52 protein-coding genes and 1 pseudogene (1 of these 53 cut by a window edge) are annotated in these 56,971 nt (G+C 57.8%); 31 read left to right on the top strand and 22 right to left on the bottom strand.

The genetic code is table 11. The features are described from left to right. A pseudogene (locus CAI21_RS17905) lies at positions 1-513 on the top strand (O-acetylhomoserine aminocarboxypropyltransferase/cysteine synthase family protein) (it extends 773 nt beyond the left edge of the window). A 59-nt stretch (positions 514-572) separates the two neighbouring features. On the opposite strand, the gene CAI21_RS17900 reads toward CAI21_RS17905, so the two are convergent. Further along, a complete protein-coding gene (locus CAI21_RS17900) occupies positions 573-2,147 on the bottom strand; it encodes a bifunctional GNAT family N-acetyltransferase/carbon-nitrogen hydrolase family protein (protein WP_116303545.1) in 1,575 nt (524 codons plus the stop codon). A gap of 496 nt (positions 2,148-2,643) precedes the next feature. On the opposite strand from CAI21_RS17900, the gene CAI21_RS25210 reads away from it, so the two are divergent. From CAI21_RS25210 to CAI21_RS17890, 4 genes are read left to right on the top strand one after another with little or no spacing between them, the layout of a single operon-like run. After that, positions 2,644-3,501, top strand: a complete 858-nt coding sequence (locus CAI21_RS25210; RefSeq protein ID WP_258868265.1) for an autotransporter assembly complex protein TamA — start codon at positions 2,644-2,646, stop codon at positions 3,499-3,501. Continuing rightward, entirely contained in the window at positions 3,498-4,352 is an 855-nt protein-coding gene (locus tag CAI21_RS25205) for an autotransporter assembly complex protein TamA (protein WP_258868264.1), read from the top strand. The genes CAI21_RS25210 and CAI21_RS25205 overlap by 4 nt, the downstream gene beginning before the upstream one ends. After that, positions 4,349-6,730: a translocation/assembly module TamB domain-containing protein gene (locus CAI21_RS23330; protein WP_181919510.1), complete on the top strand. Its 2,382-nt coding sequence runs from the start codon at positions 4,349-4,351 to the stop codon at positions 6,728-6,730. Before CAI21_RS25205 ends, CAI21_RS23330 begins: the two co-directional genes overlap by 4 nt. Continuing rightward, positions 6,634-8,073, top strand: a complete 1,440-nt coding sequence (locus CAI21_RS17890) for a translocation/assembly module TamB domain-containing protein (protein WP_181919509.1) — start codon at positions 6,634-6,636, stop codon at positions 8,071-8,073. The genes CAI21_RS23330 and CAI21_RS17890 overlap by 97 nt, the downstream gene beginning before the upstream one ends. A 38-nt stretch (positions 8,074-8,111) precedes the next feature. Here CAI21_RS17890 and CAI21_RS17885 read toward each other — a convergent pair whose 3' ends face one another. Beyond that, positions 8,112-8,768 carry a cation/multidrug efflux pump gene (locus CAI21_RS17885; RefSeq protein WP_116303543.1) on the bottom strand — a complete coding sequence of 219 codons (657 nt, stop codon included), beginning with the start codon at positions 8,766-8,768 and terminating at the stop codon, positions 8,112-8,114. 247 nt (positions 8,769-9,015) lie between these two features. Between CAI21_RS17885 and CAI21_RS26140 the strand changes: the two genes are divergently transcribed. The 3 genes from CAI21_RS26140 to CAI21_RS26130 are packed head-to-tail and all read left to right on the top strand — an operon-like array spanning position 9,016 to position 10,881. After that, a complete protein-coding gene (locus CAI21_RS26140) occupies positions 9,016-10,119 on the top strand; it encodes a RecQ family ATP-dependent DNA helicase (RefSeq protein ID WP_404840895.1) in 1,104 nt (367 codons plus the stop codon). Next, positions 10,085-10,717 carry an RQC domain-containing protein gene (locus tag CAI21_RS26135; protein WP_404840894.1) on the top strand — a complete coding sequence of 211 codons (633 nt, stop codon included), beginning with the start codon at positions 10,085-10,087 and terminating at the stop codon, positions 10,715-10,717. The genes CAI21_RS26140 and CAI21_RS26135 overlap by 35 nt, the downstream gene beginning before the upstream one ends. Further along, positions 10,603-10,881, top strand: a complete 279-nt coding sequence (locus tag CAI21_RS26130; RefSeq protein WP_404840896.1) for an HRDC domain-containing protein — start codon at positions 10,603-10,605, stop codon at positions 10,879-10,881. Before CAI21_RS26135 ends, CAI21_RS26130 begins: the two co-directional genes overlap by 115 nt. On the opposite strand, the gene CAI21_RS17875 is transcribed toward CAI21_RS26130, so the two are convergent. Then, the gene (locus CAI21_RS17875; RefSeq protein WP_116303542.1) at positions 10,878-11,525 is read right to left on the bottom strand and encodes a general secretion pathway protein GspB; all 648 of its coding nucleotides are present in this window, start codon (positions 11,523-11,525) and stop codon (positions 10,878-10,880) included. The two genes, CAI21_RS26130 and CAI21_RS17875, sit on opposite strands and share 4 nt — an antisense overlap. A gap of 32 nt (positions 11,526-11,557) precedes the next feature. Next, a complete protein-coding gene (locus CAI21_RS17870) occupies positions 11,558-13,135 on the bottom strand; it encodes an ExeA family protein (protein WP_116303541.1) in 1,578 nt (525 codons plus the stop codon). Between the two features lie 229 nt (positions 13,136-13,364). Here CAI21_RS17870 and CAI21_RS17865 point away from each other — a divergent pair, with 229 nt between their 5' ends. Then, the gene (locus tag CAI21_RS17865) at positions 13,365-14,993 is read left to right on the top strand and encodes a methyl-accepting chemotaxis protein (RefSeq protein WP_116303540.1); all 1,629 of its coding nucleotides are present in this window, start codon (positions 13,365-13,367) and stop codon (positions 14,991-14,993) included. 98 nt (positions 14,994-15,091) lie between these two features. Beyond that, positions 15,092-16,084: a ribose-phosphate diphosphokinase gene (locus CAI21_RS17860; protein ID WP_116303539.1), complete on the top strand. Its 993-nt coding sequence runs from the start codon at positions 15,092-15,094 to the stop codon at positions 16,082-16,084. Between the two features lie 105 nt (positions 16,085-16,189). Here the strand turns inward: CAI21_RS17860 and CAI21_RS17855 are convergent, their stop codons facing one another. Further along, on the bottom strand, positions 16,190-17,236 hold the full coding sequence (locus CAI21_RS17855) for a hypothetical protein (RefSeq protein ID WP_116303538.1): 1,047 nt from the start codon (positions 17,234-17,236) through the stop codon (positions 16,190-16,192). 14 nt (positions 17,237-17,250) lie between these two features. Continuing rightward, entirely contained in the window at positions 17,251-17,958 is a 708-nt protein-coding gene (locus CAI21_RS17850; protein WP_116303537.1) for a BON domain-containing protein, read from the bottom strand. Positions 17,959-18,171: 213 nt separating this feature from the next. On the opposite strand from CAI21_RS17850, the gene CAI21_RS17845 reads away from it, so the two are divergent. The 5 genes from CAI21_RS17845 to CAI21_RS17825 all read left to right on the top strand — a co-directional run bounded on the left by CAI21_RS17845 (position 18,172) and on the right by CAI21_RS17825 (position 21,473). Next, the gene (locus tag CAI21_RS17845) at positions 18,172-19,050 is read left to right on the top strand and encodes a lipid kinase (RefSeq protein WP_181919508.1); all 879 of its coding nucleotides are present in this window, start codon (positions 18,172-18,174) and stop codon (positions 19,048-19,050) included. A 94-nt stretch (positions 19,051-19,144) separates the two neighbouring features. Further along, complete coding sequence (locus CAI21_RS17840; protein WP_116303535.1) at positions 19,145-19,591, top strand: hypothetical protein; 447 nt, start codon at positions 19,145-19,147, stop codon at positions 19,589-19,591. 189 nt (positions 19,592-19,780) lie between these two features. Next, entirely contained in the window at positions 19,781-20,158 is a 378-nt protein-coding gene (locus CAI21_RS17835) for a PaaI family thioesterase (RefSeq protein ID WP_116303534.1), read from the top strand. Positions 20,159-20,218: 60 nt separating this feature from the next. After that, a complete protein-coding gene (locus CAI21_RS17830) occupies positions 20,219-20,620 on the top strand; it encodes a PaaI family thioesterase (RefSeq protein WP_258868991.1) in 402 nt (133 codons plus the stop codon). Between the two features lie 238 nt (positions 20,621-20,858). Beyond that, positions 20,859-21,473, top strand: coding sequence for a PilZ domain-containing protein (locus CAI21_RS17825; RefSeq protein ID WP_116303532.1), 615 nt, complete (start codon positions 20,859-20,861; stop codon positions 21,471-21,473). Between the two features lie 17 nt (positions 21,474-21,490). Here the strand turns inward: CAI21_RS17825 and CAI21_RS17820 are convergent, their stop codons facing one another. Further along, on the bottom strand, positions 21,491-21,964 hold the full coding sequence (locus CAI21_RS17820) for a DUF2914 domain-containing protein (RefSeq protein ID WP_116303531.1): 474 nt from the start codon (positions 21,962-21,964) through the stop codon (positions 21,491-21,493). 634 nt (positions 21,965-22,598) lie between these two features. Between CAI21_RS17820 and CAI21_RS23325 the strand changes: the two genes are divergently transcribed. Beyond that, positions 22,599-22,775, top strand: coding sequence for a hypothetical protein (locus CAI21_RS23325; protein WP_181919507.1), 177 nt, complete (start codon positions 22,599-22,601; stop codon positions 22,773-22,775). A gap of 7 nt (positions 22,776-22,782) precedes the next feature. Here CAI21_RS23325 and CAI21_RS17810 read toward each other — a convergent pair whose 3' ends face one another. After that, positions 22,783-23,367: an acyl carrier protein phosphodiesterase gene (locus CAI21_RS17810; protein ID WP_116303529.1), complete on the bottom strand. Its 585-nt coding sequence runs from the start codon at positions 23,365-23,367 to the stop codon at positions 22,783-22,785. Between the two features lie 610 nt (positions 23,368-23,977). On the opposite strand from CAI21_RS17810, the gene CAI21_RS17805 reads away from it, so the two are divergent. Together CAI21_RS17805 and CAI21_RS17800 are read left to right on the top strand one after the other, a co-directional pair. Continuing rightward, positions 23,978-25,393 carry a sensor domain-containing diguanylate cyclase gene (locus tag CAI21_RS17805; RefSeq protein ID WP_181919506.1) on the top strand — a complete coding sequence of 472 codons (1,416 nt, stop codon included), beginning with the start codon at positions 23,978-23,980 and terminating at the stop codon, positions 25,391-25,393. Positions 25,394-25,424: 31 nt separating this feature from the next. After that, positions 25,425-25,889, top strand: a complete 465-nt coding sequence (locus CAI21_RS17800; protein ID WP_258868990.1) for a GGDEF domain-containing protein — start codon at positions 25,425-25,427, stop codon at positions 25,887-25,889. Positions 25,890-25,910: 21 nt separating this feature from the next. Here the strand turns inward: CAI21_RS17800 and CAI21_RS17795 are convergent, their stop codons facing one another. From CAI21_RS17795 to CAI21_RS17785, 3 genes are all read right to left on the bottom strand, one after another. Next, positions 25,911-27,098, bottom strand: coding sequence for a carboxylate-amine ligase (locus CAI21_RS17795; RefSeq protein WP_116303526.1), 1,188 nt, complete (start codon positions 27,096-27,098; stop codon positions 25,911-25,913). Between the two features lie 11 nt (positions 27,099-27,109). Then, a complete protein-coding gene (locus CAI21_RS17790) occupies positions 27,110-28,279 on the bottom strand; it encodes a M20 metallopeptidase family protein (protein ID WP_116303525.1) in 1,170 nt (389 codons plus the stop codon). Positions 28,280-28,654: 375 nt separating this feature from the next. Continuing rightward, positions 28,655-29,824 (bottom strand): DEAD/DEAH box helicase, encoded by a 1,170-nt coding sequence (locus tag CAI21_RS17785; protein WP_258868989.1) that lies wholly within the window; start codon positions 29,822-29,824, stop codon positions 28,655-28,657. A 202-nt stretch (positions 29,825-30,026) separates the two neighbouring features. Here CAI21_RS17785 and CAI21_RS17780 point away from each other — a divergent pair, with 202 nt between their 5' ends. Further along, the gene (locus tag CAI21_RS17780; RefSeq protein WP_116303524.1) at positions 30,027-30,551 is read left to right on the top strand and encodes an acyl-CoA thioesterase; all 525 of its coding nucleotides are present in this window, start codon (positions 30,027-30,029) and stop codon (positions 30,549-30,551) included. A gap of 39 nt (positions 30,552-30,590) precedes the next feature. Here CAI21_RS17780 and cydB read toward each other — a convergent pair whose 3' ends face one another. Together cydB and CAI21_RS17770 are read right to left on the bottom strand one after the other, a co-directional pair. After that, positions 30,591-31,598, bottom strand: a complete 1,008-nt coding sequence (cydB, locus tag CAI21_RS17775; RefSeq protein ID WP_116303523.1) for a cytochrome d ubiquinol oxidase subunit II — start codon at positions 31,596-31,598, stop codon at positions 30,591-30,593. Between the two features lie 2 nt (positions 31,599-31,600). Then, positions 31,601-32,986, bottom strand: a complete 1,386-nt coding sequence (locus CAI21_RS17770) for a cytochrome ubiquinol oxidase subunit I (RefSeq protein WP_116303522.1) — start codon at positions 32,984-32,986, stop codon at positions 31,601-31,603. 224 nt (positions 32,987-33,210) lie between these two features. Between CAI21_RS17770 and CAI21_RS17760 the strand changes: the two genes are divergently transcribed. Both CAI21_RS17760 and CAI21_RS17755 read left to right on the top strand, forming a co-directional pair. Further along, the gene (locus CAI21_RS17760; protein ID WP_116303520.1) at positions 33,211-33,690 is read left to right on the top strand and encodes a hypothetical protein; all 480 of its coding nucleotides are present in this window, start codon (positions 33,211-33,213) and stop codon (positions 33,688-33,690) included. Next, positions 33,681-33,881, top strand: coding sequence for a hypothetical protein (locus CAI21_RS17755; protein ID WP_147305165.1), 201 nt, complete (start codon positions 33,681-33,683; stop codon positions 33,879-33,881). The genes CAI21_RS17760 and CAI21_RS17755 overlap by 10 nt, the downstream gene beginning before the upstream one ends. Positions 33,882-33,901: 20 nt before the next feature. On the opposite strand, the gene CAI21_RS17750 is transcribed toward CAI21_RS17755, so the two are convergent. Further along, on the bottom strand, positions 33,902-34,231 hold the full coding sequence (locus tag CAI21_RS17750) for a DUF3301 domain-containing protein (RefSeq protein WP_116303518.1): 330 nt from the start codon (positions 34,229-34,231) through the stop codon (positions 33,902-33,904). Between the two features lie 71 nt (positions 34,232-34,302). Here CAI21_RS17750 and CAI21_RS24195 point away from each other — a divergent pair, with 71 nt between their 5' ends. After that, positions 34,303-34,680: a PHP domain-containing protein gene (locus tag CAI21_RS24195; RefSeq protein ID WP_220348752.1), complete on the top strand. Its 378-nt coding sequence runs from the start codon at positions 34,303-34,305 to the stop codon at positions 34,678-34,680. Then, the gene (locus CAI21_RS24190; protein WP_220348746.1) at positions 34,641-35,165 is read left to right on the top strand and encodes a hypothetical protein; all 525 of its coding nucleotides are present in this window, start codon (positions 34,641-34,643) and stop codon (positions 35,163-35,165) included. Before CAI21_RS24195 ends, CAI21_RS24190 begins: the two co-directional genes overlap by 40 nt. On the opposite strand, the gene CAI21_RS17740 is transcribed toward CAI21_RS24190, so the two are convergent. The 5 genes from CAI21_RS17740 to CAI21_RS17720 form a co-directional block, all read right to left on the bottom strand. Then, entirely contained in the window at positions 35,137-37,770 is a 2,634-nt protein-coding gene (locus tag CAI21_RS17740; protein WP_116303517.1) for a bifunctional diguanylate cyclase/phosphodiesterase, read from the bottom strand. The genes CAI21_RS24190 and CAI21_RS17740 overlap by 29 nt on opposite strands. A gap of 204 nt (positions 37,771-37,974) precedes the next feature. Further along, complete coding sequence (locus tag CAI21_RS17735; protein WP_116303516.1) at positions 37,975-38,277, bottom strand: hypothetical protein; 303 nt, start codon at positions 38,275-38,277, stop codon at positions 37,975-37,977. A gap of 240 nt (positions 38,278-38,517) precedes the next feature. Continuing rightward, positions 38,518-38,829 carry a bactofilin family protein gene (locus tag CAI21_RS17730; protein WP_258868988.1) on the bottom strand — a complete coding sequence of 104 codons (312 nt, stop codon included), beginning with the start codon at positions 38,827-38,829 and terminating at the stop codon, positions 38,518-38,520. A 14-nt stretch (positions 38,830-38,843) separates the two neighbouring features. Continuing rightward, entirely contained in the window at positions 38,844-39,701 is an 858-nt protein-coding gene (locus tag CAI21_RS17725) for a M23 family metallopeptidase (RefSeq protein WP_258868241.1), read from the bottom strand. Between the two features lie 365 nt (positions 39,702-40,066). Then, positions 40,067-41,959, bottom strand: a complete 1,893-nt coding sequence (locus CAI21_RS17720) for an ATP-binding cassette domain-containing protein (protein ID WP_258868242.1) — start codon at positions 41,957-41,959, stop codon at positions 40,067-40,069. Between the two features lie 137 nt (positions 41,960-42,096). Here CAI21_RS17720 and CAI21_RS17715 point away from each other — a divergent pair, with 137 nt between their 5' ends. Next, positions 42,097-43,047 (top strand): HD-GYP domain-containing protein, encoded by a 951-nt coding sequence (locus tag CAI21_RS17715; protein ID WP_116303514.1) that lies wholly within the window; start codon positions 42,097-42,099, stop codon positions 43,045-43,047. Positions 43,048-43,157: 110 nt separating this feature from the next. Here the strand turns inward: CAI21_RS17715 and CAI21_RS17710 are convergent, their stop codons facing one another. Beyond that, positions 43,158-43,427, bottom strand: coding sequence for an RNA recognition motif domain-containing protein (locus CAI21_RS17710; RefSeq protein ID WP_116303513.1), 270 nt, complete (start codon positions 43,425-43,427; stop codon positions 43,158-43,160). A gap of 369 nt (positions 43,428-43,796) precedes the next feature. Between CAI21_RS17710 and CAI21_RS17705 the strand changes: the two genes are divergently transcribed. From CAI21_RS17705 to CAI21_RS17695, 3 genes are all read left to right on the top strand, one after another. Continuing rightward, positions 43,797-44,786: a serine/threonine protein kinase gene (locus CAI21_RS17705; protein WP_116303512.1), complete on the top strand. Its 990-nt coding sequence runs from the start codon at positions 43,797-43,799 to the stop codon at positions 44,784-44,786. Next, positions 44,783-45,523: a M48 family metallopeptidase gene (locus CAI21_RS17700; RefSeq protein WP_116303511.1), complete on the top strand. Its 741-nt coding sequence runs from the start codon at positions 44,783-44,785 to the stop codon at positions 45,521-45,523. Before CAI21_RS17705 ends, CAI21_RS17700 begins: the two co-directional genes overlap by 4 nt. A gap of 82 nt (positions 45,524-45,605) precedes the next feature. Continuing rightward, complete coding sequence (locus CAI21_RS17695; protein ID WP_116303510.1) at positions 45,606-47,723, top strand: TonB-dependent receptor family protein; 2,118 nt, start codon at positions 45,606-45,608, stop codon at positions 47,721-47,723. Positions 47,724-48,049: 326 nt separating this feature from the next. Here the strand turns inward: CAI21_RS17695 and typA are convergent, their stop codons facing one another. Both typA and CAI21_RS17685 read right to left on the bottom strand, forming a co-directional pair. Continuing rightward, positions 48,050-49,867, bottom strand: coding sequence for a translational GTPase TypA (typA, locus tag CAI21_RS17690; RefSeq protein WP_116303509.1), 1,818 nt, complete (start codon positions 49,865-49,867; stop codon positions 48,050-48,052). 83 nt (positions 49,868-49,950) lie between these two features. Continuing rightward, positions 49,951-51,243: a DEAD/DEAH box helicase gene (locus tag CAI21_RS17685; RefSeq protein WP_116303508.1), complete on the bottom strand. Its 1,293-nt coding sequence runs from the start codon at positions 51,241-51,243 to the stop codon at positions 49,951-49,953. 567 nt (positions 51,244-51,810) lie between these two features. On the opposite strand from CAI21_RS17685, the gene CAI21_RS17680 reads away from it, so the two are divergent. The 4 genes from CAI21_RS17680 to CAI21_RS17665 all read left to right on the top strand — a co-directional run bounded on the left by CAI21_RS17680 (position 51,811) and on the right by CAI21_RS17665 (position 56,685). Then, on the top strand, positions 51,811-54,027 hold the full coding sequence (locus CAI21_RS17680) for an alpha/beta fold hydrolase (protein ID WP_116303507.1): 2,217 nt from the start codon (positions 51,811-51,813) through the stop codon (positions 54,025-54,027). A gap of 141 nt (positions 54,028-54,168) precedes the next feature. Further along, the gene (gene ttcA, locus CAI21_RS17675) at positions 54,169-55,089 is read left to right on the top strand and encodes a tRNA 2-thiocytidine(32) synthetase TtcA (protein WP_116303557.1); all 921 of its coding nucleotides are present in this window, start codon (positions 54,169-54,171) and stop codon (positions 55,087-55,089) included. Further along, entirely contained in the window at positions 55,086-55,514 is a 429-nt protein-coding gene (locus CAI21_RS17670) for a hypothetical protein (RefSeq protein ID WP_116303506.1), read from the top strand. Before ttcA ends, CAI21_RS17670 begins: the two co-directional genes overlap by 4 nt. A gap of 109 nt (positions 55,515-55,623) precedes the next feature. Next, positions 55,624-56,685, top strand: a complete 1,062-nt coding sequence (locus CAI21_RS17665) for an AI-2E family transporter (protein WP_116303505.1) — start codon at positions 55,624-55,626, stop codon at positions 56,683-56,685. The last annotated feature ends 286 nt before the right edge of the window (positions 56,686-56,971 follow it).

The following is a 56,971-nucleotide window of genomic DNA, read 5'->3' as shown; positions in this document are numbered from 1 at the left end:
TTTCACCATGAAGGCACGGGTGGAAACGCTGCGTACGATGGGGCCGACCCTGGCGCCGAATAGCGCCTTTCTGATGTTGCAGGGTTTGGAAACGCTGCCGCTACGCATGGAGCGGCATTGCGAGAATGCGTTGCAGGTGGCGCGGTTCCTGCGCGATCACCCGCGCGTTAATTGGGTGAAGTTTGCCGGCCTCGCGGACGACCCTTACCATGCGTTGGCGCAGAAGTATTTGCCTCGGGGCGCGGGCGCCGTGCTCAGTTTCGGTATCGAAGGCGGTGCCGAGGCGGGCGTGAAGTTTATCGAGGGCGTGCAGTTTATGAGTCACCTGGCGAACATTGGCGATGCAAAACACTGGTGATTCATCCGGCATCGACCACGCATCGTCAGTTATCGGCGGAGGATCTGGAGAAGGCCGGGGTCGGTCCCGACATGATTCGAATCTCGGTCGGCTTGGAAAGCATCGACGATATTCTTTGGGATATCGAGCAGGCTTTGGAGAAATCGGCGCGCTAAACGGATGGGCTGGAGCGGGAAGGCCGCTCCAGCCGCGTGTTAGGAAGAAAAGGTGCTGCTTAGTCCTCGCTGTCTGACAACCACTGCACCCTATAGAGGTCGAGGCGGCGGTCCTGGAAGTTGCGCACCGAGCCTTCGTTGCGAATCTCGGTGAGCTTGTCGAGGTCGACGTCGACGATCAGCGTCATCTCCGTGTTCGGCGTACTCTCGGCCATGATCGCATCGTGCGGGAAGGCAAAATCGGATGGCGAGAACACGGCCGATTGCGAGTACTGGATGTCGATGTTCTCGACATTGGGTAAGTTGCCGACGCTACCGGTAATGGCGACGTAGCACTCGTTCTCGATCGCGCGCGCCTGCGCACAGCGTCGTACCCGCAGATAACCCGTCTTGGTGTCGACCCAGTACGGCACGAACAGTATCTGCATGCCTTGCTCGGCGAGAATCCGCGGCAATTCCGGAAACTCCACGTCGTAACAGATCAGTACGCCGATCTTGCCGATATCGGTATCGAACACCTTCAGCGAGTTGCCGCCGCGTACGCCCCAATAGGCGCGCTCGTCGGGCGTGATATGCAGCTTATGCTGGTGGTCGATGGTGCCGTCGCGGCGACACAAGTAGGAAACGTTGTACAGCTGCTGTTCGTCTTCAAAGTAAACCGGCATGCTACCGGCAATGATGTTGATGTTGTAACTGACAGCTAGGCGCGACATCGCCTCCACGATCTCTTCGGTGTACTGCGCCAGGCCGCGAATCGCTTCGGCGGGATAATCCTGATTAAAGCGCGAGAGTAGCGGTGCGCTGAAAAACTCGGGAAACAGCGCGAAGTCGGCTTTGTAGCCGGCCAGCGCGTCGACGAAGAACTCGACTTGTTGCATCAGCTCTTCGAAAGAGGCGATCCGGCGCATTTGCCATTGCACCGTGCCCAGCCGTACCACCGCTTTACGACCGCCGATCAGCGGTTGCTTTTGCTCGTAGAAGATGTTGTTCCATTGAACCAGCGTCGCGAAGCCCTGCGAGGCCTCGTCGTCCGGAATGTAGTTGCGGATAATTCGCCGGACATGGAAGTCATTCGAGAGTTGAAAGCTCAAAATCGGGTCGTAAATCTCACTACGACGCACCAGCTCGATATAGTCCTCGGGTGTCATCTTTTCGGCGTGGTTACGGTAGCCGGGTATCCGCCCGCCGGCCACGATGGCGCGTAGGTTCAGGCGGCGGCACAGTTCCTTACGAGCGTCGTAGAGACGACGCCCAAGCCGCATGTGGCGGTATTCCGGGTCGACGAAGACATCGACGCCGTAGAGGACGTCGCCATTGGGGTCGTGGGTGGTTAGGTAACCGTCGCCGGTGATGCGCTCATAGGTATGCTGATCACCGAAGCGATTGTAATCGACGATCAGCGTAATAGCGGCGGCGACGACGCGACCGTTGTCCTCAATACAAATCTGGCCTTCCGGGAAGCGGTTGATCTGAGCCTTGAATTGTTCGCGCGACCAAGCGCCGCCCATGTTGGCATAGACGGCGTTCATGATGCGTCTGATATCGGGATAGTCAGACAGTTTCGCGTTCCGTAACTTCAAGTGGTGCTCTTCAAGATCGGTGCTGTCTACGGTAGTGGTATCGTCGTCGATCATGCTTAATGCGCTCAAAGTCGGTTTAACTGGGGGAAACGCCGAGAACAAAACGCGCCAATGCGTTGTTTTTGCCGCTATCGGCGTTTCCTTATAGGTGCCCTAGCGGCCGATGTGGTAAGGCACCCTTGCTCAGCTCGTGACGAGCAGTGTAACCGACTTTTGTACTCGGTCTATCACGTGGCCAAAGAGGCGAATGACTAACAAACCGCTAAATATCGCGCGTTTTGAGGTGCATAGCGGCAAGCTGCCGCCGGTCAGCAAATATTTAGCATCTCCCTAACGTAGGTTGCGGGAACCAAGCCGGCTTTCAATGTATCTCAGTACCTGCGGGAAGATGCTTACTCGCGTAGAATAAAGAGCTTTTCCCGCTATCGCTTGGCATGGATGCGATGTTGCTATTAACCGTCACTCCCTGGTACTCGCCGATCGAGCCGGACGTTGGACCGCAGCGTATACGGAGTGTTTCATTGTCGACAAGGCTATCCGCGAGCTGTTGATGCGAACCGCGTTGTTTCGAGTCATTAAAATTTGTTTGCTAAGCGGGTTCGCTTTGCTGGCGCAGCCGTTGGATGCGGCTGTGCGCTTGGTGATCGAAGGCGTATCGGGCGCGCTGGAGGACAACGTACGCGCACATGTGCGGCAACCTCCGACAGCGAACGGCGCCGCCTTGCGGGTGTTTCAGAGGCAGACGGAGCAGGATGCGCGCCGCGCGGTGCAGGCGCTTGGTTACTATAACGCCGAGATTCGCGTCAGCCGGGATACCGAGAATGGCGAAGAACTCATTCGGGTGCATATCGATCCAGGGCCTCGGGTGCAGGTAACCCGGATCGATATTCGCTTTACCGGCGATGCCGCCGATGATGAGGCGTTTCGGCAATTGCCCCAGCGCTTGGCCATCCGCGAGGGGCGCGGGTTGCATCACGGCGAGTATGAAGGGGCAAAGCGAGCGATTCTCAATCTTGCCCTACGCCGAGGGTACTTTGACGGCCGTTACCTGGAACAACGGATTGAGGTAGACCGCGTCGACAACGAAGCGGCGATTATTCTGCATTACGACAGTGGTCCGCGGTATTCCCTAGGGGAAGTGTTCTTTGACGACACGCCGTTTACCGACAATTTGCTGGAGCGGATGGTGCCGTTCGAGCCAGGGACGCCGTACGAGGCCAGTTTAGTTGCAAGATTCAATCGCAACTTAACGGAAAGCCGTTATTTCGACGATGTGCGCGTTTTGCCGCAACAGGAGCTTGCGGAGAACTATCGTATTCCTATTTCGGTCGAACTCAGCGAGCGCCCCCCAATCAACTTAGTGTCGGTGTCGGCGTTTCGACCGATACCGGCCCCCGAGCGCGATTGATCTGGGACCGTGCCTGGGTTAATCGCTATGGGCATAAGTTCAGTTCGGACTTGGAAGTTGCCGAGGTGCGGCAGAGCTTGCTAACGCGCTACATCGTTCCGCTGGAGGATCCGATTAACGACACGCTGGAGTTCCAGTTCGGCTTCCGCTTGGAAGAATTCGACGTCGAGGATAGCGAGCGTTTTACCGCGGCCGTTCAGCGTCAGCAGTACCTCGGCAGCGGTTGGCGCCGTAGTTTCGCTTTTCGTTGGGAGCGCGACCGGTTCGATCAAGACGGTACTCGCGGTACCACCCAGCTTTTCTTGCCGAGCACCAGCTGGAGCCGGACGCGTAGTCGGGGAGGCGTCGATCCGTATTGGGGCGACCGCCAGCTCTATAGTCTTGAAGCGACCCACCCGACCTTAGGTTCCGATATCTGGCTCGGGCGGGCGCGGGTGAGTATGCGATGGCTGCGTAGCTTTGGCGATGATAATGCCCACCGGTTGTTGCTACGCGGCGACCTCGGCGCGTTGGAAACGGAAAGCTTTAGCGAAACGCCTTTGTACTTACGCTTCTATGCCGGCGGCGATCAGAGCGTGCGCGGTTATGCCTATCAAAGTCTGGGGCCGGGGCGTTATCTTTCGGTGGCTAGCGCCGAGTATGGTTATCAGTTTCGTGACAACTGGCGCTTTGCATTATTCGCCGACGGCGGTAATGCAATGATGAGTTTCGATGAAGAATTCAAAGTCGGTACGGGCTTTGGTCTTCATTGGGTTTCGCCGGTCGGCCCCGTTCGGTTGGATTTCGCCTGGGCGCTGCGCGAAGAGCGTGTACCCTTGCGGCTGCACCTCTCCTTGGGGACGCAGCTATGACGCGGTTTCTCCAAACGCTGTTCATCGTACTCGGCGGCCTGCTGACAGGTGCGGCGGTACTGCTTGCCTGGCTGGTGTTTACCACCGCCGGGGCGCAATGGTTGGCGGGCGTAGCCACCGATTACGAAGAGCGTCTGGCGCTTACGGTCGAGAACGGCTCCTTATGGACGGGGTTAACGGTTCGAGACCTTAGTTGGCGCGATGCCGATATTCAGGTTGCTGTGCCGAGCGCGCAGGTTTTATGGAATGCGTCTTGCCTCATCCAGCGCCGAGTGTGCCTTAATGCCGTGCGCGTTCAGAAGGCGGAAATCGACATTGCCACGAGCGCTGAAGACACCGAGCGAGACGCGCCAGAGCCTGGAGAGTTCGGGTTGCCGGTGGCGATCTTGCTGCATGAAGCGGTGATTACCGAATTGCGCGTGCGCGTTGACGACGTTGAGGTGCACCTTGCTGAGGCCAAGCTGGGCGGAAGCCTCGTACGCGATCATTTGCGGCTAACCCATGCGCACTTGGCCGGCTTAAACGTGGCGTTACCCGAGCCGGCCGTCGCCGAGGCGACAACGGAAACGGCCGCATTAGAAGCCGCGGGCCCGCTCGAACTGCCCGAAGTGCGCTTGCCGCTAACGATTGAAGTCCAAGAGTTCAGCCTCTATGGCGGACGCTTATTGCGCGGCGGCGAGCAATGGGATCTGCGCTGGCTTGCCGTGGCGGGAAGCCTCGACGACGGTCGGCTAGCGCTGGATCAATTCCGGATTGAGCATGAGCTGGGGCGTGCGCGTGCTTTCGGCGACGTGCAGCTTAGCGGCGATTACCGCATCGATCTAAACCTTGACCTGGAAGTACCGGATCTGTTGGAGGCCGGCCCGGCGCGGCTTGCACTGCGGCTACGGGAATCGATTCCGAATCTTGCCTTGGAAGGGGAGTTGAGCGGGGCGGTCGATGCGCGGCTCGCCGGACGTCTGCAACCCTTGCAGCCGACTCTACCGTTCGAGGTCGAGTTGCTGTGGGAAAGTCTCGGCTGGCCGCTTGACGATCGCGATCTCGTGCAGGCCGATCGCGGTAGCTTACAGGTCGCCGGCAGCCTCGATCATTACCGACTCGACCTTAACACCGCTTTGGACGGTGCTCAATTTCCAGCCGCGGAGGTGTCGCTGCTCGCTCAGGGCAATGCCGAAGGGCTCTTGCTCGAGCGGTTACAACTACTGACGCTGGACGGCGCGTTAGTAGCCAGCGGGCGCCTTGATTGGGCGGATGCTTTCGCGTGGGATGTTCACCTCGCGGCCGATGAGCTAAATCCCGGCGAGTTCTGGGAAGATTTTCCCGGCCAGATTAGCGGACGGCTGGCCAGTGTCGGTGCAGTGAGCGAGGCGGGATGGCGGCTACAGGTGGCAACCGAGGGGGTCGGCGGGATGTTGCGCGGTTATCCCTTCGCGTTGCGGGCCGACGTTGGGAAAGATGAGCAAGAGCATTGGACGGTCAACCGTTTACGTATTGCCAACGGCGCTAATCTTATCGAAGTGGTGGGCCGTTTGACCGACGAGTGGGAGCTGGACGGCCGCTTTGACCTGCCTAATTTGGCGTTGCTGATGCCCGAGCTCGGTGGTGGCGGGCATGGCCGTTTCCAACTCAGCGGTGCACTTGAGACGCCGAGTATCGCCTTCGAAGTGGGGGCCGACGATTTCGCGTGGAATGACGAGCTGAGCGTGGCGAGTGCCCGCATACGGGGCTCGATCGAGGCGCTCGGCGAAGCCCATAGCCGCTTACAGTGGGAGTTGCGAGATATCGTTGCCGGCGACCAAGTCATCGAATATGTGCGCGGCCAACTCGCCGGCGATTTGAGCGAACACGAACTCGTTGCCGCTGCTCGGGCCTATGTCGGGCTGGAAACGGTAGAAACCGAACTGTCCGTTATCGGCGCTTTGCAAGACGAGGTTTGGCGGGGTGAGCTGCGCTCCGCTGCCGTCGGTCCGCCCAATCAACCCTGGGAGCTATTAGAGAGCGTGTCGATCCAATGGGACGGCGAGCGTTCGGAGTTGACGGTAGCACGACATTGCTGGGGTTACCGAGACGGGCGCTTGTGCATGGACGAGGATGCGGCGCTCACAGCGCATGCCGGCGCCGTGTCGGTGTCGTTACGCGGTTATCGGCTAGGGTGGCTGGCATTTTGGTCGCCCCCCGGTGTGCATTTGAGCGGCCCGTTAGAGGCCGACTTGCGAGCAGCTGGGAGGAGGGGAGCGCTCCGGAAGTCCTCTTTCAGGCGCATAGCCAAGGCGGCGAGCTGTTGCTCTCGCAAGATGGCGAGGCCGCGCTTGAGCTTGGCTATCAAACGTTTGGCGTGCAGGCCCGCCTCGATGCCGAGGGTTTGGTTTCTCGCTTGAACCTGGAGTCGGATGCGTTAGGCCGTGCCGAAGTTGCATTGCGCGCCGAGCCCGATGGGGAGCGCTATCGGCTGGGGGGCGATGTCTCGCTGGATGGTTTGCAGGTTGCTATTGTACGGCCTCTGTTACCGGATATTCAGCGGTTGGAAGGTGTGATCGACGCGAACGGCCGCCTAGGCGGAACGCTCGACGAGCCCAGATTTACCGGCGAGATCCGTCTGCAAGACGGCGCAGTGGCAGCGCCGGAGCTACCTATGCAACTGGATGGTATTGCCGTTGCCGCGCAAATCGATGGTACGCGCGCGGAGCTGGAAGGGCAGTTCCGCAGCGGCCGCGGCGAAGGCCGTTTAAGCGGCAATGCCGATTGGGCCGATCTGGCGGATTGGCGTGTGAACGTGGAGCTGCAGGGCGAGCGCCTAGAGGCCGTTTATCAACCTATAGCAAGCCTTGAAGTGTCGCCGGATCTTGCGGTGGCCATACGTCCCCGTGCGGTTCGCGTTACTGGCCGGGTGAACGTGCCGCGCGGGAATGTGACGCTGCAGGATTTGCCTTCGCAAGCGGTGCCTGTGTCGCGCGATGTAGTGATTGTCCGCCGCCCGGAGGACGATGAGCCGGATACTGACGAGGTGGACTCCCCGTGGCGGATCACTGCCGATATCCAAGTCGTGTTAGGGCGCAATGTCCAGCTCAGTGGGTTTGGCGTCCGCGGTCGTCTGGCCGGCTCTTTGCGCTTACGGCAGGAAGCCGACGGCGTACCGGAAGGCTTTGGCGAGATTCGCGTTGAGGACGGTCGTTACGAGGCCTACGGGCAACGTTTGACCATTCGCGAGGGGCGACTGATTTTCGCAGGCCCGGTGACCGAGCCTGAGCTGAGTATCGAAGCTGTGCGGGTAGTGGAGACGGTCACGGCCGGTATTCGCGTGGCCGGCCAGCCGGAGGACCCGCGTGCCGAGCTGTTTTCCGAGCCGGCCATGCCGCAAGAGGATATCCTCTCGTATATCATTCGCGGGCGCCCATTGGCCGAGGCCGGGCCCGGCGGCGGTGCGGCGTTGACGCAGGCGGCCTTGGCGCTTGGTGCCTTGGGCGGGCAGGAGCTGGCTGGGGGCGTGGCGGAACAACTCGGTGTCGAGGACTTAGCCCTGGACGTTGAGGGCGAAGGCGACGAAGCGCAGTTCCTGGTGAGCGGTTATTTGGCGCCAAACCTGTTTCTTCGGTACGGCGTAGGCGTCTTCGAGCCAGTGCAGCAGCTAACGATTCGTTATCATCTAAGCCCTCGGGTTTATGTGGAGGCCTTACGAGGCGTGGAAAACGCGCTGGATCTATTCTTTACCCGCGAGTTCTAACGGCCGAGCATCTTTCGATTTGCCGCTGCTGCGGCGTATTAACGCCATCCGCCGACAGCGTCTCTCGCCGACTGATTTACGGGGCGGGCAACCAGGCCCGATTGGGTAACGGCGATCTGATACTGCGCACCCTCGCGCATCGGCAAATAGGCAGCACTGCCGTAATAGGCATCGACCCACGGTAACCAGCGCTGGTTGTCCCGCGCGAGGCGCCATAGATCGACACCGGCATCGTCGCTGAGCGCGTAGACCGAGCGCGGCTGGCTACGTTCGCCCTCCACGTCCTGATATCGGCCCGCGATCCGTTCCAGACGATACTGCGTGTCGAAGCCAAGCACGGTGGCGATGCCCTGCCATTTCAAGATGCGGGCATCGAGTTGCCACTCATCGCCGTAGATCTCGAACAGCAGTACTTCATCGGATTCCGGTAGACTAAGGCGAGCCAGGTACTGGCGAGGGGCGAGCTCGCGAAATTCGAGCGTCGCCACGGGTTGCTCGTGCGTCAGGCGCTGGTATGTATGCAGGTTCAGGCCGACGGCGAAGCCAAGCCCCGCTAGCGATAGTAAACAACAAGCGGTTATGCCGTTGCCGCCCGCGGCTAGAAAACGTCGCCGTTTTAGCCGGAAATAGGCGACTAGGCTGAACAGCATACCTAATAACGCTACGCTCAATGCCGCTATCGTCAGTGTGCTCACAATATGCTTCCTAGGGGTCTATTGCATAAGCTCGTTGCATTCTATGGCCAGGCCGCACAACGTCGTCCAAGGCGGCCGGAATTCATAAATGCAACGAACTTATAAAATGGAACACTAACATCGATCGGTTCCCAACGGGCGTCGTATTGCCTTGAGTCACGGTTTCGTTAGTATTATTGTTGTTCGTCGTCTTATAGCCTGTATCATCTCGGGCGATTTCCCACAAGCCGTTGTGTAGCCGTTTGTCGTGAGTTCTCTTGTTGCGCCTAACACTCAAGCCGACACCAGCGTGTTAAACCGCGCTCGCGCGGTGCTGCGCGATGTCTTCGGCTATGAGGACTTTCGCGGTCAGCAAGCGGCCGTTATTCAGCATGTCGGCGAAGGCGGCGACGGTTTGGTGCTGATGCCGACCGGCGGCGGCAAGTCCTTGTGCTATCAGATCCCTGCCTTGATTCGCGACGGCGTGGGTATCGTAATCTCGCCGTTGATCGCCTTAATGCAAGATCAAGTCTACGCCTTGCAGCAATCCGGTGTCAGAGCAGCGTATCTCAACTCGACGCAGACGCTGGACGAAGGGCGCGAGATCGAAAGGCTGCTGTTGCGTGGCGAGCTGGATTTGCTCTACCTGGCGCCGGAGCGGCTGGCCAATCCGCGTGTGCAACAGCTTTTAGAGCGTGCACCGCTTGGTTTGTTCGCGATCGACGAAGCGCACTGCGTCTCCCAATGGGGGCATGATTTTCGGCCCGAGTATTTGCAGTTGTCGATGCTGCACGAGCGTTATCCGAACGTACCGAGGGTAGCCTTAACGGCCACCGCCGACGACCGGACGCGGGAAGAGATCGTGCAACGCTTGGGCTTGAGCGAGGCTCGTCGTTTTATCGGCGGTTTCGACCGGCCCAACATCCGCTATAGCATCACTCAGAAGCGCAATCCGCGCGAACAGTTGTTGCGGTTTATCGAGACCGAACATAAAGGCGATGCCGGTATCGTTTATTGCTTGTCGCGCAAGAAAGTCGAGGCCACCGCCGAGTGGCTGCAAGAAAAGGGCTGGGATGCCTTGCCTTATCATGCAGGCTTGCCCGCCCGCCTCCGCGAGCACCATCAAGACCGCTTCATTCGCGAAGAAGGGATCATCATGGTGGCGACGATTGCCTTCGGCATGGGAATCGATAAGCCGAACGTACGTTTTGTCGCTCACCTGGATTTGCCGAAGAGCCTGGAGGCCTATTATCAGGAAACGGGCCGTGCCGGGCGCGACGGTTTGCCGGCACGCCTGGCTGGCGTACGGGTTGCAGGATGTCATAACGCTGCGCCAGATGTTGGAAAGTTCCGAAGCGGCAGAGGCACATAAACGGGTTGAGCGGCACAAGCTGGAGTCGATGCTCGGCTTCTGCGAGCTGACGACTTGCCGCCGGCAGGCCTTATTACGCTATTTCGGCGAGACCTTGCCCGAGCCGTGCGGCAATTGCGATACCTGCCTGGAACCGGTGCCGACGTGGGACGGAACCGAAGCCGCCCGGAAAGCGATGTCCTGCGTTTATCGCACCGGGCAGGTTTACGGTGCGAATCACCTTATCGATGTCTTGCGGGGCAAGGATAACGGAAAAGTGGTGGCGGCCGGGCATAACCGGCTGAGCGTCTTCGGCATCGGTAAAGAACTCGATGGCAATCAATGGCGCTCGGTGTTCCGGCAGTTGGTGGCCCGCGGTTTGTTAACGGTCGATGTCGGGGGTACGGGAGTTTGCGCCTCACCGAAGCGTGCCGCCCGATTTTGCGCAACGAAGAGAGCCTTGAGTTGCGGAAGGACCCGGAGCGGACAAGAGCGAAAACCCGGCTGTCTCGACGCCAGGCCGGACATTTCGACGACCCCGACAGCGAGCGCCTCTGGGAGGCCTTGCGCAGCTGCCGTAGGCGCATCGCCGAAGAGCAGGGGGTGCCGCCCTATGTGATTTTCCACGACACCACCTTAATGGCGATGGTGGAGGCACGGCCGCGCAGTCTGAGCGAGATGAGCGGTATCTCCGGGGTCGGTGCGCGCAAGCTTGAGCTTTACGGCGGCGAATTCATAGCCGCGATTGCCGAGCACGAGATCGGGTACGAGGACCCTCCTTAGCGCGCGCGGATCTGAAACTTTTCGCCTTCGAAGTCGAAGATAATGCCGGTACGGGTAATGCGTTCCACGCGTACTCGCCCGTCCACGCGGTCGCCTTCTCTGACCGAGCGTAGATTAACCAAAGCGAAGCGCCCCGCTGGGTCTTCCGTATAGACGTGTACGTTGATTTCCAGGGCCGGCAATCGCTCCTGCACGTTGGGCGCTAATTCGGAGCGGGAAGGCACGCGGGCCGGGCGGGCGTTGGGGCTAATCTCGTCAGCGACCGATGCCGGTTGCGTTTCCTTGGCCGGCTCTGGCTTGGTACGGGCCGGAGCGGAGGGGGAGGCGGCTATGCGCTCGTTCGGCGGTGGGTGGCGAGGCTGTTCCGACACGCCGGCGAGGTCTGCCAGCGCGGGCTCGTTTGCTGTCGGCAATGGGCTACTCGGCAGCGGCGTAGCCGTGTCGGTCGTGGCATGGTCGATTTGCTGATTCCAGGCGTACCAGCCTAAGAAGGCAGCGTTGAGAAACAACCCCATTGCGAGTAAACAAACAAGTAGCGTACGGGTGCGTGCCGGCGGCGGCGCGTGCTCGAGGTCGAGGTAGGAGCGTTCGCCGCGCTGGCGCTCTTGTTCCGATTTCTTGAGGGCGTCGAGGATGAACGACATGTGCTGCTCTTAGTACCTATCCGGCATCCGCTCTACGGATGCTGTTTCAACCTGGGTTGCGATGGGTCCGGGGCTGCGGCAGATAAATGTACGAGCGTGTGTTGGCCGACGATGCCGTCGTCGGCCAGCTCGAACCGCCGTTGAAAATCGCGTACCCGAGCGGTGAGGGCATCGTCGTAGGCATAGCCTTCAAAGGTTGAGGGAGGCCGCCCTTCGATGCGATCCAAGCGCCGGACTAACCAATCGACGGCGGGGCCTTGGCTACCCGGTGTAATGAGTTCGCGGCCGATCGCCGGCGGTCGCCAAAGCACCAAATACTCGCCGGACCAGTAGCGATCGATATCTTCAATGTGGAAAACCACCTGTTTGCGCCCGGCCTGCAGCGTAGCCTGCCGGTCGTCGAAGCCGCGCAATAATACGCGGTAGCGCGAGCCTTCGGTGTCGGTTAGTTCAATGATGGCCGGTAGGTTTTTCCGCTGTATAGCGCCCCAATCGGCATTTTGGAAGTAGCATTGTAAACCGACGTCGCGAGCCTGCTCGCAGGCATCGAGGTCGATCTCTCGTTGTAGCGGAACGCCCCACAGCGCAAAGAGGTCGCTCATCGCCGTATGCGATCGCGTTGCGTTATTACGTTTGAGCCAACTCAATAGCGTTATGGCAGGTTCCTGAGCCGCGCCGACATCGGTAAGCGCAAGCGGTTTGTCCCTATCGGAGGCGACATGAGTGCTCATTGTCCAGCCGATACTCGCTGCCAATAATACCCCGGCCGCTATGGCGCCAACCCGATATCCCTTATGGCTGGAGTGCCCGGCAACTTCTCGCGCCGCCCGAAGCGCGGTGCTTATACCGACTTGCTTACGGCCTTGGGCGTAGGCGCCGAGTAAAGCGCGATCGCAGGTGACGTTGATCAGCCGCGGAATGCCTCCGCTCGTGCGATGGATGAGCTTAGTCGCCCCCCAGCCGAATAAGTGCGTATTGCCGCCGGCGACCTGTAGCCGGTGTTGTATGTAAGCGTGCGTCTCGGCGGCGGTTAAGGGGGTGAGATGAAAGCGAGCGGTGACCCGTTGCGAGACTTGACGTAAATCGCGCCGTGCCAATAGGTCCCGCAGTTCGGGTTGGCCGACCAGGATAATCTGTAACAGCTTCTCTCGCGTCGTCTCCAGATTCGTCAACAAACGTACCTGCTCCAGTACGAGACTGTTGAGACAGTGTGCTTCGTCGACCAGTATCACCGTGTGACGCCCGCGCGCATAGTTATCGAGCAAATAGCGGTTAAGCGCATCGACCAGAGCTTGAATGCTGCGGGTGCGTTTGGGCAGTGCAATGTTTAGCTCGTTTAGAATAACGAACAAAAACTCACGGACAGTGAGATTCGGGTTGAGTACCAGGGCGAGATCGACTTCCGGAGGCAGTTGCCCGACCAACGAGCGGGCAATTAACGTTTTGCCGGTACCGACTTCGCCGGTAAGTACCACGAAACCGCCCCTTTCGCTAATGCCGTAGTGCAAGTGTGCGAGTGCATCCCGGTGACGCGGACTTAAGTAGAGGTAGCGCGGATCGGGGGCAATCGAAAATGGCCGCTCGGTTAGCCCGAAATGGCGCTCATACATGATGACGAACGGTGCTCCTGAGTATTTTGGGGGCAACACGGACTCACATCTCTAGCCGCATTAGTTTAGCAGGCAGCCGTAGAAGTTCCCGCTTTTGCGGCCGCTGAGCTTTCAAACGGGAAGCGGCGTTTTTTATTTAATTTGATCTTGATTGTAATACTTATTCGCTGCTTGCCGATAGTTAAGACCATACAGAGTTCTACTACCGCCTGACAGGGAACATAGGTTCATGCTCAAGCTTATTACTTCGAGTATCCGCAATAAGCTGCTTTTGGCGACTGGCTCCGGGACTGCCTTGGTGCTAGGCGCCGTGGTTGTGGGAGCGGTTTACATCGGCAGCACGCTCACAGGCTACCTGGGAGCGTTGCGTGCAGACATGGAAACCATTGGTGTCCACGATAAATTGGACGATAGTTTCAGGAAAGAGGTTATCGCGTGGCAGCATTTATTGGTTAATAGCGAGAATCGGGCGGAACTCGATGCGAATTGGTCGGCGTTACAGGCGCAACGGGCGGAAGTTCGAGAGTATGCAGCGCAGACCACGGAGCGTTTGCATAATGCCGATGCCCAACAAGCGATGAGCGCGTTTATGACGCGTTACGGTCGTTTGGATGCCCTTTACGGTCAGGCGCGCGAGGTTTTTGTACGTAGCGATTACCACGCTCGTAGCGGGAATCAGGTGGTTGGCGATTACCATGGGCATTTGCAAAGGTACTTGGCCAACGTACAGGACTTCCTGGTTGCCGATATGGAGCAAAGGGAGGTGGTAGCGAATGCTCAGGTTCGCAACGGAGTGGTATGGACGGTTATCTTTGTTCTGTTAGGCATTGTGGTCGCTTTCTTCCTGTTCTTAACACTCGTTCAGCGGGGAATCATCGCACCGGCGAAGCGTTTAGTCACGGATCTGGACCGCTTGGCCCAAGGTGATTTTACGCAACCCGTCTCCCAAATGACGCAGGATGAGCTGGGACAGATTGCCATTAGCGGCAAGCAGATTCAGACGCAATTAGGGAGCATGATCAGCCGCTTGCGCGATGCGGTTACTCAGGTTGCCTCCGCTGCCGAGGAAATGGCGGTCGTTTCCGAGCAGACCTCGCAGGGGGTGCGGGCGCAGCAAACCGATATCAACCAGGTCGCAACATCGATGAACGAAATGGCGGCCACGGTGCAGGAAGTTGCCCGTAATGCTGCGTCGGCAGCCGCTGCGGCGCGGGAGGCGGACGAGGCTGCCGGTAATGGTAGCCGGGTAGTTGGCGAAACGGTCACTAATATTCAGTCGCTGGCCATTGAGGTCGAGAACGCCTCGCAGGCGATTCGGCGCCTAGAGCAAGACAGCAGCGAGATCGGCACCGTTCTAAGCGTGATTAGCGAAGTGACGGAGCAGACGAATCTGTTGGCGCTGAATGCCGCGATCGAAGCTGCGCGCGCCGGCGAGCAGGGCCGCGGTTTTGCTGTGGTTGCCGACGAGGTCCGTGCTTTGGCGCAACGAACGCAAAGTTCAACCGCAGAAATCAACAGTATGATCGGGCGTTTGCGGCAAGGCACCGAAGAAACCGTCCAGGCAATGGAGGTCGGTCGTCAGCGCGCCCAGGAAACGGTCGGGCAGGCGGAAGCCGCCGGGCGGGCCTTGGCATCGATAACGGCGGCCGTCACCACCATTAATGATATGAATGCTCAGATTGCCAGTGCCTCCGAGCAGCAGGATGCAGTGGCGGAAGAAATGAATAAGAGTATTACCACCATTAGCCGAGTCGCTGAGCAAAGCGCTGAAGGGGCGCAGCAAACGACCCGGAGTAGCGAAGAGTTGGCGCGTCTGGCCGAACAGTTACAGGATATGGTATCGAAGTTCCGGGTTTAGGAACGTACTGAAAAACTCTCAGATGGCTCTTTGCGGGTTGTAGCGGCACGCTTCGGTTCGCAAAGCGCTTTACCTCGGCTAAGCGGGAGGGAGTCCACATGCCGCAGAGCACCGAGCCGCAACTATTTGCGCCGGCCGCTAGTCGCCCTTTTGCGGAGCGGGTAGCGGCGGAGCTAGGTCTTGGTCTGAGTCCGCTTGAAGAACGCGAGTTCGAAGATAGCGAATACAAAATACGGCCGTTGCTAAGCGTGCGCGGTCGCGATGTTTACCTGCTGCAATCGCTAGCGGCGGACCGCGACAACAGTGCCGACGATAAACTGTGTCGGACGCTGTTTGCGATTGCGGCGTTAAAAGACGCCGGTGCTGCCAGAGTTACCGCCGTGTTGCCCTATCTCGCCTATGGCCGGAAAGATCGTCGAACCAAACCCCGAGATCCCTTAACGACGCGTTATGTGGCGCAGCTGTTCGAGGCGGTGGGAGTCGATTGTGTGGTGGGGTTGGATGTCCATAATTTAGCGGCTTTTCAAAATGCTTTTCGCTGCCGGACGGAGCACCTGGAGGCACGTCGAGTATTGTTATCGTGGTTGCAGGTAGAGCTAGGCGAGCAGCCGTGGACGTTGGTTTCTCCCGACGCCGGCGGCGTGAAGCGGGTCGACCGTTTCCGGCAAGCGTGCGGTCGCGAACTCGGTGTGGAGCCGCCGACGGCCTTCATGGAAAAACAGCGTAGCAGCGGCGTGGTATCGGGCACCCACCTGGTCGGCGAGGTTAAGGATCGGGTTGCTATCATCGTTGACGACTTGGTTAGCAGCGGTACCACCTTGATTCGTGCTGCGAAAGCGTGTCGTAAACAGGGTGCGCGAGCGGTATACGGTGTGGTTACTCACGGTCTGTTTGCCAAAGATGCGAACAAAGTATTGGCGGATCCCGCGTTAGATCGCCTAGTGGTCAGCGATAGCGTATCGCTGTGGCGTTTGGATCCGAAGCTGCGCGAACAGAAGGTCAGCGAGGTGTCCGTTATTCCCCTGCTTGCGGAGGCGATTCGTCGGTTGCACGACGATGGTTCTTTGGTGGAGTTGTTGGAGAGTCCCTAGGGGGTGGTTGTTTTTGGTGTTGGTGGTTTGGTGTGGTGCGCAGCGCACAACCTTTAACCACCCACACCAGAAACTAACCCCAACAAAACCAACCCCCCCAAAAAATTACCCCTTATTCCCCGCCTCATCGATATGCCGCTGCGCAAGCGCCAAGTAAGTTCGGGCGCGCTCGTTCCAGTGCCCGGCACGCGGGTGCCCATTGGCTTGCGGATGGGCGGTGGCCAGTTGCGCCCAGATCATGGCGCGGTAGCTCATGTAGAAGTGGCGCAGCGCATCCGGTGGGCGGTCGTCTGTGAAGCGAGCGTAGGCAGCGAATAACTCGGCGCCGAACTGTGGCGCGCCGAGGCGCTCGCATTCTAAACTCAGAAAACTCAACTCGTCGGCAATGTCCAATACCCGCAGGTCGCGGTTGAACTCCAAACAATCGATAACTTCCGGTTGCCCAGCCAGGTAGATGTGCTCCGGTCGCATATCGCCGTGGCCTTCGACGATGCGCCCGGCTCTGACTCGCGTTGCAAGTGCCTCTTCGGCTTGCTGTAGAAACTGTGTTTGCCGGCTGGCGATCTGTTTTATTAACTCAGCGTCCAATCGGCTTGGCGGTGCGTCGAGGCGGCTAGCGGTTTGGTCGATCGTATTGCCTAATGCGTCCAAATAGCTGCGCGGTGTGATCGACTGCGGAACGAGGCTGAGGTAAAAACGTGCCAGACGCCTCGCCAGCGCGTCGATATCGCGCTCGGTAACGGCCTGTTGGCTGAGTCGGTGTTTGAGCTCCTGCGCGGCGGGTAGGCGCCGCATCTGCACCAGCCAGTCGACGACATGCTCGTCGCTGCCGAGTTCGAAGCCCGACCCTGTTTCGCTTAGCGGTAAAACGCCTAGGTAGACGTTACTGGTCAGGCGTCGGTTAAGGCGAACTTCCTCAAGACAATAATGGCGCCGAGCCGCGACGGTCGTGAAATCCAGCAGATGGGTTCGTAACGGCTTCTTAAGCTTGTAGGCGAAGCGATCGGTAAGGAAAACCCAAGACATATGCGTCTCGCGTGCATCGACCGCCTCGGGGCGCTCGCTGTATGCGCTCGGACGCAACAGCCAGTCGACTTTGCGCTCCAGCTCGGAGGGGGCGACTATCGCTTGTTTGTAACTGTCCCAATTCATAATTGTCGGCAACGTTAGGGGTTGCGATTCCTGCGAATGGCTACGTCGTTGTGAACCGCATGTACCCCAGGGATATACCAGCAGTCGTAGGAGAGAATTCTCCGCGTCTCCTCGCTGGGCACGGCTCCGGTTAAGTAGACTTCGCGATCGCGAGTAGTAACGGCAACCTGCTGCGAATCGATGTTCGGATCCTTGTCAAAGACAAGGCGAATGGCATCGCTGATTTCGGCATCGTTATCTTGCTCGCGGGGCTCGACTCGGATGCGGTTGTCCACATCGCTGCAACCACGCACCCACCAGGCAAGCACTTCGGCCATCCGACGGTGGGAAAGGCTGTTTGCGGCGCCGTACAGATGGACCTTGCCGTCTTCCGCCCTCACGCCTATCCAGTCCGTTCCTGCTTGCTCTTGCAGCTCAATACCGATTTTGAAATTGGCAAAGACAGGGTCCGTAACGAGGGTACGGACAACCGTTTGTGCCAACTCTTGATCTTCTTGCGGTTGTGCAATAGCGAGCTTTAGACGATCGTCGATACGAGCGCTGCTCAAGGCCTGGCGGGCCAGTTGCAATGCGCGGCGCTTCGCAATGATATTTTCAACGACCCCCTCAAGCCGGACGGTATCGGCCTCCACGGTAATACGGATCGGGTAATGATGCAGATTGATATCGGGATCTCGTTCTAAAGCCGCTCTGATAGCGCGAGTCGCTTCCTCTTTTCGCATTCATCCACTCCTTGGGAATCATTCCGCGTCTCCCTTGGGCCGGGCAGCACAGCCTTCCCGCAAAAGATGGGGGTCGCCTGCGTCGCACAACAGCCTTGCTGAAGCGTGTTAGCGCTTGCGGCCCGTGGGTTCGACCCCAACTGTTGGTCGTTGACAGCCTGTTGCCGTACGCAGCCTTCTTGTCGCCGCTTTTTCTAACGACGGGTGCCGGCCGTGCCTGGACACAATGCCTTGCTGATTGCTAATCGCGCTTGTCGCGACGGCGAAATCGACCTAAAGCCTGCATTGGCACAGCTCGACGAACGAGGCGTGGCCGCCCATGTGGTCTATCCGGACGGGGTTGCGGAGCTACAGCGTGATATCCGCGAGGCCTCGGGGCGTTGGGGAACCGTTATTGTTGCCGGGGGCGACGGCACGTTACATGCGGCTATTCCCGCTTTGCGCGAAGCGGACGTTGTTCTTGGGATACTGCCTTTGGGGACGGCAAACGATCTTGCCCGGGGGTTGGATATCCCGCTCGATCTCGTTGGGGCCGCCGAAGTGATCGGGAGCGGGAGGGTGCGGCCTATCGATATCGCCGCCGTTAACGATACGTTCTTTCTAAACGCCGCGAGCATCGGTCTTGGCGTTGCGGTAACGCGGGAGTTATCCAACAGCGGCAATTTGAAGCGGCGTTGGGGAGCATTGAGTTACGCCCGTGCGCTCGTCAACGCGATGTCGAACGTGGATGCCTTTCGGGTGCGGCTTACCATCGACGGCGAGCAAAAAAGTGTCCGTTCCTTGCAGGTAACGATTGGTAACGGGCCGTACTATGGCGGCGGGATGGCTATCGCTCCGGAGGCGCGGGTCGACGATGGCACACTCTATCTCTACAGCGTGGCGCCGCGTCCATTTTGGCAGCTTGCCCGGTTGCTTACCGCTATTCCACGCGGAGGGCAGGGGCGTTATCCGCAAGTGCTGGCTCAGCAAGCCCGTAGGATACAGGTCGATACGGACGAGCCCTTGCCGATTACTGCCGACGGCGAGCCTTGCGGCAAAACGCCTGCAACATTCGAAGTGTTGCCTGCCGAAGTGCGGGTTTGGGTGCCTTAGCAGGGAGGGAAACAAATTTCCCATAGTCTGCTAAAAAGAGATACGGCGCTGTTCCTTGGGATATTCCGCACCGGGTAGAGGGTCAGGAGTGAGTATGTTTCGAAGCGAAGCCCAAGTGGCGGTCGACGATCTACAGCTTGGACATCATCATGCCGCCGCTTTATATGAGGAGGATGCCGATATGATCGGCGATCCTCTGCGGGCGGGTTTGTTTAAGGAGCTAGCAGAGCAGCGATCGCGGATGGGAGAGCGTTTGGCGCAGCACCTAAAGCGCCTGGGGGAGTTGCCGAGCGGGCCGGACGAAGACAGAGAAACGCTAAGCTATCTCAAAGACATGATTCAGGCTCGTATAAGCGACGATGAGTATAGAACCTTGCTTGAAAACCGTTTGGCAACCGAACAAGAGTTGGCGCGATTGGTTAGACATGCGCAATTTATTGCCGGCGAATTACCCCCGGCAACCGTACGGGTCATTGAGGAGGCTGCGCGCCAGGTTGAACTCGCTCAGCAACGTTTACAACGCGCTTTAGGGACATTATGAGCGGGTATAGCTCTATATTAGGGCTGGCTTGTTGATGGCCGGATAGGGCAAAATCGGGGGCTTCGGCAAGAGGATAGGCGAGTTTGTTATGACCCAAAAACGGCTACATCGGCGAGTTCGGATAATTCCGTTCAATACCGCCGGGCGAAAGAGTTTTTTCGCTTAATTCCGCATTCCGCCGTAATAGGCATGGAATTAGTCGATTTCGGCAATAATACAGCGATTGCCCGCCTGCCTTATAGCGTGAATTTGGTTGGCAATCCTCGTAGTGGCGTATTGCACGGCGGGGTGCTGACAACATTGATCGATCAAACCAGCGGCACGGCGGTGTTTGCCAGCCTGCCGGAGCCGGAAATGGTGGCGACGCTCGATTTGCGAATCGATTATTTGCGTTCGCCGCAGCCGCATAAAGACTTGTTTGCCCGCGCCGAGTGTTACCGTATTACGCCGAATATTGCTTTCGTACGTTGTGAAGCGTATCACGAGGGTGATCCGCAGGCGGTTGCTGCGAGTGTGAGCAGCTTTATGCGAACCGGCAGTCGACAAGGCATCATGGTGCAGGAGTAAGCACATGCAAGAACTTTCCCGGTTTTTGCCGATGCTCGCGAGCGGGGCGACTTAAAGGCCATTATCGACTTTGTACCCTATGCCCGTTTGATCGGAATGGAAGTTGCCGAGGCGCGCGGGCCGCAGCTGGTGTTCAAGCTGCCGTTTCGGGAGCAGAATGTCGGTAACTATCGATTGCCTGCCTTGCATGGCGGCGTCATCGGCGCCTTTATGGAGCATTCGGCGCTGCTCCAAATCTTATGGAATATGGAAAGCGATTTTCTTCCTAAAGTTATCGATTTTTCCATCGATTATTTGCGACCGGGTCGGCCAGAGACGATTTTTGCCGAGTGCGAGGTGCTCCGGCAAGGGCAACGCGTGGCTAACGTTTCGATTCGTACTTGGCAGTCCGATCCGGCCAAGCCGGTCGCAACGGCGCGCAGCCATTTCTTGCTCTCCCGCCCGACGGAGCAGACGGCGTAAGCGCGCCATACACGCGTTTTGCTGAATATTTTCAGCAATATGCTAATGTTAAGCGCTTAGCGGCTTGGATTGCGCGAGAGACTATAAGACGCTAGCGGTCTGCATAACTTCATTACGAACTCAGAGATAAGCGGCCGGTTTTCGACAAGGCGCACCTCGCAGTTGTTAATGGCCGGTCGCGGCCCGCTGAGTACGTAAATTATAGTCTTCTCGTAATGGCTATGGAGGGGTGTAGGGGATGTCGGATTCGACGGGGTACCTCAGCGAAGAGGAGCGCGTTTTCCTGCGTGAGCTGTTCGAAAATACGGACAAAGCGCTAGAGAACGACGAAGCCACCGGGGTGATACAGTTAGAAGCGTTGGGCCTGGATCGGGAGCGGCTACTGGCCGTTCTTAAGAACATGAAAACGGAGGTGATTGCGACAGACGGTACGCATCGCCTGCGTTTTCAGCTAGAAACCGACGGTGTGGACGGCAAACAAGGTCTGCGCTTAGTGCTGCCGAAAGTAATCGACCAACGGGGGCGAGAGCGCGATGTGCGTGTCTGGCCGGGGCCGGGGGAGGTGAGAGTGCATGACCCGGCGCTTACGGTTCGCGATGCGCACGTGCTCGATGTTTCCACCAGCGGTTTGCGTATGAGTTGCCGTACCGACCGTTCGATTACGATTGGCGATCGGATCGAAAATATCGTGCTGGAACTGCCGGTAAGCGCACCGGTGACCTTCTCGGCCACCGTGGTGCGTATCCAGTTCGAGGACGAAACGCAGGATCGCCAGCAGCTGGCCCTGCGTTTCGACAGGCTTGACCACCCGGCGGAAGCTGCCCTGCGCCGGTATATTTTTGAGCGTTTCTGAAACGGTGCGCCGTTTCGCTATTCCTCGCCGTAGTCGAGGAATAGCTCCATCAACGTTTCATCGGTCAGTTGGTTGACAACGCTGACGCGCCAGCGGCCTTCCTGCTCCGCATCCAAACCTTTACGCGACCAGACACGCCACCGCGGACCGCCCACCGCGAACGAGACTTCCGCCTCGACCACACCTTCGCGCTCCCAGCGATGGGCAATCGTCAGGCCGCTCATATCGCGTAACTCGGTGAAGAAGTAAACGTGATCGGCGTCGCCACGAAGATGTTTTAACGCGTCGACGGGTTCGCGCTCCGCGATCGCAGACGTAAATAACGCGCGTTCCACCCAACCGCCGCGCCAGCTACCTGCCGCTTCCTCTGCCGATGCCAGGTTTGGCCATACCGTCAAGCAGTAAAGCGCCGAGAGTAATACCGCTAGCCGTGCTAGGTAAGTTTTAGCGTTGACCGCTAGGGGGGTAGCTGCTTGGTTTGTCGTTGTCATGAGGCTAACCTTTACTTTTTCTTGCTGTCGTATAGCGCCGTTCGGTCGCTCCCCGAATTATGCCGTATTCCTTTGGTCATGCGTGATGAGATAGGACGGTGTTTCTTTGACGGCCGGTTTGCCGAGCGCTGAACTTTTCTTTGTATCGCATGCGCTTGTCGTTGCGACAACGGTTTGCGCAAAACCGTGGCTTGCCTGGGCGAAAAGCAACCCAACAACAGATGTACCAAGTACGAAAACAGGCGATGGTACTTTCAAATGGTTGATAAAGAAGGAGTAGTTCGATGCCGCTGACCGAGCGTCGTCATCGGGGGCAAATGCCCCCCACGGATATGAACCCCGGGGACCAGGCGCCTCCAGGTACTCCTGACACCGGAGAGACCCTGTGTCCGCAGTGTTCAGGCAGCGGGCGTCTGAAGGGGCGTCGGTGCGCCAACTGCGGTGGGACAGGGATGATTATAGCCGGCGTGGGTGGCGCCTGAGGCCCGCTAAGGCCGTTGTGGGTAGGAAGGGCGTGTTGCACCCGCTTGCGAAGAGAGATCGAGTACTAGCAAACCTAAGCCCGAAGTCGGCCTAAATGCCGATCTTTGCTAGTGTGAAAGATGGATATGGATGCAGACGCGGAGTAGCCGTTATGAAACCACGTGACGAACAGTCTAAACCGGCGAAGGATGTAGCAACTCAGCAGCCGATGCAGGATGCGGTCGACGAAGCGTCGGAAGAGTCGTTTCCTGCCAGCGATGCGCCATCGTGGACGCCGGTTGATGGAACCGGAACGCCTGACCGAGAAAGCAACAAAGGCAAGCACTAATCGGCAACTACGTAGTCATCTTTGCTCGCGCATAGCAAATAGCGTCGGGGAAGAAAGCCAGGAAATCGGCTTCCAGTGCTTCATAGTGCAAAGCCGCCTCCTGGCCCGCGCCCTGCAACGGCGTGGGGCGTTTAAAGCGTTGCGCAATTCTATCCAGCACGAAGCTGGCGGTATCGAACTGCCGATAACTATACAGCCAATTCTCGCGCTCCATACGCGGAGCAATCTGGCGTAGGCGCGGCGGCAAATAGCCATGGTAGTGGCGCAAGGCTTGGTAGACGCGTGCGGTGAAAGGCGGCAAGGGTTCTGCGCTGAACCTATGCCAGTGCCTGGCTAGGAAGTGATCGTAGCAAACGTCGACGATAATGCCGGCAAAGCGTCGCCTGTCGCTGGAAAAGCGGCTTTTGCTGCGGATCACGATAGGGTGCGCGTCGGTAAAACTGTCGATTAATCGATGTAGAAGGATGCCCTGAGCCATCGCCGGCGGCCATTGGGCGGGGTCGATGCGTCCCTTAACGAAATCCCCAAGCAGGTTTCCGACCAAAGCTTGGTCGGTGTTATCGCCTAGATAGAGGTGGGCAAGATAGTTCATGATGGCCTTAGTGGAAGGTTGCTAGCGCTCCGCAACCCTTCGACTGACGGGGCAGACCGTTGCGCCTGATCGCAAACCAGGCATGCGTGGTTCGCAAGGGCTGTTATCCCGAAGGGCAGGTACAACGCTAGCTCAGTACATTCATCGTACAACGATATCGAAATCTTACACGGAGATGATTAGAAATTCCGCTTAAGAATTCTCTTTCTCGGAGGTTGTTGGCAGGATGTCTGCTAACAGGATGCCGAAACAGCCCGGCCTTAGGTTTTGTAGCTCGCTCCCCGGTAGTAGATCTTCTACCGAGCGGCAGGAATCGCTCTCTGCTACCTGTCTACGGGGTATGGCGTCGCTAAGATGTTGAAATTGTTTTTATTAATGATTTGGTTAAATTGTTATTTTTGATAACTGTTGTCAGTCGTGGCAAGAGTGTGACATTCTTTTTTATTTGTCGGTTGAATATTAGAAGCCATACGACATTTTTAGGTGCTTTATTTGATAGTATGGGATGCATCACAGGATGTGAATTGTGTAGGCCCTTAACGGAATAATAAAAATGGTGCAAGGAAAGCATTCTGGCTCTAGATGGCAGCTCCGTTTAGCCGTTCTTATCATGCTGATGGTTACCGTGTTGTTCAAGCCTGGCTTGGCTGCGTCCGGTAATGCTTATGTAAAGTTCTCCGATATTTATTATTTCGTGGACGAGCGCGCGAGCTTGACGGCTGAGGAGGTCAAAAACCTGCCGCCGGAAAGCTGGTCGAGAAGCCGGCGCGAGGTTCCGAATTTCGGTTTTGTTTCGAACACCTATTGGTTCTTTGCGCAGGCGTCGTCGTTATCTCCTGGCGACTGGCTGCTTGAGGCGGGCGGTCCGTTGCTCGATAACATGGAAGTATTTGTCTACTCGGGAGGAAAGGCTGTTGGACATTACGAAGTGGGTCGCATGTACCCTTTTGCCAATCGAGAGCTTTTTCATCGCAAGTTTCTCTTTCCCGTCGAACTTGGCGAGGGGAACGATCTGACGATTCTTGTCCGAGTACAAACAACGAGTGCTTTACAGGTCCCATTGCGCCTATGGCGACCCAGCGACTGGTTGCAAAAGAGCCAGCATGGCATGCTACTGCACGGTATTTTCTACGGCATCATTGGTGCCATGGCGCTTTTTAATTTGCTCATGTGGAGCATCCTTCGCGAACGCGCTTACTTGTTCTATGTAGGTATTGCGATTTCTCTAGGCCTGTTCTGTGCCACGATGAGTGGGCTTAGCTATCAGTTCCTCTGGCCGAATGCACCATTGTGGAACGCGCATGCACCGGCATTTTTGTCGTTCAGTTGTACGATTTTTGCGAGTTTGTTCGTTATTGACGCTATGCGTTTACGCAAAACGCGGCCACGCTATGCCAGAGTGCTTCAGTTGGTGGGTGCGGTTGCGGCTATGGGGTTACTTAGTTTGCCCTGGTTAGGGCCAGGCTTCGCGAATGTTTTTGCCGGGTTTTTATCCGGTGTGATCTCGGCGGTGGTGATCTTTCTCATTCTGTTCGCATTACCTATGCAGCGCCGATATGAATACGGCTTTTCCGTTTACGCTTGGGGTGCCGTGAGTATCGGCGTGCTGTTATTGGTTCTGAATAAGTTCGGTGCTTTGCCGCAGATTCCTCTGACAGAGTACGGATTGCAGTTAGGCGTGATTGCCGAAGCCATTTTACTCTCGGCCGTGCTTGTCAGGCGCTACTATTCGGAACGTGTCGCTAAGGTGCGCGCCGAGGCGAAAGCGAGGGATCACGAGCGCTTAGCGCGGGAGAGTCAGGAACGTTTGTTGGCAGCTCAAATCGAGGCGAACGAAAAGCTGGAGCGACGGGTTGCCGAGCGTACCTTAGAACTTGAGCGGGCGATGCAAAAGGTAGCGTCGACCAATGAAACGCTAAAGAGCATGAGTCTTATCGACCCTCTGACCGGGGTCGGCAATCGACGCTTTTTCGATCAATCCTACCGTTCCGAGTGGCGCCGCGCGTTCCGCGAAAAAGCGAGTTAGCGTTGGTTTTCTCGATATCGATCACTACAAGTTGCTTCTCGATCAACGCGGCCAGGACGTTGCCGATACCTGTTTGAAGCATATTGCCCGCACGATTGAGGCGGTTGTCAGTCGTCCCTCCGATAGCATCGCCCGTTTTAGCGAGGATATATTCGCGCTGATTATGCCGCAGACTTCGCTCGCTGGGGCTGCGCATCTTGCCGAGGAAATTCGCCGACAGATCGAACAGGCTGTGCTTGAGACCGAGCGGGAATCGGTATCGGTGACGGTAACGGCAGGTGTGGCCTCTATCGTTCCGGGAGAAAGGCATCACGAAGCCATACTGTTATCCTTTGCCGACGATGCGCTGCATAAAGCGAAAGCCGATGGGCGTAACCGAGTTCGCTCCTTCGTATTGACACCGCCGCGTTCTCGCGTTGGCCGATTTGACGGGCCTGAGGACAAAGTGACGGTCACTGTCGACGAATCGAGAAAGCTGTTAAGCGATCAAGCGTAACAGGCCCCGCCTGCCTCTTCGTTACGACCAATGCCGGTGCTGCGCTCCGGGCCGATGAAGTGGCGAGGTCGCTTGTACGTGACCGCTAGGAGGCGCTGCGCTGTCTTGCAGCTCTTCTTCCAGGCGGCTAACGGCGTGTGCCACTACTGGTTTTAAGGTGTGCGTTTGGTTGAAGACCGCCCGCTGTCGGCGGCAATTGCCGCCATTTGCCACCAGCGTTTGGATGCAATCGAGATAGTTGTCGGTGTCTGCTTCTTGTGCGTACGGCCGTATCCGTTCCAGCAGATCGAGCGCTAAATCGGTCATCGGCCGTGTATTGCCGTAAGTATCGACGACACCAACGGCATCGAGTCCAAGGTGCGATGCCCGGTAGTGATTTTCTAGCTCAAGCCATAAGGGCAGTTCGAGTAGTGGCCCGTCTTGCCAGTGCTCGCTACGAAGGTAGTTCGCTAATGCTTGCACTGTGGCTGCAAGGGCTACGTTCTCGTGAACGGTCGGTTGGATGTCGGTTACCCGCAGTTCTAGCGTCCCGTAGTCCGGTCGCGGGCGAAGATCCCAGTGCATATCGGAAAAGCTCTCGAAAATGTGGGCGCGCTCCGATACGCGTACCAGTGCTTCGAACGCTTCCCAGGAATCGAGTTGCGGTGGGGTGCCAAAGGCATGCGCCTCCATGAGTACGCGTTGACGATAACTCGCAAAGCCGGTATCCAGCCCACGCCAATAAGGCGAATTGGCGGCGATGGCGAGCAGTACCGACAAATAGGGTCTCATGCGCCGTAGTAAGCGAATCGCCTCGTCGCCTGAGCCGATGCCGATATGAACATGCATGGCATAGGTAATTTGGGTGTAACCAACATAGCCCGTATCGGCTTCGACGCGCGCATAGCGCGGGGAGGGTGTGACATGCCCGAGGCGGGAGCAGAAGGGGTGTGTGCCCAAAGCGGCAAGCTTCATCCCCAAGTCGTACGCAGTATGGTTAAGCATTCGAATCTGCGTGAGCAGATGCTCTTCCAGTTCGTGGGGATGGTGGCAGACCTTCGATGCGACCTCCACGGTGAATTGCAGGTACTCGGGTTTGATATACGTTGTATCCGGGCAGCGCTGAAGTAAAGGTAAAATGCCGTCTACCAGATCGAGACTGTTTCGGTCGAGTAGCTGTAGCTCGACTTCGGCGCCGAGCGACGTCGCCGGAGAAGCTTTGAATTCCATAGCGCGCCTCGTTAATTGGCGTAGGTGGCGAGCGCGTCTCGCGCAACCTGCTCAAAATAGCAGGCCCCCACCTTGAGCACTTCCTCGTCGATGTCGAATGCCGGGCTGTGTAATGCAACAGGGTCTTGCCCGCGAGTGCGCGCTCCTAAGCGAGTGTAGCAACCGGGAATTTTCTCCAGATAATAGGAGAAGTCTTCCGATCCCATGCTGGGAAAGTCCATCTCCACCAACCCCTGGGTGCCGACAACCTCAGCCGCCGCTAATCGTGCTAGGTCCGTTTCGTTGGCGGTGTTGATCACCGGCGGGTAGCCCTCCTGAAACTCGACATCCACTTGCGCGTTATGAATTAAACCGGCACCTCTCGCCATCCGCTCCAATCCGTTAAGTACTCGGTTACGAGCTGCCGGAGCTGTGGTGCGTACGCTTCCTTCGAGCAAGGCATCCTCCGCTATGACATTGGCGGCACTGCCGGCTTGTACACGACCGATGGTAACCACATTTGGGTGAAATGGATTGGACTCGCGCGAAACCAAGGTTTGGATTGAGGTGATGAGTAAGCCGGCAACGATGATCGCGTCCGTCGCTTCATGGGGACGCGCCCCGTGGCCGCCGCTGCCTTTTATACGGATACGAAAATTATCCGATTGGGCCGTCATCACGCCGGGCGCGGTCATGATTTGGCCGACGATGTATTGCTGCGTAACATGGGCACCGAAGACGGCTTCCGTGTCGTCGAGCAAGCCCGTTTTGAGAACCTCGCGAGCGCCGCCGCCTATCTCCTCGGCGGGCTGGAAAATAAACTGAACCGTGCCTGGCGGCGGGTCAGCTTTTAGCAAGGCAGCGGCTCCCATCACCATGGCCATATGTGCATCGTGGCCGCAGGCGTGCATTTTTCCGGCGACTTCCGATCTGAACGGCCGACTCGTCGTCTCCTTGCCGGGCAGCGCGTCCATCTCGGCCCGTAGCGCGACGATAGGTTGGGAGCGCCCGCCTTCGAGCCGAGCCACAACGCCGCCCCCAATGCCGCCGTAATCATAAGGAATACCAAGCCGATCTAATTCCTTCATCAGCCGTTTGGCGGTGAATTCTTCTTCGAAGGCTAACTCCGGGTAGCGGTGAATGCTACGCCGCAGTTCGACCATCCACGGAAAGATGCCGTCTGCTTTATTCCAGTTCCCCATGGTCTATCCAGGGCTAAAAAAGCTTGTAACAGCACAGGATAGTTGGATGGAAGTCTCCGCCCTTAACCTGGCATTCGGCGACTCGTCGAGATGAGGTCTTGCGACCATGCAACTCAGTCACGGCGAGTCTGCTGGATTCCTATAGGCGTGGCGAGGCTTTCTCAATGGAAGTAGAGGAGGTAAGCAGGCCGTCAAAGCGGATGCGGCGGCCTGCTCTGGCGAGACGTTACTCTTTGGGGGAGGGGCTGTTCGGCTTGCTGGAAGGCGAGCGCCGACGGGGCCCGCTCCCTCGGCCGCGGTTGCCACCACTGCCGCTGCGCTTACCGCCACCGCCACGACTAGGCGGGCTACGACGTTCCAGCTTGGCGGGCGGTTTTAGGTCGGGCAAGAGCTCTTCGGTGACTGGTGCGGTCGGTATTTTTGCTCGATATAGCCCTCGATATCGGGCAGCGAGTAAACATACTCTTCGCAAGCGAAACTGATCGCATCGCCGCTGGCTCCGGCGCGAGCCGTCCGGCCGATACGGTGGACATAGTCCTCGGCGTCTTGCGGCAAGTCGAAGTTAATGACGTGACTAACGCCCGGGATGTGCAGGCCGCGGGCAGCTACATCGGTAGCGACCAGAATGGGTAACTCTCCGTCCTGAAACTTCTTCAGCAACTGCTCGCGCTTACGTTGTGCGATATCGCCGGAGAGCACAGCCGCCTCGAAACCGTTACCCAGCAGATAAGCCATGACCTGGTCGGCCATCCGCTTGGTGTTGATGAAGATAATGGTCCGATGCGGATCTTGATGGTTTAGCGTGCCGATCAACAGCTGCATTTTCTCGTCGGTCGACACGTGATACAGCTTCTGCCGAACTTTATCCGCCGTCACCTGCTCGGCTTCGACCTTCACCACCTTCGGGTCGTTCATGTGTTCGTAAGCCAGTTCCATGACCCGATGAGATAGCGTGGCGGAGAACAGCATGTTGATCCGTTCGCTCGGCGGCGGCATCCGGCGTAGCAAATAACGGATATCGTTAATAAAGCCGAGGTCGAACATGCGGTCGGCCTCGTCGAGCACCACGACCTCGATGTTGTTGAGGCTGAATACCCGTTGCTTATAGAAGTCGATAATCCGGCCCGGGGTGCCGATGATGATATCGACACCTTGCTCTAGTTCGCGGCGTTGCGACTCATACCCGGTGCCACCGTACACGGCTTCGGTGAACAGGCCGGTACGCTTGCCAAGCAATTGGGCATCCTTATGGATCTGGATGGCCAGCTCGCGCGTGGGGGCGAGAACCATCGCCCAAGGGCCATAGCGGCCTTCCTCTACCGGGTTTTCCATCAGGTGGTGCATGGTAGCGAGCAGAAATGCCGCCGATTTGCCCGTTCCGGTTTGAGCTTGGCCAGCAACGTCGCCGCCTTTAAGCACGACGGGCAAGGTGCCTGCCTGGATCGGCGTGCAATGGGTGAAGCCAGCTTCCTTCAGCCCTTCGAGCAGCGTCGGGGTGAGGCCGAGAGATTCGAATGTAATGTCACTAAGATGGTCGTTTTTCATGGCCGCTTAGCATACCCGATCTGTAGGAAATTTCCTAAGGAAACGCCGATTTATTTGCCGGTGTTCGACATTGTCTTCTGGCCCGCCGTCTCTTACCGCGAACAATGTCTGGTTGCCGCCGTAGCTTGTACGTTTCTGCCGTTGGTTAGCGCTGCTGCTTCCGGTATCTTTTGCGCCCTTCCGAGTTGACAGGAATCGCTTCGTGAATCTTTATTTTCGGCTTCTTCTCGTGCTGATCAAGACGTTGTTTCGGCCGCGTTTGGCGCCCATGGAAAGCTCGGTGCTGCGGTTTCGTGTCTGGCCCAACGATCTTGACATGAATATGCATATGAACAATGGGCGGTACTTGACCCTGATGGACCTGGGGCGCACCGACCTGATGCTGCGTAACGGTTTGGCAAAAGCCATTGTGAAGCAGCGTTGGATGGCCGTTATTGCCTCGGTAATGATTCGTTACCGCCGTTCGCTTTTGCCGTTCCAGCCGTTCGAGCTGCACACGCGTATGCTGTGTTGGGACGATAAGTGGTTTTTCATGGAGCAGCGAATCGTCCGCAACGGTCGCACCGTAACCATCGCCTTAGTTAAAGGGGTGGTAAGACGTTCGGGCGGTTATGTGGCGCCGGCCGAATTTCTAGAAAAAGGTTTCGGCAAAGCCGTGGAATCGCCGGAAATGCCGGAGTCCGTACTGGCCTGGTTACGCTCAGAGGAGCATGTGACGGCCGACTAGCCGGAGCTGCAAAAGCGTTTTCGGCCCCGGCTAAAGGGGCTAGTGATAGCCGACGTCTTTAGTCACTTTGCCGCGGAAAACGTAATACACATAAAAGGTGTAGAACAGTATCGCCGGCAATAAGATCAATACCCCGATCAGTACGAACGTTTGCGTTTCCGACGGCGAGGCAGCGTCCCAAATGGAAATGTCGGGTGGAATAACGTACGGCCACAAACTGATGCCAAGACCGAGATAACACAGCAGGAACAGACCCATAGACAGGACGAACGGGGCGACCTCTCGGCGTCCGTGCAGGCTCAGCACAAGGACGATCGCCAGCAACGCGGTAATAATGGGAACCGGCGATAGTAGCGCGATATTCGGCCAGGTAAACCAGCGCTGCGCGATTTCTTCGTTGAGCAGCGGTGTCCATATGCTGACCACAAAGATACAAAAGAGCATCGCCAATACCAGTACGCGCGCCATCCCGTAACAGCGCGCTTGCAGCTCGCCTTCGGTTTTCATGATTAACCACGTTGCCCCGAGCAGCGCATAGCCGACCACGAGCGCAATGCCGACAAACACACTGAATGGGGTGAGCCAGTCGAAGGTGCCGCCGGTGAAGTCGCGGCCCTCGACCTGAAAGCCTTGAATGAAGCCGCCCAGTACCAAGCCTTGAGAAAAGGTTGCCAATATTGAGCCAAAGGTAAACGAGTAATCCCACCAGTGCTTGGTACGGTGGTCCGCTTTAAAGCGGAACTCGAAGGCGACGCCACGAAAGATTAGGGCTACCAGCATGATCAAGATGGGAAAGTACAAAGCCGGTAGAATGATCGAGTACGCCAGCGGGAACGCGGCCAAAAGGCCAGTACCCCCCAGAACCAGCCAGGTTTCGTTGCCGTCCCAGATTGGGGCCACCGAATTCATCATAATGTCGCGCTCGGTTTCGTCGGCCCCGGAGGGGAAAAGGATGCCTACGCCGAGATCGAAGCCGTCCATCAACACATACATATAGACGCCGACGCCGATAATGGCAGCCCACAGTAACGGCAAGTCGATAGCCATGCTTAATCCTCCTCGTCGAAGCGGTCCGCGACCGAAAGCGGTCGGCGTGCCCCGCGCAAGGGGTGGCCGGTAGTGGGATGTTCCGGCCCCTTATTGATCAGGCGGCTGAGGTAGTACACCCCCGCGCCGAAGACAATGGCGTAAGCGATGAAGAATACCGCCAGCGAGGTTATGACGTTGCCGCCGGATATGCCCGGCGAGACGGCGTCTTCCGTGCGCATGAAGTCGTAAATAATCCAGGGTTGGCGACCGATTTCGGTGGTAAACCAGCCGGCCATGATCGCGATAAAGCCGATGGGAATACAGCCCACGCAGAGTTTGAGAAACCAAGGCGTATCGTAGAGCCTGCCGCGATAACGTAGATACAAGCTGATGATACCGACTGCCAGCATCAGAAAGCCGATAAAGACCATAATCCGAAACGCATAGAAAACCGGCGCCACCGGCGGCCTGTCTTCCGCGGCCCATTCCCGTAGGCCTTGTACCTCACCTTCCCATTCGTGAGTCAGAATCAGGCTACCTAGGTTGGGGATGCCGATTTCGAACCGGTTCGTTTCGTTTTCCGCATCGGGAATAGCAAAGAGAATGGCCGGTTGGCCGCGTTGCGTCTCCCAATGGCCTTCCATGGCCGCGACTTTCACCGGTTGATGTTCCAGCGTATTCAGACCATGCAGATCGCCAAGGAAAATCTGTAAAGGTGCAACCACGGCGATCATCCCCATGCCCATCGACAGCCCGATACGCGCATGTTCCTGGAAGCGATTTTGCAGGAGGTACAGCGCGCTGACGCCGCTGACTACAAAGGCGGTGGTGAGCATGGTTCCTGCCACCATATGGGTGAGTCGATAGGGGAATGAGGGGTTGAAAATGGCCTCTATCCAGCTATCGACGAAGAAGCGGCCCTCTTCGTAAATAAACCCGGCCGGCGTTTGCATCCAGCTGTTTGCGGAGAGAATCCAAAATGTGGAGATCAGGGTGCCGAGCGCTACCATATAGGAGGCGAACACGTGTAACGGTCGCGGTACCCGGTTGCGGCCGAACAGCAAGATGCCGAGAAAAGTTGCCTCCAGGAAGAAGGCGGTCAGTACCTCATACGCAAGTAAGGGGCCGAGAATATTGGCGCTGGCATCGGCGAATAGGCTCCAGTTGGTGCCGAATTGAAACGACATGACGATGCCGGAAACCACCCCCATACCGAATGAGACCGCGAAGATCTTGGTCCAGAACTGCGACAGCCGAATATAAATTTCCCGGTCGGTTTTCCACCACAGGGTTTCTAAAACGGCGATCCATGAGGCTAGGCCAACGGTAAAGGCCGGAAACAATACGTGGAAAGAGATAACGAACGCGAACTGAACGCGGGATAAGAAAATGGGGTCGAATTCCACGGCGGCGCTCCTATCCGGCCGGGTTCCGTTATGCGCAATGGAGTTCTAAAACGATTATATGGGGAGGCTGTTGCTGTTGTTCAAGCCCCCGCTGTTCGTATTCGGCCTTCCCTATGACGCAGAGGGCGGCGCGCGCTTCGTGCACTTCCGCCGCCAAGGGGCTTGAAATCAGCCTTTGCCAACGCTCAGAATTAGGCTTCTTTTTATCTAAGAAGCTGAGTCTCATGAGTAGATCGCCGGTTCGTTATCTTCCTTTTGTCGGTTTGTTGATCGCGCCGTTGTCGGTGCAAGCGGCCGGGGGGCATTATGCTGTCGACGACGCGATGGTGGTCGCTCCCGGTAGCTGCGAAATCGAAGCATGGTATTCGCGCGGAGACGGAGATAACCAAGACTACACGGCGGTACCGACCTGCAACCCCTGGGGCAATCTGGAGATCGGCTTGGGCGCGAGCCGGGTCCAGGACGCCGGCGAATGGGACACATGGGCCGAGCTTAACGTTAAATCCATTGTGCGACCGTTCGAGCGGGGAGGCTATGGCTGGGGTATCGCCGCGGCAACATCCTATGGCGGCGCGCAGGACCGCGTGGAAGGCGGCGTTATCTACCTGCCGTTAAGCGTTCACGTCGCCGAGACACTTGTCATGAACTACAATCTCGGCTGGGCCTACGAGCGCGATGGCGACGATGCGGCCATTTGGGGGTGAACGGAGTTCACCAACTGAGCAATGAGTTCGACCTGATCGGCGAGGCTTACGGTACCCATAGAGGCGGCACCGAATTTCAACTCGGCCTGCGCTATAACTGGGGGCCGGCGGTATTCGATCTCGGTTACGGTTGGGTCCGTTCGGATAGCGACGACGATTGGTATACGGTAGGGTTTGCGTGGGCCTTCTAAGCGCTTGCGTAGCGTTAGGATCAGTATCGCTGATCCATGATAATTAACCCCTCTGGGTGTTCCAGCTGAATCCATTCGACACGGCGGCCGCGCAACTTAAGCCAACCGGTATGGCGGTCGTGTCCTTGTAAGCTGAACTCGAAGCGATAGCGGCGGTCGAACTGAAGTCGTCCGTTGCCATGGCGGCTTAGCCCGAGGGCGGCAACCGAGACCGTTTGGTCCAACAACTGTACCTGAGTTTTCCGGCACGCTTGACGGCAAACCGCCAGCGCACGCTCGCGTGCACCGAGGCTGTCGTACCAGAACGCCGCGGCCGCGACGGCAAGAATGAGTAAGCTCAGCGTAGTCATGATGACGTCCTTACCATGAACGATGTAACGGCCGGCTGTCGGCCGGCGCTCCCTTCGGTTACTATACCTACATGCCTTCCATTATTGATTTGCACACGCACTCCACCGCTTCGGATGGAACCTTGCAACCGGCCGAGCTGGTGAAAGCGGCTTACGCCGAAGGCGTGCGCACGCTCGCATTGACCGACCACGATACCACGGCTGGAATAGCGCCGGCCCAAGCCCAAGCCTCGCTATTGGGGATGAGGTTGGTGCCGGGTATCGAGCTATCCACTCGCTACGAAAGTAAACCTTTGCATGTGGTCGGGTTGAATATAAATCCGGGTCACCCCGAACTTCAGCGAGGCATCGCTCAGTTACGCGGCCTGCGACGCGAGCGGGCCGAAAAATCGGCAAGCGCTTGCAGAAGATGGGTTGGCCGGATGCGCTTGCGGCTGCTGAGCAGTTAGCCGGCGAAGCGGACGTCACCCGTACCCATCTGGCGCGAGCGTTGGTAGAACAGGGGGCGGCCGAATCCATGAACGCCGTTTTCCGCCGCTTTTTAGGTTTCGGAAAGCCGGCCTACGTGGCTGTTTCCTGGCCGGTATTGGACGATGTGGTCGCTTGGATCAAAGCCGCCGGCGGCGTGGCCGTGATTGCCCACCCGCATAGCTATAGCTGGACCAGCGCCTGGCGCCGTCGGATTGCCGATGCCTTCAAAACCGCCGGCGGCGATGCCATCGAAGTCGTCTGCGGCAACAGTACGCCCAACGATATCGGCATGGCTAGCGGCCTTGCTCGCCGCTTCGACCTTCTCGCGTCCCAGGGGTCGGACTTTCACACCCCGTCGGTACCATGGGTTAAGCTTGGCGGTTTGCAGGACATGCCGGCCGATCTGACGCCGGTCTGGGAGTCCTTTAATACTGCTACCTCTGGGCCAGTAAGCTCGTGCTAGCTTCCGCATCGATCGGACGGCTGAAATAGTAGCCCTGGAACGCATCGCAGCCTTCCTCTCGAAGGAAAGCCAATTGTTCCAGCGTTTCGACGCCTTCCGCTGTTACCCGTAATTGCAGACTCTTGCCCATGGCGATGATCGCACGCACGATGTTGCTGTCGCTGCCATCGTGCGGTAGCCCCATCACGAAGATTTTGTCGACTTTCAAACCGTCCACCGTGAATTGTTTTAGATAGTTCAGCGACGAATAACCAATGCCGAAATCGTCGATGGCAATGCGTACGCCGAGGGACTTCAATTGTTTCAACAGCTGTAGCGTTTGTTCCGGGTTGTCGATTAGGAAGGTCTCGGTAAGTTCCAGCTCCAGATAAGCTGCATCCATTTTGGCAGCATGTACAGCGTTGGCGATAACCTCGACCAGCGAGGGGTCGCGGAAGGAGCGTCCGGAGATGTTGACGGCCATTCGCACCTCGCCGTGACCGGCATCGCGCCAGGCAGCATGCTGTTGGCATGCCGTTTTTATCACCCAGTGGGTAATGGGGACGATTTGCCCGGTCTGTTCGGCGAGCGGGATGAATTGCGCCGGTGCGATCAGGCCGCGGCTAGGGTGCTGCCAACGTAACAGAGCCTCAAAGCCTATAATGCGTTCGCTTTCGATGTCGATCTGCGGTTGATAGTGCAAGACCAACTCTTCTTGCTCAAGCGCCTTATGTAGCTGATTCTTCAGCGACAGGTGTTCTACCACGGTGGAGTTCATCTCCTCGGTGTAGAAGGCGTAATCGTTGCCGCCTTTGCCCTTCGCTCGATGCAAGGCCGTATCCGCGTTCTGCAACAGCGCGAGTGCCGTCTCGCCGTCGGCCGGTGCCAGCGCGAGTCCGATACTAGCGCTTAGAAAAAGTTCGCGCCCGTCGAGTTCAAAGGGTTGGCGTAGGGCTTCGAGCAGTTTGTCGGCAACCCGACAAGCGCCGTGAAGGGCATTGATATTCGGCAGGATGATGGCGAACTCGTCGCCGCTCCAGCGACCGACAATATCGCTGCGACGCAGCTGATGGGTCAGGCGACGAGCCGTTTGTTCCAGTAGATTATCGCCGACATCGTGCCCCAGACTGTCGTTAACGATCTTGAACTGATCGAGATCCAATAACGCCAGCGCGACGGTTTGCTCCTGGCGTTTAGCCTGGCGCAGGGCTTGTTCGAGGTGGTCATGAAGCAGGCGTCGGTTAGGTAGATTGGTCAATACGTCGTAATGAGCGAGATGATAGATCCGTTCCTGCGTTAGCTTCTCTTCGGTGATATCGATAAAGACAGCGAGGAAATGCGTAATCCTTTGTTGCAGATCATGTACAACCGAAAGACTGCACCACACCGGATAAATTTTGCCGTTCGGACGACGCAGGGCCAGCTCGCCCTGCCAGCAGCCGTCATGCTTCAGCTCCCGCCAGACCTTGTCGAAAAGACTCGCATCGCTGACTTGCGGTCTGAGAATCGCCGGATTCCGGCCTAGCACCTCTTCGGCGCTATAGCCGGTGATCCGGCTAAAGCTCGGATTCACCCGGCGGATAGCCCCATTGGCGTCGGTGACAATAATGGCTTGCGGATTCGCCTCGAAGACGCGCTCGGTCAACTGCGTTTCCCACACCGGCGGGGAAGACGTGGGCGCCTCCGGTGCAGGAAGCGGCTTGCGCAGGTGCGGTTCGAGCAGCTCGTTAAGCAGACGCGGATGACGAGAGGCGACGCCGAGCGCTACGAGATAACACGTCCACGTCACGAAGGCGATGTAGAGTTGTGCCATCAGCGTGGTTTCTATCGCGCTGTAGTCGGCGAAAACGCCGGTATGGTGAGTGCCGTGCCAAGCCGTACAGCTTGCGATAATCAGGCTTGCCGTGGCTGCGCCGTGGAGTCCGAAACGGTAAGCGCTCCACCATGCCAGCGGTAATGTAGCGCCGGCGACGTAGGCGAGATGAGTTGCGGTTTCTGCGCTGTCGAAAGCGAAGCGGAGCACAAGATAAAAAGCAACAATAAGGAGCAGTGCTTCGTGCCAATGACGACGGGGTAGCCGAAAACCGGAATTGTGCCAGATCAATATAAATGGCGTAACGATCCAAATACCTAACGCGCTATTAAGCCACCAGACTGACCAGGCCGCATACCAATCGGTCGCGCTCCACTCTAGCGTCAGCCAAAGCGCGGAAGTGCCGATAGCGGCATGAACCGTTGCGCTCAAAAAGGCGATGGCGAGGGCCAGCTTTACGGTCTCTTGTAAGGTCGCAGACAATTGCCGACATAGAGTCCGGAGCAAATCGGCCGCGATAATCGCTGCAAGCGTCGCCCCTAAGGCGATAAGCGTTGCGGTACCGAGGGGTAGTGCTGCGTGCCAGTTCAAGGCAAGGTGGCCGAGCGCGACACCTGGCCACAGTTGCCGGCCGCCGACTAGCAGAACGGCTACTGCCAGTCCGGCTGCCGGCCAGAATGTGCCGTCGTAGGTAAAACCCGGAGCGACCGCCAACGTGACTTCGCCGACGATATAGTAGACAACAGCCAGACCCAAGGCGGCAGGCCAATCGCGAACGGTATTGGCAATACCTGATAATGGTGAGGTTCGCATAGTTTCGAGTTCTTCTTCCTTGCGCTAGGTCGATATCAAACCCACCGCCGCGCCTTGCCCCCGTATAGGCCAGTGTGCGGCGGAAGCCCTATGGGTTTGTCAGGTTTTCCCTGAGCTTGTTAGGGTGCTGCTTCTTTTGTTATCGGCGGCCGGCTCGAAGCCTGAATGTCAACTGGGGTTGGTAAATCTAGGCGTGATCGACCACTAGCGTTCGCGCTGGCGGCGAGAAGTGCGTTGTTCGGTGTATTTGTATTCTCCCTCGATGATTTGGCCCTTGGCGGTGGTGTCATGCTCCGCTCGTTTGCGCTTCCGCCATTGGCGGCCGAACCACCAGATACGGACATAAAGAATAATCGCGGCCAAGGCCAGCAGGCCGAGGAGTGCTGCAAACAAAAAAGCACCGATAAACACCGCAGCCGTCAGCAGCAGCACTGCCCCGATGAGGCTTAGTATTTGTAAGAAAGGGTTGCGGGAGAGCGCCCTTGTTTGACCGTTGAGTTGGTTCATACGTGCTGCCTGAATAGTGGGTATTTGACAGGGTACCGACCAAATCCACCCTAGGTTTGATTCGGCTCGCTGCCTTTGAGGGCCACCAAAAAGCGATTTTTCAGCGGCCTGCTAATGCGGTTTTATTGGCAATGTGGTCTTTCGACAAGGGAGGGGGGAGCGTATCGCGGCAAACGCGGCAAGAGGTTACCGCTACGGCGGCGGGTGGCTCCGCCGTAGCGCAAGGTTGGTTTGTGTTATTTATAGGGCGATAGAGCGCATGAAGGCTTCTTCGTCGGATGAGCTGGTGCTGTTGCTACCCGCCTCGCGCTTCTCATGGCTTTCGCCATGAAAGCGTCCGCCCGAGGCAATGACAAGCTCGTTGCTAAAGATCTCCCCGGTCACGCAGCCGTTGGCCAAGATCTCAACGCGTTCGCACTCGATCTTGCCGCGAGCATGGCCGCTGATGCGAAGGCAACGGGCTTGCAGTGTGCCGTCGAAGCTGCCTTCGTCGCCGATGGTCACATCGTTACTGGTTTCTATGCCGCCAACTAAAATACCATCGAGCTGCAACTCGCCTGCCGGCTTTAGTTCGCCGTCGATACGGGTTCCAGAAGCGATAATCGTTGTCCCGGCATGTTGGCTTTTCTTTTTACCGCTTGTGCTAGTGAATCCCATTGCACCTGGTTCTCCTTTTCAAACAACGTTTCGTAGTTGTCCAGACTCCATTCCAGGAATGGTTTAGGGTCTAAGCGGCGGTGAATGTGTCGAACCTCGTAGTGGAGGTGAGGGCCGCTGACCATGCCTGTCGCGCCACTATGGCCGATCAGGTCGCCTTTCTTAACAAACTCGCCGGTCTTGACTTTAATACTATCAAGATGCCCGTAGTAAGTATTAAAGCCCAAATTATGCTGCAAAATAATGAGATTTCCGAGGCCGCTGTTTTGGTGGTAAGCGGCCCATTCGACAACGCCGTCGGCGGTGGCGTAGACAGGCGTCCCCGTGGAGGCGCGAAGGTCGATACCGGCGTGGAAGCGACGATCGCCGCGTACCGGATGGGTACGCCAGCCATAGGGGCTGGTAACGCCGCGCCGCTCGACCGGAAAGCCGTTCGGAATGCTTTGCAGCATGATCATTTTCTCCAGCGCGGTTTGGCTGGCCGCATCGAGACGACTGTGGATGTCGATTTCCGGTGTCGGCTCCAGGCCGATAAGCATTTCGATATGACCAAGCTCGTCGCTGACTTTTGTCAGCTCCGCACTTTTCGATTGGAACTCGGTGAGCAGCTTTTGGTAATCGGCATGTACCTTCTCGCGCCGCTCCTCAAGTTGACGGATATCGCCGCTGAGCGTCCCGACTTGACCGCTTAGCCAGAAGATAACCGCCGCCCCGATAACCAGAGTCGCGAACACCGCCGCCACCACGCCGATGGCATACGTCTTCACGATCTGGCTCAGCGTAAAGTGGCGAGCCCCCGAAAGTCAGTAATTGTTAGTGTAAAACGCTCACGCACAATCAAGCCTTCCCGATCAGGGGCACACCCGTTTGTACTAAGGTGATCCCCCGATTGTTGTTCTTGAAAACCGCCTCCGCCCTTGCGCAATCCGCGAAAACGGATTGCCGGTTGCGTTAAAAATGGCCTCAGCGGCTATTTTTGCGCAACCTGTTAAGGAGGCAGCGGGAATTAAACATTACCCAAGCCTCTTTAAAGGGCGGCATTCTTGTTCGCTATACGGGCTTACCCTTGTTTTTAAGGCCCGTATGTGGGGTCGTTGGATTGCGCCCGCACTTACTGCAGACGGCCGCGGTATTAGTTGCGGCGCGCTTCCAGCGCCTCCCAACGCGCGTAGGCGTCTTCCAGTGCCTGCTCAGTTTCAGCCAGCCTGGCTTGAGCGGATGTGATGGCCTCCGTCCCCTCACGGTATAGCTTGTCGTCAGCCAGAAGCTGGTGCAAATCGCTCAGTTCTGCTTCTAGTGTTTCGATCTGCTGCGGTAGAGCGTCGAGTTCCCGTTGTTCCTTATAACCTAATTTCGCTTTGCGTTCGGTGACAGGCTTCGGTTTTTCCGTCGTCGGCGCCGGCCCCTTCTTGCTGGGCTTTGGCGCGGCTGCCACCGGCTTTTGCCGCAGCCAATCGTCGTAACCTCCCACATATTCGTTAACGCGTCCTTCGCCTTCAAAGGCGAGCGTACTTGTCACGACATTGTTGAGGAAGGTGCGGTCGTGGCTGACGATTAACAAGGTTCCCGCATAGTCTATAAGCAGCTCTTCAAGTAGATCCAGCGTCTCGATATCCAAATCGTTGGTGGGTTCGTCCATCACCAACACATTGGCGGGTTGCGTAAATAACTTCGCCAATAACAGTCGGTTGCGTTCGCCGCCAGAGAGCGCTTTGACCGGAGTGCGCGCCCGCTCCGGCGGGAATAGAAAGTCTTGCAAGTAGCCCATGATGTGTTTGGGCTTACCGTTGACAACGACTTTTTCGCTACCCTCACCAACGTTATCGGCCACCGTGGCGTTTTCCTGAAGGGCTCCGCGCATTTGATCGAAATAGGCGATCTCTAATTTGGTGCCGAGGCGAACCGAGCCCTGTTCCGGCGTTAGCCGGCCTAGCAGGATATTCAGCAAAGTGGTTTTGCCGGCGCCATTGGGGCCGACGATGCCGATTTTGTCGCCACGCATGATGGTGGTCGAAAAATCCTTGATCAGCGGGCGGCCGTCGTAACTGTGACTGATATCGATCGCTTCGCAGACGAGTTTCCCCGAGCGGTCGGCGTCTTGCAATTGAATGTTGGCTTTACCCGTAAGCTCGCGGCGCTGGCGGCGCTCTTCGCGCATGGCCTTTAACGCTCGCACGCGGCCTTCGTTACGCGTACGACGCGCTTTGATACCTTGCCGTATCCAGGCTTCTTCCTGCGCCAGCTTCTTGTCGAACAGCGCTTGCTGATTGGCTTCCGCCTCAAGCTGCGCCTCTTTTCGCTGCAAATACGTATTGTAGTCGCCTGGCCAGCTGCTTAACTGACCGCGGTCAAGCTCGACGATTCGGGTTGCCAGCTTCTGCAGGAACATCCGGTCGTGGGTGATAAACAACAGGGTACCGCCATAGCTGAGCAAGAACTCTTCCAACCAACGGATGGCCTCGATATCGAGGTGATTAGTCGGTTCGTCCAACAGTAACAGATCAGGTTCGCGAACTAACGCCTGCCCAAGCAGTACCCGTCGCTTTAGCCCGCCCGAGAGCGCACTAAACTCGGCTTCGGCCGGTAAGCCGAGCCGCGAAATAACGGTTTCTACTTTATTTCGCGCATCCCAACCGCCGCTGGCTTCGAGTTGGTGTTGTACGCGTTCTAATTCGGCTAGCCGTTCTTCGCTCGGATCGCTCGCTAATGCTTGGCTAATCTGGTGGTATTTGGCCAGCAAAGGGGCCGTATCGCCAAGGCCTTCGGCAATCACCTGAAAAACAGGCCCGGACGTTCCCAGGGGAACCTCTTGTGTCAGTCGAGCGACGTGGGCACTCGGGGGGAAACGGATCTCGCCTTCGTCGGGCGTAATATCGCCGCTGACGACTTTTAGCAATGTCGATTTGCCGCTGCCGTTGCGGCCGACTAAGCAGACCCGCTCGCCGCGCTCGAGCTGCATGTCGACCTTATCCAGTAGCGGAGGACCGCCGAAGCTAACGCTGATGCCTTGGAGTCGAAGTAACACGGTTGATAACCACTGAGCGATTGGGAACCCGATCGAAGCGCATAGTGTACCAGCGTCTCGGCTTTTGTTCTGCCAGTGGAACCTTTTTGTTGGTATTTCCGTGTTAACTGATGTGGGGATTCTAATGAGGATGTGCTGTGGCTGAAGGCGTGGAGCGGGGATTGGCGCAACGGCGTGCCTTGAAACGGGCGGCGCAAACCATGCTGGATACCGGGCGGCTGGGGCTTGCCGTGTCCGTGGACAGCGCCTGGGCGTGTGTTGAAACGTTAGCGACTGCGTCGGCAGGGCATGACGCCGCGAGCTTGTGGCTAGATGAGCTGCAAGCGCGGGATCCGGCCACGCATGTACATTCGCTTAATGTCTGCCTTATGACCTTGGCGTTTGGTCGCTATCTCGGGCTCGATAGAGACGAGTTGGAGCAAGCGGCCTTGGGCGCATTGCTGCACGATATCGGAAAGTTGCACACGCCGCTCGATATCTTAAATAAGCCAGGGGCATTAAGCTCCGAAGAGTTCGCTGTTTTGCGGCGTCATCCGGAGGATGGTTATCGCTTGTTGCGGGAGTGTAGGCAATTACCGCCTATAGCGCTCTCGGTTGTGCGCGACCATCATGAGCGGGTTGACGGTAGCGGCTATCCGCGCGGTTTATGCGGAAGCCGAATCCATACAGCCGTGATGGTGACCGCGGTTGCCGATGTGTATGAAGCGATTACCAGCGATCGGTGTTACCGCTCGGCGATGACGCCGCAGCAAGCCGTACGAATTCTGCAGGCCGGCGCCAAGCATTATGGGCGTGACCTCATTCAGGAATTCGTTCACTTTCTCGGCGTTTATCCCGACGGTAGTTTGGTGGAGTTGACCAGCGGGGCGTTGGCCGTGGTTATACGACGCCAGCGCTTGAGTACCGAAGCACCGGTCGTCTTGCAGTTGCGCGAGCCCGACGGCACGGTATGCGATCACCGTTTAGTGGATCTGGCGCTTTTAGAGAATGTACCGGGTTGGCAAATAAAGCGCACGGTCGAGCCTGCCGAAGTGGGGATCGATACGGTGCCTGCCGCGGCCGACGGCGCGGAGCTGTTAATGGCGTGAGGGCGTTGCCATTGCGGCTAGTTAGGCCGTGTGCTGCTTCCGCTATCCCGCGAAGCATAATAAAAAAGCCGGCTTGAAGCCGGCTTTTTACTTAAAACGGACTGCCGATCTTACCAGCGGGCCCGCTGCGGGCGCGGAGCGCGCTCTTGAGCTTCGTTGATGCGCAGCGTGCGGCCGCCCATGTCACGGCCGTTAAGCTCCGAAATGGCCTGCAGCGCTTCGCTGTCATCCATCTCGACGAAGCCGAAACCGCGCGGACGGCCGGTTTCACGGTCGGAGATAAGTTTTACGGAACTAACGGCACCGTAGGCTTCAAACAGGCCGCGGACCTCGTCTTCCGTGGCGGTAAACGGCAGGTTGCCTACATAGATCGACTTCATAATCGTGTTCACTCTTCAACATGCAATGGCTCCGTACTGGAGCCTGATCTACTAAACGGCGCCCTTAACGAATAAAGACGCTCTCTCAGGTCGCTCCGGTCTCTCCATCCAGCTTCCGGTCAGCGATAGCGCAGCCGCAAGCGCCGGTAAAGAATCTCGTTCGACCAAATGCAGAATACGCCTAGTTAGGGGTGAAGTACACATATATTTTTTCGATCAAATCCGCTTTTTTTAGCCTAGTTCTCTATGTGGTTTTTTCTACTGCGGCTATCGCTGTTTCTCTTGCGGCCAAACAACACTTTCCAGCATCCTGCTAGCTGGCTCCTTATGCCGTATAGTGGAGGCCTATCGCAGGGGAGGAGCGAGCATATGACGGCAACGGTAAATGAGGCGCCTTATGCCAATCTCGGACCGGAGCAGGTATTGGCTGCCGTCGAGGCAACTGGTTATCGCTGCGACGGACGCCTGCTTGCGCTGAACAGTTATGAAAATCGGGTTTACCAAATCGGCATCGAGGACGAATCGCCCTTGGTCGGTAAGTTCTATCGACCCGAGCGTTGGAGCGACGCTGCCATTTTAGAGGAGCATGCCTTCGCGCAAGAGCTGGCGGAGCGGGAAATTCCCGTGGTCGCCCCTTTAGCGACCGACGGGCGCACACTGCACGAGTTCGAGGGCTACCGGTTTGCGCTCTACCCCCGCCGCGGCGGGCGTTGGCCCGAGCTGCAAGAAGCCGACGACAGGCTTTGGGTGGGGCGCTTTCTTGGACGCATCCACGCGGTCGGGTCGGTACGTGCCTTCGAGCACCGGCCCGTGCTCAGTGTGGCGAGTATGGCCGAAGAGCCGGTCGCGTACTTGTTGCAGCATAACGTTATCCCGGCTGAGCTGCGCGTGCCCTACACCAGCCTGCTGGACGACTTATTAGTGCGTATCCGAGCGAGTTTCGAGCGGGCCGGGGAATGCGCGCAGATTCGCCTGCACGGCGACTGCCATTTGGGCAATATCCTCTGGACAGACGCCGGGCCACATTTCGTCGATCTCGATGACTGCCGGATGGGGCCGGCGATACAGGATTTATGGATGTTACTCTCCGGCGATCGTATGGAGCAGGCCCTGCAACTGTCCGATATCGTCGAAGGCTATGAAGAGTTCTACGAGTTCAATCGCCGCGAGCTGCATCTTGTCGAAGCGTTACGAACGTTGCGGATTATCAATTACGCCGCTTGGTTAGCCCGCCGCTGGGACGACCCCGCCTTCCCGCAGGCGTTCCCGTGGTTCGACTCGCCGCGGTTTTGGGAGGAGCATATCCTGAGCCTGCGCGAGCAGGCCGCCTTGCTCGACGAGCCGCCGTTACAGATATGAGGCGGGCGCTGCGCGAGAGCCGTCCGGCGCGGCTAGCGACGCCGGACGGCGAGTTAAACTTCGTCATTCGCTACAGCCGTCGCCGCAGTCTAGGGCTGTACGTCTACGCCGACGGACGTGTCGAGGTGCGGGTGCCTTTCGCCTGCGACGAGCATGTCGCGATGGATTTTCTGCAACGGCGCCTATCCTGGGTGATGGCAAAACGCGCGGAGTTTGCCGAGCGTCCCAGGCCGCCGCAGCCCGAGTATCGTTCCGGAGCGCAGCATTTATATTTAGGCGAGAGGCTTACGCTTAAATTGCAATACGCCGCTCGACCTCAGGTGTGGTTAACGGACGATCGTTTAACGATCGCAGCACGAGATATCGCCGAGCCGGAAAAGGTAGAACAGCGACTCTGGGCTTGGTATCGCCGAACAGCCGAGGCGCTGTTTCCCGAGCGATTGGCGCTGGGTGTGGCGCGGATGCATGCCTACGGTATCGTGCAACCACCGCTCAAGATTCGTCGCATGCGTAGTCGTTGGGGAAGTTGTTCCCGTCGCGGATCGATCACACTTAACTTAGACTTGATCCGGTATCCGCTAGCGTGTCTGGATTACGTCATTGCCCATGAGCTGTGCCATTTGTTGGAGTTTAATCACAGCCCGCGGTTTTACCGTCTCCTCGATGCGACAATGCCGGATTGGCGTACGTACAAAATGCATTTAACGAACGGCGACCCGGCGCGCCCTATCGACTAGCCGCTTGATTGCCGAGAGAGCCGATAAGCGATAGCGATTTTGGCATGAGCATGCATAAGAACGAAGAAGGAGCCTGCAAGGGATGGTTCTCTTTCGCAGCCTGCCGAGGCTTATAAAGCCCACGGCTTTTACTGTAGTCGCCTCGCTGCCCATGGGGTTGGCAGCGGAAGAATTCCGAACGGAACTCGACCCGTTAATGGTAACCCCGCCGCGCTTGGACATCGACCCGATGGACTCTCCCTTCGCTGTCGACGTGTTGGATATGCCGCTGATCCAGCGCGGGGCACAGGATTTGGATCTCAGCGAAGCGCTAGATCGCGTCCCCGGGCTGTTTACGCAGAATCGCTATAACCAGGCGCAAGGCCTGCGTATGTCGATACGCGGCTTCGGTGCCCGGGCGGCGTTCGGTGTCCGCGGCGTGCGGGTGATGTTGGACGGCATTCCGCTGACCTTGCCGGACGGCCAAACGCAGCTGGACGGCTTGGACATGACGCTGCTAGACCGAATGGAAGTCATTCGCGGGCCGTTTTCCGCTGCGTACGGTAACGCCTCGGGCGGCGTGGTGCACATGGTCACGCAGGACGCTCCGGAGGAGCCGTTCGTTACGGTCCGGGGGCAAACGGGTGCCTATGGCTTACGCGAGTTAGCCCTGCGCGGCGGTGTAACCCCAGGCGATTGGAATCTCTTCGGCGGTGTGCGCGGCGTACAGCGCGATGGCTACCGCGACCACAGCGAGTCCGAAAGCTACAGCCTTTACGGCAAGGCGCGCTACAACTTCAACGACACCGCCTCCCTGACCACGATCGTTAACGCCTCGCGCCGAGAAGCGGACGACCCCGGCGGTTTAACCAGAGCCGAATGGCGCGAGGATCGCCGTCAAGCCGCAGGCGGCAACGAAACTTTTAACGCCGGAGAAAAGGTCGACCAACAACGCTTGGCGTGGATCTTCCGCGACGATATGCACAACGGCGACAGCCTCGTCGCCCGTGCCTTCGTCGGTCGGCGCGATTTCGAAAATCGCCTCCCGTTTCCGGGCGGCGGGCAGGTCGCCTTTGACCGCTTATTCAGCGGCGTCGGCCTGCAATACACCTTCGACCGCCAATGGTGGGGCCGCAGCAGCCGCTTGGTGTTGGGGATCGACGCCGAGCACCAGCGCGACGATCGGCAGCGTTACGATAACAACAACGGCGTGCGCGGCGCGCAGACGCTGGATCAGGAGGAAACCGTCGCCAACATCGGCGTTTACCTAGAGAACGAACTGGCCGTTACCGATCGCTTTACCCTGACTCTGGGTGGCCGCTACGACCAAGTGCGTTTGGAAGTGGAAGACGCGTTTGCCGACGATCCTGCGGACGACGCATCCGGCACCCGTACGCTCGATGAGCTCAGCTGGATGATAGGCGGCAGCTTTGCCCTTACCGCGCAACATCGGCTGTACGGAAACGTCGCCACGGTATTCGAAACGCCCACCACTAACGAACTGGCCAACCCCGCCGGGCGCGGTTTCAACCCGGATTTGGAATCGCAAACCGCGGTTAACTACGAGTTAGGCCTGAAAGGCGAGTTAGGAGGGCGTCTCGACTACGACTTGGCCGTGTTCACGATTCGCCTACGCGACGAACTGGTGCCCTTCGAGCTGGCGGGGGAGGATGGCCGAACGTACTACCGCAACGCCGGACGCTCTCGTCGCGACGGTTTCGAAGCGAGTGTTAATTGGTGGTTTTGGGAGCCGTTACGGTTAAGTGCCGCATACGCCTACTCCGATTTTTACTTTCGCGACTTCGAAGAGGAGGTGGATGACGCCTTACTCGATCACTCCGACCGTTATATCCCCGGCATTCCGCAGGACCAACTGTTTGTCGAGTTAGCCTACGACGGTACGCGCCGTTTCGCCGCTATCGGTGCGCAGTACGTCGGGCGGATGTATGCCGACAATGCTAACCAAGAGCGTGTCGGAGGCTATGCGCTGGTAAATGCTCGCGTAGGGCAGCAATTGTCGCTCGGCGGCGCGGGCGATTGGCAGTGGTTCGCGGGTGTAAACAATATCTTCGATCGCGATTATGCGACGAATGTCAGAATCAACGCTAACAGGCAGGCATATTACGAGCGCGCCGGAGCGGTATTGGTTTGTGGGTGTAGAGGCGACGTTTTGATGAAAAGGTTGTTGAACTTTTTCAGCGGTCGGCGTCTTAACGAGTAAGCGCCAGTGCCCGGCGCGGCCCGTCACCCCCCCCCTTTTTTTGACGGGCCAGTCCGGCTTTCCCAAAAGCCGGCACTCACCCGGGTCCTCCCCCCAGCGGGGCCCGGCTTTTTTTGTTCATGGCGGGACAGTCGCTCCCGTTCGGTGCGCTGTTCTCACGTTCTCTTAGCGTTTTCGATCTATGCCTGCCGAGAACCAATCCGGTTCAGATACTCGCACTAACTGCCGGCACTGGAAGCTAACCAGGGCAAAACAACTACCCCGCCAAACCATGACGAACAAAAAAAGCCCGTGCTGTTGCACGGGCTTTTTTCAGCGTAGCGGCTTTAGCTTGCCGCTCGCGAAGCACGTTTGCGTTCGTGCTCTTTCAAAAGCTTCTTACGCAAGCGGATAAAGCTTGGCGTGACTTCGACCAGCTCGTCGTCATCGATAAACTCCAGAGCCTGCTCCAGCGTTAAATCGATCGGCGGCGTGAGCGTGAGGTTCTCGTCCGTACCGGCGGCGCGGACGTTCGTGAGCTGTTTGGCCTTCAACGGGTTGACCACCAAGTCGTTTTCCCGCGAGTGAATGCCGATAAGCATGCCTTCGTAAACTTCAACGCCATGGCCGATGAACAGCTTGCCGCGCTCCTGCAAGTTGAACAGGGCGTAAGCCAGGGCTTTGCCGGGGCCGTTGGCGATCATGACGCCGTTAATGCGGCTTCCGAAGCTGCCCGGTTTGTAGGGGCCGTAATGGTCGAAGACGTGGTACAGCAGACCGGTGCCCGAGGTGGCCGTCATGAACTCGGTGCGGAAGCCAATGAGGCCGCGCGAGGGGATGATGAAATCCATCCGCACGCGACCCTTGCCGTCCGGCACCATGTCCTGCAACTCGCCGCCACGCTCGCCGAGTTTCTCCATGACGGAGCCTTGGCTGCTTTCTTCAACGTCGACAGTCAGTTGTTCGTAGGGCTCTTGCCTGGCACCGTCGATTTCACGAACGATGACCTCAGGGCGCGAAACGCCCAGCTCGTAGCCCTCGCGGCGCATGTTCTCGATCAGAATCGACAAATGCAGCTCGCCGCGCCCGGAGACACGGAACTTGTCCGGATCGTCGGTTTCTTCAACGCGCAGGGCCACGTTGTGAACGAGCTCTTTCATCAAACGCTCGCGAATCTGCCGCGAGGTGACGAACTTGCCGTCGCGGCCGGCGAACGGTGAGTTGTTAACCTGGAAGGTCATGCTCACTGTCGGCTCGTCGACGGTCAGCGGCGGCAGTGCCTCTGGCGTGTTCGGGTCGGTCAGCGTGTCGGAAATATTCAGTTTTTCCAAACCCGTGAAGGCAATGATGTCGCCCGCTTGCGCTTCCGCCACTTCCACCCGCTCCAGGCCGTGAAAGCCGAGGATCTGCAAGATACGGCCATTGCGTTGCTTGCCGTCGCGGTCGACCACGGTGACTTGGGTATTGGTTTTCACCCGGCCGCGCTTAATGCGGCCGATGCCGATGACGCCCACGTAGCTGTTGTAGTCCAGCGAGGAAACCTGTAGCTGGAAGGGGCCGTCAACGTCGACCGCCGGTGGGCTAACCCTGTCGACGATCATTTGAAACAGCGGCGTCATGTCGCCGTCGCGCGCGTCCGGATCGTCGCTGGCATAGCCGTTTAACGCCGAAGCGTAAACGACCGGGAAGTCCAGCTGCTCGTCGTCGGCGCCGAGCCGGTCGAACAGGTCGAAGGTTTGGTCCAGCACCCAGTCCGGACGGGCGCCGGGGCGGTCGATCTTGTTGATGACAACAATGGGTTTGATGCCTTGTTCCAGCGCTTTCTGGGTGACGAAGCGGGTTTGCGGCATAGGCCCGTCAACGGCATCGACCAGCAACAGCACCGAGTCCACCATCGACATCACGCGCTCGACCTCGCCGCCGAAGTCGGCGTGGCCCGGGGTGTCGACGATGTTAATGCGGTAATCGTTCCATTTGATGGCCGTGTTTTTGGCCAGAATGGTAATGCCGCGCTCTTTCTCGATGTCGTTGGAGTCCATGACCCGTTCGCCTAAGTTGGCGCGGGCATCGAGTGTGCCGGACTGTTGCAGGAGTTTGTCGACGAGGGTGGTTTTGCCATGGTCGACGTGCGCGATAATGGCAATGTTACGAAGATTCTCGATCACGGTATTGTCTCGAAACGTAAACGTGTCTGGCAAATCGTACGGCTGCGGTGTGACATTTGTACCAACACCGCAGCCGCCTGAGGTCAGGAGGCTTGCGTGCGAGCCGGACGCTTGCCGCGGAAACCGCCAGGTTTACTGTTGCGCGTATCGCGGGCGCCGCCGTTGCGCGGCGGGCGACGATTGCCGCCTGGGCGCTTGTTGCCCGGTCGGCCGCGGCCGTTGCCGAGGCGCGGTTCCGGTCGGCTCGGTTCCAGGCCGTCGATGATAGAACGCTCCAGCTGCTTCCCGGTTAACCGCTCGATACGGCTGAGTTTGACCCAATCGTCGGGTCCGACCAAGGAAATCGCGGTGCCCGAAGCGCCGCCTCGACCCGTGCGCCCAATACGGTGCACATAGTCTTCGGCATGCGTCGGCAAGTCGTAGTTAACGACGTGGCTCAGGCCCTTAATGTCCAAACCGCGAGCGGCGACGTCGGTGGCCACCAGCACTTTGATCTGCTGACGGCGCAAACGTTCCACCGTGCGGCGGCGATGGTGCTGACTCATATCGCCGTGCAAGGCCGCGCTGCGGTGTCCCGCATCCTGGAGGTCTTGCGCCAGCATGTCCGCCGCCCGTTTGGTGGCGGTGAAGATGATGGCCTGGTTTAACTCGTCGGCCGACAAAATGTGTTGCAACAGTTTGTCTTTATGCCGGCGGTCGTCGGCTTGGTGAACCTGCTCGGTGATCGAGGCGTGCTGTACGCGTACCCCGGCTACCTGGACCCGTTCCGGCTCCTTCAGCAGGCGCTGTGCGATGCGCTGAATGTTGCCTTCCAGGGTGGCGGAGAACAGTAGCGTTTGCCGCGAGTCCGGCGTTTCCGCTGCGATTTTCTGTACCGCATCGACAAAGCCCATATCCAACATCCGATCGGCTTCGTCGAGTACCAGCAGCTCCAAGCGGGAGAAATCGACCCGTCCGCGTTCCATATGGTCGAGCAGACGGCCAGGCGTTGCCACCAGCAAATCCAGCGGTGCGCGCAGTAAACGCTGCTGCGGCGGGTACGGGACGCCGCCAACGATGGAGCCGGAACGCAGCTTGGTGTGTTGGCCGAGTTGGCGAATCGCATCGGTGACCTGAGTGGCCAACTCGCGGGTCGGTGTGAGTACCAGCACGCGCGGGCCGTGGCCTTGACCTTCGGAAGGCGTCATCAGGCGGTGCAAAGCCGGCAGCACGAATGCGGCGGTTTTGCCGGTGCCGGTTTGAGCGGAGGCCATCAGGTCGCGGCCGCTAAGGGCGACAGGGATGGCTTCGCGTTGAATATCGGTAGGTTTGGTAAAACCGGCGGCGGACACCGCCTCAATAAGAGCAGGGTGTAACTGAAGTTCTGTAAACGACACTGACTATCCTCGGCCGCTGCGCGCGGCGTAACACAAAAACAGGATGTGCCGAACACGCGCAAGGCGCAGAGCTCGCGTTGGAGGGGATAAGGAACCGCTTGGGGAACCAGTCCGCTAGTTTTCGGCACGTGGTTGCCTATTGCAACCCAGGAACGCCGCCAACCAGGAAACCGGTAAGTAATAATGGTCAGAGACGTGAACTCAATCTGCTATCGGCAGAGAGGGAGGCACTATACGGCAGGAGCGGGAAGAATGCTAGTGGTCGTTTGAGATGTATTTCCTAATGCCGTTGCTACAGAGATGAGAGTTTCGTCATAAAGAGGCTAGATTCTCGAAAGGGGTGTGCTAATCTGCTCAATGTGCCGTTGTGTATCGATAACAATACTATTTTAGATAGTGTGTTGCGTGGCGGCACTGTTTTACGAAGGATGCCTACACATAAAGAGTAGAAGAAGAGCTCGTAATGAACAGGGTGTTCTGCCGGAATGGGCGCATAAAAAAGGTCATACAGGCCTCGATTCGCTCTCCTGGCTGCGAGTCGCCGACAATAGCGAGGAGAATATAATAATGAAGCTTTCATCCAAACGGATGCTGGCAGCGATATTTATTGGTGTGCCACTGGCCCTAACCGGTTGCGGTGGTAGTAGTTCCAGCTCTAGCAGTCCAACCCCGGCAACGGCTTTGTTCGATCTGTCGGGCGATCCGGACAAACTGCCTTACCCGACTAACCTTCTGTTCAACGGTACCGACGACGGGACGCTGAACATCCCCAATGCCCTGGGCTTGGATATCATTGACGAGCTTAACCGTTTGGACGGTTGGTCCACCGTCGCGCCGGTGAAGATTCCGTTTGATTATGCGATCGATCCGGAGAGTCTGGACGGTAACGTACACGTGATACGCACGACGATGGTCTCGCCGGGGACTGCGGCGGTGTTGGCTGAGGCGTTGCAGAAGGAAGATCCCGGGGACGCGATCGACTACATCAACCATGCCGTCGGCCAGGGCCTGCATCAGCCGTTGGCAGGGCATCAGGTGCCCTTGGCATCGTTCACCTGTGACGAACCCGTCACCGATCAGTTCAAAGTCACCGTTGCCGCTACTCAGGACGATTTGGTTTTACTCAAGCCGATCGAGCCGCTGGGAGCAGCGGATGACTTGGCGTGTCTGCCGCTGGACGCAGCGATGCTGATTAATGGCACAAGCTTGGGGTGGGATGCCTTCTCTAATGGTTATATCCCGGTGGTCACTAAGGCTGTGAAAAGCATCGACGGCGGCGAGGTGCGAGCATCCGACACCTATGCAGCGTTGGCGCTGGGCAATGGCGACGAGCTGCCGGCAACGTTAGTGCCGCTGGCGCCGTTGTATCAAGCGATTAACGCTGCCTTGGCGAGCGCGGGTATACCGGTCGGCAATTCCGTCGTCAGCTTCGCCTTCAGTACCCAGTCCGTCACCGACGGCCTGGATAAGGTGGCCGAGCAGGTGACTTTGCGTCCTCTCGTTGACGCGACGGAGGTGGAAGCGCTTAGTAATCCGCTGTTCAAGGTGTTTAAAGGGCGTTTGGCGGAGGTGCCTTATTATCTCAATAACAAGCCGGGCGAAACTCACTCGACCGACGCTTCCGTCTTAACCGGCCACTGGACGACCGAGGATGGCAAGCCGGTGACCCGGTTTACCGAGGGGCCTCATGCGGTCCAACACTTGGATATTCCGGTGTTGATCACTATTCCCGCGGCTGCGGAGGATAACGACTCCGTACCGGTTGTGATTTACCAGCACGGCTTGACCAGCAACCGCGGCGCTATGCTACAGCTGGCTGACAAATATGCTGTTGAAGGTTGGGCCACCATTGCTATCGATCACCCACTGCATGGCTTGCTCGAAAACGACGATCTATGGCTTTTGCTAGGCACGGCTTATGAGCGCCATTTCTTCCTCGATTTGACTGGCAATGGCGAAGCCGACAGTTCCGGCGCCAACTTCACCCCGGTTTCGCCGGAGACCCAGCGCGACAACCGCCGTCAGTCGGTGGCCGACCTGCTACATTTGTTGGCGAGCCTCGACGACATGGACTTTGACGGGGTGAAACTCGATAGCGAGCGCGTCAGCTTCGTGGGCATCTCCATGGGCGGCATTGTCGGCTCGATGCTGGCGGGTGTGGCCGGCGATCAGATTCAGGCTTACGCGTTTAACGTTCCCAGCGGCGGCATGGGCAAAATGTCCGAAGGTTCGCCCGCATTTGCCGGGGTTGTTCGCAGTGGCTTGAGCGAGCGGGGCCTGACGCCAGGAATGCAGTTGTACGAGGATTACCTCAACATGATGCAGCAGGCACAAGACGCGGGCGACCCCATCAACTTCACGGCACGGGTGCGCGATAGCGATGCAGCTGTGTTCATGGTGGAAATGATCGGCGATTTATCGCTCGGCAACATTCCTGACGTGGTCGTGCCCAACGATGTGGTGAATTCGCCGGCCTACAATATCGTCGCCGGCGGACAGCAAGTTGTCGAAACCGCTCCGTTGTCCGGTAGCACGCCGTTATGGCGGGCTATGGGCCTTGAGCCATTGTCGGCAGGCGAGGCAGAAGAGCGTCCGATTCGCCGCATCGTGCGTTATACGCATGGGCATCATGCTTCTCTGCATTATGACAATGCGGGAGCAGACGGCGTGGGGGATAAAACGGCTAAGGCCACAGCCGCGATCCAGCGGCAAACCGCTGAATTCTTGGTCAGCGAAACGCCTAAGCTGAAAATCCTTGCTGACGAAGAAAGCGTCATCGAGTAAGGCGATAACGCGTTCGTCTCGATTACAGGGCGGCCTTTGCAAGGCCGCCCTGTTTCGTTTCGCACCTGCGAATATCGTGTGTTTCTGGCCGTCGCTCTGCTATCCTGTGCGCTCTTCCAAGCACCTGCTAACGACGGCCTTATGAACCTGAAGAACCTGGAAAAACGCCTCACCTACCTGACCGCCAATGCGATCAAGGATTACCGCATGATCGAGGACGGCGACCGCATCATGGTGTGCCTGTCCGGCGGTAAGGATTCCTATACCCTATTGGACATGTTGCGTTTATTGCAGCAGCGGGCGCCGGTGCGGTTCGAGCTGATAGCGGTGAACTTGGATCAGAAGCAACCGGGTTGGCCGGAGCACATCCTGCCGGATTATCTGACCTCCCTCGGCGTGCCGTTTCGAATTCTGGAGCAGGATACGTATAGCGTCGTCAAACGTGTGTTGCCGGAAGGCAAAACGATGTGCTCCCTGTGCTCGCGGCTACGCCGCGGAGCCTTGTACGCGGCTGCGGCGGAAATGGGCGTTACCAAAATTGCCCTCGGCCATCATCGCGACGACATCCTCGCCACGCTGTTTCTCAACATGTTCTATGGCTCCAAACTGGCCGCCATGCCGCCCAAACTGCGCAGCAACGACGGCCGCCACGTCGTGATCCGCCCCTTGGCTTATGTGCCGGAAAAGTACACCGAGCGCTACGCCGAGCTCAAAGAGTTCCCCATTATTCCTTGCAACCTCTGCGGCAGCCAGGAGAATCTCAAGCGCAAGCGGATCGGCGAGATGTTGCGCCAGTGGGAGGAGGTCGAGCCGAAACGCCTGACCAATGTGTTTCGTTCTTTGCAGAACGTAAACCCGTCGCACCTGGCGGATACCGAATTGTTCGACTTCGAATCCCTGACGGGTGCTTTTACGCCGAACGGGGAAGGCGATCCTCTGGCGGAGATCGAGCAGCCGAGCCTCGGTCACTTCTCTCAACTGCCGAAGCCCGAGCCGGAAACCGATGTCTCCGACTGGTTGCCGGAGGAGGCGGAGTTGCGCGAACGGAGCGCCAACGAGTGAATCCGAGCCGCATCGGTCTTTATGCAAAAGCCTTTTGCCGTATTGATAGCGGCCGCTATTTATTTTTGGCCTTCGCGCCCGCGTTGAGCTGGATCGCGCAACTTAATTTAGGTTTGCTCGCCTTGCGCTTGCCGGTCGACCCGGTAGCGGAAGTGCTGTGGACGGCCTATGTGGTCGAGTCTTGGTTAGCCGCGGCCTTAGCGAGCGTCATTCCGGCCGTGATTCTCGGTTGGGCTGAGCCCGAACGCTGTTATTGGTATGGTGCCTTAATCGGTTTGACGGTGGCGGTCTGGGTCATGGCCGAGCCGGTCGTGTATCTGCTCTGGCTGGGGTGGGAAGCCTCTTATCTATGGATGGTCAGAGTCTGGGAGCTAATCGGCTTTATGGCTGTCATACCGTTGTGGTTGCTAACGATGAAGCGTTAGGAAGATATTAGGATGCATTGACGGCAACGTACCTAAAACATTCCCATGAGGGCGCCTGGCGGCATGAGCTTATGCGTCGGCATCCTCGCGATTAATTTTGAGAATAAAAATGAAGGACTATTTCACCCATCCGCGATTGCTTGTTGCCGCCTTGTGGCTGGTCATCATCTATATCGTCGGTTATCTGCTGTATATCGCGCAGAGCTTGATCATTCCGTTCGTGCTCGCGGTTTTTCTTTGGTATCTGGTTAATACCTTGGCCGGAATCTTCGGTCGAGTGAGGGTGGCGGGTTGGTCGCCGCCGCGATGGGTGCAATACCTATTCTCCGGTGCCACCTTACTGTTGGCGGTGAATCTGGTTATTAACATTATTACCAGCAGTGTCGGCGAGTTAGTGCAGGCAGCGCCGACTTACCAAGCAAACTTAAACCGCATGCTGGAGCAGTTGCAGGCCCGTTACGACTTTGTCGAGATTCCGGCGGCCTCGCAGCTATTGAACGAGTTGAATTTCGGTTCTTTGTTGCGTGGCTTGGCGGCAAGCTTCGGTAACCTGATCGGGAATGTCGGCTTGATTGCGGTTTATATGTTGTTTCTATTCTTGGAGCAGCGTTATATCGCCAGCAAGATCACGGCGGTTTCCGGGAACAAAGCGGCATTACAGCGTATCCGCACAGTGTTCTCGCAGATCGACCACGACGTTCGCACCTATGTTGGCATCAAAACCTTTGTTAGCGCACTAACGAGTGTCGCTGCGTGGATCATCATGTCGCTGGTGGGCTTGGATTTCGCCGCGTTTTGGGCGCTGCTCATCTTCGTGCTGAACTTCATCCCGAACATCGGTTCGTTGATTGCGACCAGCTTGCCCAGTCTATTGGCTTTGGTGCAGTTCGATACCCTGACACCGTTTTTGGTTATTGTGCTTGGCGTCGGTGCGATTCAGATGTTGGTGGGCAATGTGTTGGAGCCGAACCTCATGGGTAAATCGCTCAACGTTAGCCCCTTGGTGATCATCCTCTCGTTAGTGATCTGGGGCGTGCTATGGGGTATTCCCGGCATGTTCCTGTGCGTGCCGATCACCGTTGTGGTGATGATTATCCTTAATAATTTCGATAATACGCGGTGGTTAGCGTTGTTGTTGTCGCAGGATGGGCGGTTGAAAGATCGGGCTTGAGGGGGATGGTTGTTTTGTTGGGGTTGTTGTCTGGTGTGGGTGGTTTAGGTTGGTGCGCTGCGCGCGATTTGTTTAGATGGCGGGGTTCCGCCCCCGCGCGGCGGGAATCGGGCCTGCGCTTAATCGCTATTGCCTGTAGTGATGCATAACAGCCTGTTTCGCCCTCCTGGGCGAGTCCCTTTTGGCTCAGACCCTCCCTGGTCTTCGGCCTTCGGCTCGCTTAGCGCACCTCATTCGCTCCCGGCGAATGAGTCTTTGCGTCGCCAAAGAAAAGGAACCAAAAGAA

Origin of the sequence: Alkalilimnicola ehrlichii (assembly GCF_003399765.1) — a bacterium.
GTDB lineage: Bacteria > Pseudomonadota > Gammaproteobacteria > Nitrococcales > AK92 > AK92.
The sequence above is the reverse complement of the archived record's forward strand: the minus strand, read 5'-3'. Positions and strand labels throughout refer to the sequence as shown.

What these genes read in the sequence shown, in the direction of transcription:
- CAI21_RS17900 (WP_116303545.1), bottom strand. Translation starts at nt 2,147, where the DNA reads ATGATCGACGACGATACCACTACCGTAGACAGCACCGATCTTGAAGAG.
- CAI21_RS25210 (WP_258868265.1), top strand. Translation starts at nt 2,644, where the DNA reads ATGCGAACCGCGTTGTTTCGAGTCATTAAAATTTGTTTGCTAAGCGGG.
- CAI21_RS23330 (WP_181919510.1), top strand. Translation starts at nt 4,349, where the DNA reads ATGACGCGGTTTCTCCAAACGCTGTTCATCGTACTCGGCGGCCTGCTG.
- CAI21_RS26135 (WP_404840894.1), top strand. Translation starts at nt 10,085, where the DNA reads ATGTTGGAAAGTTCCGAAGCGGCAGAGGCACATAAACGGGTTGAGCGG.
- CAI21_RS17875 (WP_116303542.1), bottom strand. Translation starts at nt 11,525, where the DNA reads ATGTCGTTCATCCTCGACGCCCTCAAGAAATCGGAACAAGAGCGCCAG.
- CAI21_RS17870 (WP_116303541.1), bottom strand. Translation starts at nt 13,135, where the DNA reads ATGTATGAGCGCCATTTCGGGCTAACCGAGCGGCCATTTTCGATTGCC.
- CAI21_RS17865 (WP_116303540.1), top strand. Translation starts at nt 13,365, where the DNA reads ATGCTCAAGCTTATTACTTCGAGTATCCGCAATAAGCTGCTTTTGGCG.
- CAI21_RS17860 (WP_116303539.1), top strand. Translation starts at nt 15,092, where the DNA reads ATGCCGCAGAGCACCGAGCCGCAACTATTTGCGCCGGCCGCTAGTCGC.
- CAI21_RS17855 (WP_116303538.1), bottom strand. Translation starts at nt 17,236, where the DNA reads ATGAATTGGGACAGTTACAAACAAGCGATAGTCGCCCCCTCCGAGCTG.
- CAI21_RS17850 (WP_116303537.1), bottom strand. Translation starts at nt 17,958, where the DNA reads ATGCGAAAAGAGGAAGCGACTCGCGCTATCAGAGCGGCTTTAGAACGA.
- CAI21_RS17840 (WP_116303535.1), top strand. Translation starts at nt 19,145, where the DNA reads ATGTTTCGAAGCGAAGCCCAAGTGGCGGTCGACGATCTACAGCTTGGA.
- CAI21_RS17835 (WP_116303534.1), top strand. Translation starts at nt 19,781, where the DNA reads ATGGAATTAGTCGATTTCGGCAATAATACAGCGATTGCCCGCCTGCCT.
- CAI21_RS17825 (WP_116303532.1), top strand. Translation starts at nt 20,859, where the DNA reads ATGTCGGATTCGACGGGGTACCTCAGCGAAGAGGAGCGCGTTTTCCTG.
- CAI21_RS17820 (WP_116303531.1), bottom strand. Translation starts at nt 21,964, where the DNA reads ATGACAACGACAAACCAAGCAGCTACCCCCCTAGCGGTCAACGCTAAA.
- CAI21_RS23325 (WP_181919507.1), top strand. Translation starts at nt 22,599, where the DNA reads ATGAAACCACGTGACGAACAGTCTAAACCGGCGAAGGATGTAGCAACT.
- CAI21_RS17810 (WP_116303529.1), bottom strand. Translation starts at nt 23,367, where the DNA reads ATGAACTATCTTGCCCACCTCTATCTAGGCGATAACACCGACCAAGCT.
- CAI21_RS17805 (WP_181919506.1), top strand. Translation starts at nt 23,978, where the DNA reads ATGCTGATGGTTACCGTGTTGTTCAAGCCTGGCTTGGCTGCGTCCGGT.
- CAI21_RS17795 (WP_116303526.1), bottom strand. Translation starts at nt 27,098, where the DNA reads ATGGAATTCAAAGCTTCTCCGGCGACGTCGCTCGGCGCCGAAGTCGAG.
- CAI21_RS17790 (WP_116303525.1), bottom strand. Translation starts at nt 28,279, where the DNA reads ATGGGGAACTGGAATAAAGCAGACGGCATCTTTCCGTGGATGGTCGAA.
- CAI21_RS17785 (WP_258868989.1), bottom strand. Translation starts at nt 29,824, where the DNA reads ATGAAAAACGACCATCTTAGTGACATTACATTCGAATCTCTCGGCCTC.
- cydB (WP_116303523.1), bottom strand. Translation starts at nt 31,598, where the DNA reads ATGGCTATCGACTTGCCGTTACTGTGGGCTGCCATTATCGGCGTCGGC.
- CAI21_RS17760 (WP_116303520.1), top strand. Translation starts at nt 33,211, where the DNA reads ATGAGTAGATCGCCGGTTCGTTATCTTCCTTTTGTCGGTTTGTTGATC.
- CAI21_RS17750 (WP_116303518.1), bottom strand. Translation starts at nt 34,231, where the DNA reads ATGACTACGCTGAGCTTACTCATTCTTGCCGTCGCGGCCGCGGCGTTC.
- CAI21_RS24195 (WP_220348752.1), top strand. Translation starts at nt 34,303, where the DNA reads ATGCCTTCCATTATTGATTTGCACACGCACTCCACCGCTTCGGATGGA.
- CAI21_RS24190 (WP_220348746.1), top strand. Translation starts at nt 34,641, where the DNA reads ATGGGTTGGCCGGATGCGCTTGCGGCTGCTGAGCAGTTAGCCGGCGAA.
- CAI21_RS17740 (WP_116303517.1), bottom strand. Translation starts at nt 37,770, where the DNA reads ATGCGAACCTCACCATTATCAGGTATTGCCAATACCGTTCGCGATTGG.
- CAI21_RS17735 (WP_116303516.1), bottom strand. Translation starts at nt 38,277, where the DNA reads ATGAACCAACTCAACGGTCAAACAAGGGCGCTCTCCCGCAACCCTTTC.
- CAI21_RS17710 (WP_116303513.1), bottom strand. Translation starts at nt 43,427, where the DNA reads ATGAAGTCGATCTATGTAGGCAACCTGCCGTTTACCGCCACGGAAGAC.
- CAI21_RS17705 (WP_116303512.1), top strand. Translation starts at nt 43,797, where the DNA reads ATGACGGCAACGGTAAATGAGGCGCCTTATGCCAATCTCGGACCGGAG.
- CAI21_RS17700 (WP_116303511.1), top strand. Translation starts at nt 44,783, where the DNA reads ATGAGGCGGGCGCTGCGCGAGAGCCGTCCGGCGCGGCTAGCGACGCCG.
- CAI21_RS17695 (WP_116303510.1), top strand. Translation starts at nt 45,606, where the DNA reads ATGGTTCTCTTTCGCAGCCTGCCGAGGCTTATAAAGCCCACGGCTTTT.
- CAI21_RS17680 (WP_116303507.1), top strand. Translation starts at nt 51,811, where the DNA reads ATGAAGCTTTCATCCAAACGGATGCTGGCAGCGATATTTATTGGTGTG.
- ttcA (WP_116303557.1), top strand. Translation starts at nt 54,169, where the DNA reads ATGAACCTGAAGAACCTGGAAAAACGCCTCACCTACCTGACCGCCAAT.
- CAI21_RS17665 (WP_116303505.1), top strand. Translation starts at nt 55,624, where the DNA reads ATGAAGGACTATTTCACCCATCCGCGATTGCTTGTTGCCGCCTTGTGG.